Consider the following 57671-nt stretch of genomic DNA (forward strand, 5'->3'; position numbering starts at 1 on the left):
CGCGACGACGGTCTGCGCCACCATCGCGCGCGCGTCCACCGGCCGCCGCAAGATCCTCGTCGCCCGCGGCGCCTATCATGGAGCTGTTCCGTGGTGTTCGCCGTCGGTGATCGGCGTGACCACGGAAGATCGTGCCCATCTCGTCCTCTTCGACTACAACAACATCGCGAGCCTCGACGCCGCAGTCGATGCGGCGGGCGATGATCTCGCGGGTATCCTGCTGACCGCCTTCCAGCACGATGTCGGAAAGGACCAGCATCTGCCGGAGGCTGCCTTTCTCGCGCACGCCCGCGCCGTCTGCGACCGCAGGGGTGCCGCCCTCATCCTCGATGATGTGCGCGCGGGCTTTCGCCTCAATGTCCGGGGCAGCTGGGCACCCTATGGCGTGAAGCCGGACCTCGCGGCCTATTCGAAATCAATCGCCAACGGTTGGCCGCTCTCCGCCGTCGCGGGTACAGATCGGTTCCGGGACGGCGCCGGCAAGATCCTCACCACGGGTTCGTTCTGGTATGGTTCCGCCGCCATGGCCGCGGCCATTGCCACCATCCGGATCCTGCGTGATAGCGACGCGCTCGCGCATACCGAAGCGATGGGCAACCGCTTCCGGGACGGTCTTGCGACCATCTCCACCCGCCACGGCTTCACGCTCCGGCAGACGGGTCCGGCGCAAATGCCCATGGTCCTCTTCGAGGGGGACCAGGATTTGCGGATGGGCAACGCCTTCTGCCTGGCTGGCCTGCGCCACGGCATCTACCTTCACCCCAAGCACAACATGTTCCTGTGTGCCGCGCATACGGCCGAGGACATCGACCGGGCGCTGGACGCAGCCGATGGTGCCTTCGCCGACATCGTCTCTGCCGGCATTCTCGCAGCCTAAACGAGGCTGCCTTTCAAGACCTCCGCGCCGTCCCACGGACTGCGTGCGACCTTTCAGGGAGGCGTATCATGTCCTACACGGACCACATCTTCACCGACTATCGCCGGCGCGTGAAAGAGCTGGAAGCGAGCGGCAATCCGTTCGGCAGGGGCATCGCCTTTATCGCGGGAGAATACGTGCCGCTCAACGAGGCGCGCATTCCGATCCTCGACCAGGGATTTCTCCATTCGGACCTGACCTACGACGTGCCCGCCGTCTGGAACGGCCGGTTCTTCCGGCTGGACGAGCATCTCGATCGTTTTGAGAAAAGCTGCGCACAGCTACGGTTGAAGAGCCCGTTGCCGCGACGGGAAATCCGCGACCGGTTGGTAGAGATGGTAGCGAAAAGCGGCATCCGCGATGCGTATGTAATGTTGATCGTGACGCGCGGCCTGCGCTTCGTGCGCCAGTATGCGCCGGAAGAGTGCGACAATTTTTGCTACCTCATGGTCATGCCCTATCTCTGGGTGATGGACGAAGCGACCCAGAGGACCGGCGGCAGCGCCGTCATCACCCGCACTGTGCGCCGCGTGCCACCGGGCGCAATCGATCCTACCGTCAAGAACCTGCAATGGGGCGATTTCACGCGTGGCCTGCTGGAAGCCCGCGATCGCGGCGCCATGTACCCGATCCTGACGGACGGCGACGCACACCTCACTGAGGGCTCGGGCTTCAACGTCATCCTGATCAAGGAAGGCAAGCTCTACACGCCGAAGAAGGGCGTGCTGGAGGGCGTGACGCGCAAGTCTGTACTCGCCGTCGCCGAAACGCTCGGCTACCCCTCCACTATCGACGATGTTCCCGTAGAACTGGCCTACCGGTGCGACGAGATCCTGTTCGTTACGACAGCAGGCGGGGTGATGCCTATCACCACGCTCGACGGTCAGCCGGTGGGCGACGGTGAGGTCGGCCCCATCAGCAAGGCCCTCTGGAAGGGATACTGGGATGCGCATTCCGATCCGGCACTGAGTTTCGAGATCGATTACAGCCGATGAATGTATGAAAGGCCGTTCGGAGCGGAGTTGGACTGATGATAGGTGGACCACCTCCACTCCCCGCAACTGTCCGACATTGTTCGGCGGCAGATTTCTGTGTCCCCGCTTTCTGTTCCATCTCCTCTTCCTTCGATCGAGCGCGATGAACGTTATCAAGGACATTCGCCGTGCGACGCGCAAGCATCACTCGACGACAACCTGAAGGAAGTCGTCGCCGAACAGGCGCTCGAACTGCGGCTTCTCAAAAAAAGCATGATCGGGCTTGGGGGAGACGAGGAATGAGATACCCTGCGAGAAACTGGAGATCATCCGGATCGTCGAACAGTCGCACCTACGGGCGAAGCACACCCTCGACAAGCTAGGTATTCCAAGACCGACTTTCTACCGATGGTATGATCGGCTCCAGACCCATGGCGTTGAGGGGCTTGGGGATCGGCATTCCGCTCCGCCGCGCGTGTGGAATCGCATCCCGGATGACGTCCGGTAGGGCAAGCCACGCACACGGAGTTCTCTCAGGCTGGTGTTGCGATTGCCAACCGACTGGGAGGCGTAACGCGGCTGAGCGGTTATTCCGTAATTTTGGCAACCAACCGCACGCTCCGTCGAATGTAAATGACGATTGATAAGGTTGGCTTATCGGTCGTTTGTCTCATGATGGAGCAACGGGCGATTTTGAGCGGGCAGAGGCCCGGAAACCGCGCCGGCAGGCTCGCATCCAGCAGCGAAATCGGTTGGCGCCTCCGCAAACGTCGCGCCTGACTCTTGTCGCACTGAGGTAGATAAGAAACCGTTAATCTCTCGTAAGACGCGCAAGCAAGGCGTCAGCAAACAGACAACGTCAAAACGATGAAAGACCAACGGGGCCGATCCTCGGTGCTGCTCAGAGAATAAAATCCCCTCTTGCGAGGTGATGGATGCCGGCCAGCTCGATCTGGAAATCGGCCCGGCCGTTGAGATCGACGTCGCCGTAAACGATGGTCTTGTCGTTCGCCGTGCCGACTAAATCATAGACCCTATACAGGAGATCGCCCGACGTCCCGGAGAAATTCCCCGTTCCTTTCCAGGTGAAGGCCTGGTCGCCGCCGAGCTTCGTGTTCGCGTCGATCTTCGACACGTCGAGCCGGTCATCGCCGAGCCCAAAATCGGCGATGATGTCGCGTTTGCCAGCACCGGAAAGCGGGCTCAGCGACCCGTTGTTGACGAAGCCGGAGAAGCCGGGAGCGGAATCCTGCGTCGTCACGAACTTGAAGACGTCGTTACCCGCACCTCCATAAAGCGTGTCGATGCCGGTCCCGCCGATCAGGGTGTCGTTGCCGCCCCCGCCCCTGATGATGTCGTTGCCACCCTTGCCATCGAGAATCTCGTCACCACTGGTGCCGGTTAGCGTGTTGTCGCCGGACGTGCCACCAATGGTCTCCAAGATGTTCTTGACGGCAATCTTGATGGTCTTGGACGCTTCATAGCCTGTCCCGATCGTTGTATCGTCGAGGCGCACGTTGACGTCGAGTGACGTATTGGTCTCATAATCCAATGTCGCCCCCGCCTTCAACCACAGCGCGCCGTTCTTGATCTCGAATAGCTTGGCATCCGAACCGGTCAGCGACAGCTTGTTGGTCCCTCCGTCGGCATCGGTGATGGCAAGCGTTGCCACCTTGCGCGCCAAGACGGTCGAGGCGTTCTCGGCGATCGACGTCAACACCTGGGTGGCGATCAGCACGGGCGCGTCATTGACCGGCGTGACGGTAAAACTGAAGGTCTTGGCCACCGGTGCCGAGGCATCCTCATTGCCGTCCTCGACCACGACCTTGAAGGTGGCCTTGATGGTTTCAGAACCCTTATGGGCAAAACTCACCTTGCCGGCGGCAAGATCGGTACCAGTGAAGCTGGTCGCCGCTACACCGTTCACCAGCAGCTTGCCGGCCGTCTGGCTGGATACCGTGAAGCGCACGCCGGATGCGGTATCGTCCGCATCGGAGAAGCTCAGGTCGGCCGTGGTCAGCTTGTAGCTCGTCCCTTCCGTCACCGTTGCCTTCAGATCGCCGGTCAGCACCGGCGCGTCATTGACCGGCGTGACGGTGAAACTGAAGGTCTTGGCCACCGGTGCCGAGGCATCCTCATTGCCGTCCTCGACCACGACCTTGAAGGTGGCCTTGATGGTTTCAGAACCGTTATGGGCAAAACTCACCTTGCCGGCGGCAAGATCGGTACCAGTGAAGCTGGTCGCCGCTACACCGTTCACCAGCAGCTTGCCGGCCGTCTGGCTGGATACCGTGAAGCGCACGCCGGATGCGGCATCGTCCGCATCGGAGAAGCTCAGGTCGGCGGTGGTCAGCTTGTAACTCGTCCCTTCCTTCACCGTTGCCTTCAGATCACCGGTCAGCACCGGCGCGTCATTGACCGGCGTGACGGTGAAACTGAAGGTCTTGGCCACCGGCGCCGAGCCATCCTCGTTGCCGTCCTCGACCACGACCTTGAACGTGGCCTTGATGGTTTCAGAACCGTTATGGGCAACGCTCACCTTGCCGGCGGCGAGATCGGTACCAGTGAAGCTGGTCGCCGCCACACCGTTCACCAGCAGCTTGCCGGCCGTCTGGCTGGATACCGTGAAGCGCACGCCGGATGCGGCATCGTCCGCATCGGAGAAGTTCAGGTCGGCGGTGGTCAGCCTGTAGCTGCCCCCCTCCTTCACCGTTGCCTTCAGATCGCCGGTCAGCACCGGCGCGTCGTTGACATTCCCCACCACGGACGTGCCGGCGCTTGTCACTGCCTCAGCCGTTCCGTTCTGATCGATGTAGCTGGTGACCACACGAACCACGCCGCCGACGTCCGCGTCGCCGAGCGTGTAGGTCACCTGATCGGTGCCGACATTGACGAAGCCCGAACCCGTGTCGCGCTGCCACTGATAGTGCAGCGCCCCAAGCCCATCGGCATCGGCCAGAGCGGCGGTGTTGGCAGTCAGCACCTGATTTTCGGTTGCCGTGCCGCTGATCGACACGCCGCCCGTGGGCGCGTCGTTGACGTTGAAGATCCCTGCGGTGGACGCGCTGGTCGCGCTCTCGGCGAAACCCTGGCCATCGGTATAGCTGGCAACCACACGAACCACGCCGCCAACATCATCGTCACCGAGCGTATAGGTCGCCTGGTCGGTGCCGACATTGACGAAGCCTGAACCCGTGTCGCGCTGCCACTGATAGTGCAGCGCCCCAAGCCCATCGGCATCGGCCAGAGCGGCGGTGTTGGCAGTCAGCACCTGATTTTCGGTTGCCGTGCCGCTGATCGACACGCCGCCCGTGGGCGCGTCGTTGACGTTGAAGATCCCTGCGGTGGACGCGCTGGTCGCGCTCTCGGCGAAACCCTGGCCATCGGTATAGCTGACAACCACACGGACCGCGCCGCCAACATCATCGTCGCTGAGCGTATAGGTCGCCTGATCAGTTCCGACGTTGACGAAGCCTGAACCCGTGTCGCGCTGCCACTGATAGTTCAGTGTGCCGAGGCCATCGGCATCGGCCAGAGCGGCGGTGTTGGCAGTCAGCACCTGATTCTCGGTCGGCGTTCCGGTGATCGACACGCCACCGGTATGCGCGTCGTTGATGGCGGCGATCCCTGGCGTGTCCGCGCTGGCAGCTGTCTCGAGGAAACCCTCGCCATCGCTGTAGCTGATGACCACACGAACCACGCTGCCGACATCCGCGTCGCCAAGCGTGTAGTCCGCCTGATCAGTTCCGACGTTGACGAAGCCTGAACCCGTGTCGCGCTGCCATTGATAGTGCAGTGCGCCGACGCCGTCGGCATCGGCCAGTGCGGCGGTACTGGCAGTCAGGATCTGATTCTCGGTTGCCGTGCCGATGATCGAGACATCGCCGGCATGCGGATTGTTGAACTCGGAGATGATCGACGTGCCGGCGCTTGCCACTGCCTCAGCCGTTCCGTTCTGATCGATGTAGCTGGTGACAACACGAACCACGCCGCCGACGTCCGCGTCGCCGAGCGTGTAGGTCGCCTGGTCGGTGCCGACATTGACGAAGCCTGAACCCGTGTCGCGCTGCCACTGGTAGTGCAGCGCCCCAAGACCATCGGCATCGGCCAGAGCGGCGGTGTTGGCGGTCAGGACCTGATTCACGTTTGAGGTACCGGCGATCGATACGCCGCCCGTGGGTGCGTCGTTGATGTTGACGATCGCTGCGGTTGCGGCGCTTGTAACGCCGTTGGCAAAGCCCTGGCCGTCGGTATAGCTGATGACCACACGAACCACGCTGCCGACATCATCGTCGCTGAGCGTATAGGTCGCCTGATCAGTTCCGACGTTGACGAAGCCTGAACCCGTGTCGCGCTGCCACTGATAGTTCAGTGTGCCGAGGCCATCGGCATCGGCCAGAGCGGCGGTGTTGGCAGTCAGCACCTGATTCTCGGTCGGCGTTCCGGTGATCGACACGCCGCCCGTGGGCGTATCATTGGTCGCCATGACCAGGGCGGTCGCGGCGCTGGTCTCCGATTCCACAGTGCCTCCGGCGTCGGTATAGTAGATCACCACGCGGACCACGCCGCCGATGTCGCCATCGCCCACGGCGTAGGTCGCCTGGTCGGCGCCGACATTGACGTAGCCGCCGCCGACGTCGTGCTGCCACTGGTAGTGCAGCGCACCGATGCCGTCAGGATCGGCCAGGGTTGAAACAGCCGTCAGGACCTGGTCCTCGGCCGGCGTGCCGGTGATGCTGGCGGCGCCGGTGTGCAGGTCGTTGGTCGCTGTGATGTTGACCAGCACCGAGCCGCCGGCCGTGCCCGTCGCGCCTGAGCCCTGGCCGCCACCGGGCGAACCATCGTTCAGCGCATAGTTCAGCGTCACCGACGCGGGCGGTGCATCGCTGGTGTTGGTGTAACGGATATTGTGGATGACGTCGTTGACCAGCGCCGTGGTCGCCGCCTCGCCCGAACTGGTGAAGTTGATCGTCAATACACCGCCGATGCTGGTGTAGGTGGCGAAGGTCAACCCACCGACCTGCAGATTGGCGCCGCTGACGGTAAACGAACCGCCCGAAGAGAAAGAGAACGCATCCACGGCATTGGCAGAGGCGCGTTGCACCGTGAAACTGGCGCCGGCGTAGTCGCCAATGCCGCCGTTGCCGGCATCCAGATCGACGTCGGAGACCGTCAGCGAACCCAGCAGGTTCGCCGCCGTCTGCTCGGTGGCGCCGACCGTGGCGGCGCTGCCCGGGACCACGGGTGTGTCATTCACGGCGTTGATACTGGTGGTCAGTGTCGTACTGGCATCGCTGTAGCGGGTCTGGCCGCCGTTGACACTGACGTCCAGAATGGTGCCGGTCGACACCGCGCCGCCGGAATTGTCGATCAAACAGGCCACCAGGGCCGGAACCGCGCCGTTGAAATTGCTGGCTGGCAGGAAGCGGACCAAGGTTCCGCCCCCCAGCACCAGGGCCGAGCTCTGGCTGGGCTCACCGATCGTGATCCAGGCACCATTGAAGTACTGCCAGACGCCTTGGCTCGATACCGCGTTGCCGGTGATGGCCACGCCAGCCAGCGTGTTGCCGGCATCCGGGTCGGTAAAGATCGAACTGAACAGGGTCGAAACGCTCTGGCCGCCTGGGGAGGCGGTGTTTTCATCGACCGCCGCCAGGATGGCCGAGCCGCTGGCGAACGGGGCGTCATTGGTGGAGGTGACTGTGATGTTCAGCGTCAGGGGCGCGCTGTAGGGCGTGGAGCCTCCGGTGGTGGCGACGTCCGGGGTCTGGCCGGTGGTCACCACCCCGGACGAGTCGTCGATCAGCGAGACGGTCAGCGAAGGCGCCGTGCCGGAATAGTCCGCCGCCGGGACGAAACGCACCAGGGTGCTGGCGCCCAGGACGAAGGCGGCGGAAACCGAAACAGCCGGCAGGTCATGCCAGCTTCCGGCGTCGAAGTACTGGTACATGCCCTGAGCGGCGGTCGCCAGGTTCGCCGTCACCGCCACGCCCGTGAAGGCGTTGGCCGACGAACCGCCGGACACCGTGTCCTTGGCGTCGGAGAAGTGGCTGAGGAACAGCGACGAGACCGTCTCGCCGGTTCCGGTGGCGGAGTCTTCGCCGATCGACGCCAGGCTGACGGACGAACCGCCAATGATGGTCGGGGCGTCGTTGAGGGCATTAACGGCGTGAGAGAGCTCCACCGTGCCGTTGGAATAGGACGTTGAGCCGCCGCTGGTGGTGGTGTTGACGACGGCGCCATTGGTCAGGGCGCCGCCGGATGCATCGACCAGCTTCACGGTCAGGGTCGGGGCCGGGCCGTTGAAATCGGCGGCCGGCAGGAAGCGGATCGGCGCACTGGCCGCGATCGTAACCGCTGCCGCCGTCGAGGCCGCGCCGACGTTTACCCAGGTCGAGCCGTTATAGTACTGCCACTGGCCGGTGCCGACGGTGGAACCGTTGGCGGTCACTGCCACCCCCGCGAAAGTGTCGGTGTCGGCGTCACTGTACTGGCCACTGAACAGGGCCGAAACCGTGTTGGTCAGGGTGGCGTTAGCCACATCTTCATTGGTCGCGGTTAAGGCCTCGGTCCCATCGCCGACGATGACCGGCGCATTGTTCACGCCGATGATGGTGATGGTGTAGCCGTCGGTGTCGCTCTGCGCGCCGCCCGAGCCGGTGGCGCCGCCGTCGTTGGTGACCACCGTCAGGGTGTCTGTGCCGCTGACGTTCGTATTGCCGAGGAACACCAGGCCGTTGGACGCAGCCAGAGTGGCGTTGATCTCGTTGATTGTTCCGGTGATGGTTACCGAAGCGGTACCGTTGCCGAACAAATCGCCCGGCACCAGGCCGCTGGCGACGTCGGTCCGCACGGTCAGCACGCCCTTGGTTACGCCCAGAGTGACCGTGACCACGGTCGACGCCGTGTTGGCATCGACGTCACTGATTGACAGGCCAGTGACGGCGATGTTGGTGTTTTCGTTGCCGGTGGCACTGGACACAGTGCCGTTGATCGGTGCGTCGTTCACCGCCGCGAGGTTGATCGTCGTCGTGCCGCTGTTGACCGATCCGGCCCCCACACCCGGCGTCCCGTCGTTGATCGTCCAGGTCAGGGTGCGGGAGGCGTTGGCGCCGTAGTTCGTCGGGTTGTCGCCCGTGGTCCAGTAGGTGATCGCAGCCAATACCGATTGGTAGTTGGCGATGGTGTCGTAGCCGCTCAGCGTGAGTGTCTCGGTCGCCGCATTCCAGCTCACCGTAATGCTGGTGCCGGCGATCGTGCCCGAAATCTGCTTGGCCACACCGTAACCGAGATGGTCGTCGGCCGTACTGCTCTCGTTGGACAAGAAGGTGCCGCCGGTGATCTGCACCGTGGCGCTGACCAGATAGCCGCCTTCCTTGTCGGTGATCGTCGGCGCGCCGGTCAGCAGAGTGGTCGTGGCTCCCTGCTCGGTCGGGCTCGCGACTGTGCCGCTGACGCCCAGGACTGCCAGGTCCACGAAGGCCATCCCCTCGATGACGGCGTTGGTGACGGTGAGACCGGGATTGATCGTGCGAACCAGGGACGCGCTGGTGCCGGCGCCATTCAGCTGGAAGACGTAGATCACGTTGTCAGCCCCGGGGCTGTCCTCGGAGCTCTCAAGATAGATCTGGCGTGTGCTCTGATCGAACGTCATGTCGCCGCCGTAGAAGACGTTGACTGGCATGCCGGTCAGCGTCACCTTGACGGCGGTGTCGTTCGACGCGTTCTCGCTGATGTACCAGAGCGCGTTGTCGTTGGCATCGTAGTTGGCGGTGGGATACGGATTTCTCGAGCGGGTCGTGAAATAGACCAAGTGGGTGGTCTCATCTACCTCGACATCCATGATCTGGCCGTTGCTCAGGTCCACGGGGAACTGGGCGGCGGTGGTCATCTGGGTGTGGGTGTTCGGGTTGGCGAGATCGAGGCGGAACAGCCCGGACGTAAACCCATCGACCGAATCCGAGTAGAACAGACGTTCGATCGAATGATCGATCGCGAAGTCGAAAGGGTCGAGAATCTTGAGGCCGCCCACGTCCGGTCGGTTGTCGGTGTTGGCCGTGGTCAGGAAGCCGGTGTCGGTGAGCACGCCTGCGGCAGTGTATGTGTAGACCTTGATGCCGGTGATGGCGCCATTCAGCGCGTCGTTGTCCTGGACGCCGACATAGATCCTGCGATTGATCGGATCGACTTCGATCGTGTTGACGATGAGGGTATCGGGACTGAAATCGACCACGATGGTCGGGGTGCCCGAGCCGTCGATGTTGCCCCGCACCAGGTAGGCGTTGTAATTCAGCGGCGACGCGGTGTTGGCGATCGCGAAATAGAAGCCGGCCGCTGTATCCACACCGATATCGGTGACCGAATTACTGGGGAAGTCGTTATCGCCCGTGCCCGCCCCACCATTGTCGTTGACGATCGTGCTGGCGGTGCCGTCGTCATTGATCCGCACGAGGCGGGTTTCGGCGTCGCCGCCCTCAGTGATGTACCACAATTGCCCGGTCGCCATCGTCGCTTCTCCCTGACGCTATTAGCCACGATCGCGTTTTTGAACCGACGGGGGCGAGGTCGTTATCCTTGTCGACTATTGTATGTTTTCCGCGCCATGGCGGATCGGTCGCGCAGAAAAAATGATGTCATTCGAAAATCTGTGGCCGGATCGCTCTCGGAAGAAACTCCGAGAGCCCGGTGAGCGCAGGCGAAGGCTTGATGCTCAAATGCACGATATCCGGCGCTGCCGGTGACCTTGAAAAAACTGATCTGCAAAGCTGATTGCTTCGGCGGCAATCAGTATGGAATGTTGGGTATCACATCCGCCATTTCAGTCCGACGCGGATGACATCGGCGTCAATATCGCTCTCAAATCGTGGGAACGCGCCCACCGGTTCAATGGCCGCGCCCGTGGCAGTCACCGCGCCGAAATCGTAATGCAGATATTCCAGGCCGACCGACCAGTTCGGCTGGAAGCGCCATTCGACACCGCCGCCTGCCACCCAACCGGTTTCCGTACCTCCGCCCGACACGTCCATCAGCCCCTGCGTCGGGACTTCGTGCCTGTCAAAGGCGCGCACATTGATATCGGCAAACGCCACGCCGCCGGTGACGTAGAACAGGACATCGGACGCCGTTACACCAGCGCGCAACCGCGCGCTTGCCGCCCAGTCCATGTCGAAGCTTGTATGGGTATCGCTCTGGATTGCCGAAGTCCCGGTCGCGCCGAGGTTCATCAGCGAGAAATCGAGGACCCCCCCGACCACGAAAGTTTTGTCGCTCAGATCGAACTGCTGATCGCACCCGGTCTCGACGCCACCTGTCAGCCCGTTGCCGGCCATGCCGATCGTCTCATAGGCGGGGTCATTCCAGCCGCTGCCCGAACCGGCGAATGGGCCTTCACCGAACGGCATATCGGTCGTATCCGCATCGGCACGACCATAGCCGGTGTTGACACCGAGATAGCAGCCGGACCAGGTGGGTGAGGTTGCCGCTGGGGGATAGACATCAGCGGCGGCGACGGACTGAAGACCAAATATGAGGGCCGCGGCAGCAGCCATACAAACAATATTGTATTTCAATCTGCGCCCCCCAGGACAATCGACCCCGCGCAGGTTCAAAAAAACGCGCGACGAACCGCAGCATAGGAGAATTTCTCGTAAATCACCAGCCCTTAATCGCAATGGTTGAAGTGAAAATATACTTCTATCTGTCTGCGATCGAATATCACATGTTGCATGGGCAAGCGTCGTCAAGCACCAGATCATAGCCCGACACGCCGCCTAAAGTTCTCCCATGTGAAATGCGCTCTCAGATACTAACCGATCTGCCGACGCATACTCAAATGCAGGTATTGGCCGAGTCCGCCATATATATGATGCTGTAGGCCACGCCTGCCCCGCGATGGTTGGCTTATCGTTCGTTGCTGTCGTGATCGAGTAACGGGTGATTGTCGTTCGCGAAAAACCCGGCTGGCAGCCGTCACAGCCGGCCGCCTTACTGGCGGGCGCGTACGCAGAACTTCACGCGCCTGCCGTTGTGGCACGGAAGATCGTAAGAAAATCGTAAAGTGCTTTCGGGCCACGGTGCGGTTTTCCTTGCCGACGAATGATGATGACAACGGCCTGGTGGACCACAACCCCGATCCTGGCAAGCACCTATATGCATATCAAATCGCAGAATCGGTCCCGGGCGAAATATAATTCTACACCTGTCGGAATATTTCAGAGCGCCACATCGGTACCTAAATGATTTCTTTCTGCTTATCCTTTTTGAAAATCAGTTTAATTCCCCCTCGCCCGGCCACCTTGCCCCCTGACCCTAGTATATTAATTTGACCTTCAGAACTAATTTCAACAGAAAGTTCAAGCTGATCTAAAGAGAGACTGGCGTTCGTGAAAGACTGATCAAATACATGTTGAACAACTTCAAGGAGGTTTGTGACCTGATCCCGCAAATCATCGGCGCTGAGATGGACAATCTTAAAAAAACCGCGGTCACGAATTGCACCGAAACCGCCGCCAACATCTTCACCGCTTCTGACGCCGTCGGCCGATTCCATATCAACCTCAGTCAGAACAGATATTCGTCTATTCAATGACATTCTTTTCCTCCTAAAGCTCACAGACTAGCCTGAAACCAACACGGCCCTCCCACCCCCTGTTCGTTTCGATCATTCGGTCGCGATATGACGACCGACAGATCGCAGGATGATGGGACCAAGATCCGCCTCTCAATACGCGCCACGGGGAACCATCCTGAAACGCGCTCCATCCACCGATGAATCGGAGAGCCGGTCGTGCCAGTTGTCTAGGCAAACCGTCAACGCCCCCTTGCCGGCGCGATTGCCATGGAGATCAAGGCACCGCGTGGTTTCGCGGATCCTCCTTCCATCCAGGTGGCGTTGCCCCGATGCTTCCTCGACATAACCCTCTTCACCGGTCTTGCCTTTAGTGACCACCTGCGCAAACCTTTCACGCCGTGCGTTGTTGAGGACTGGCACGGGTCAACCTTGGGAGTGTGTGAAATGGCGTTTCCTGATAGGCCGTTGGCATCGACATCGAAGGAAAAGCTTGGCGACGGATGGCTCGTGAAGACATTGAACGTCGGCGCCAAAGCGGAACAAGAGTCCTTCTTTAAGAGCGAAGCGGCGGCAGATGCCTACCTATCCAAGCAATATGAGCTCGTTCGAACCGAAAACGGCGGCTAGCGGAACGCCCGCTTCGCTTCTCGCGCTTTTTCTAATATTGCCTCGATCAACCTGGGAGAATGGCATGGACGAGATCATTGAAGACCTTCTGGCGGCCCAGGCGGCGCAGTCAGTCGTTGTGACCACGCTTCTGCGCTTGGTCCTCAATGCAATCCGGGAGGATGACGAGGGGGAAATTCGAAGAACGTTGCTGTCCAAGTGGAATGAAGAAGGTGCCGTCCTGCTCGACAGTAACGTTTTTGTCGGGCTTTCGCCAGAAGGGCAGGCCCGCGTTGTCGAAAAGTCGAAGGTTCGTATGACTGAAATCCTCGCGACAGCCCATAAAAGCGAGAGTACCGGCCCTTAGTCCGGCTCCATCGCAGGCATGCCGGCTTGGACTAGTTCGCGGCAACGCAATAGAAATAGCTCTTCACCGCCAGTCCCGCGAAGGCCTTAACCGAGCAACCGCATGTTTCAGGTTTGAAGCATTCCAGGCCTCGGCTCAATCGTTCAACCCGGTCCAATCGCTGTGGTTAACTATCGCTGCGCTGCCAGCGTCCAGTTGCCGCAGGGTTTCGCCGATGCAGTGCCATCTGGTTTCGAGCCCGTCAGAAGGTCGTGGCGGCAGTTTGGCGTGCCATCTCGACCGTTGATGGAGGGATGCGAGGTTGTCAACGATCTTTTCGCCTTTGGCGTTATACTAGGGCCGACTGCGGGTACGATCCTTTGCATTGCCATCTCTCACCCGTCGAACCTGCAGGCGTTGGCAAGGTTGTCGCAATATGCGTCCGCGGTCTGCATACCGGCCAGTTCTCCCTCCTTCCCGGGATTTACGCTCGGCCGAAGAGTCCACGATCCTGCAGCCGAAGGCAAAAGCCTTCAGCCAGCCCATTCATCAACCTCGGAAGGAATGGCCGCGCCTTCGTTGGCTGCTCATCTGGCCTATCGGAGACTTCGCCGCCGTTGCGAAGGGGTAGCTGTGCCGCGAACTGTCCAGCATAGAGGCGATGTGGGCCAAAACTCGCCTCCCTCGCCGACGACCGCGGCGCTGTTGACTAAGGAAAACAAGCCAATAGGCTGTCCTTGATGATTCGTTACCCGGGATAAGATTATGCCTATGCAGCGTGTATTGGAGAAAGTCGGCGACGACTGGATAGCGATTACTGATCTCGCGGCCATCGTTGCAGGCATCCCTGGAGAAAAGGTGAGCAAGTCAGCCGCGAACGGGACACGCTTACGTTGCCAGCAGCTCGTTGAAGCGGGCCTGGTCGAGCTTGGATACCAGGACCAATTGACCGGCGCCGTCTGGAAGCACCGCGGCGAACAGCGAGTCCGCCTTGTCGTCAGGCGCCTCGAGTCGCTAGGCTAGCTATACACCAGCACGACGAACCGCTCGCCTCGAAAGGAACTTCCGTCCGTGGTGATCGACGACGTAGTCGAATGTTGCAGCAGCTATGGGAGCGCGAAATATGGGTGACGAAGCTATTTTCGGTGACAGGTTTTGCCTTTCCCATATGGAGGCGCGGGCTTCGGCACGCATATACGAGGGCTTTTAGCTATTCTCTAAAATGAACCGAAACGTTCTCCTGCTATCAAGCGGGTAACGGAGGGCGTGATGGGCCATCGCAAGTTTAGAGAAAATAGAAACTTCAGCTCGTTCGCCAACATAGCAGTCTAGCGGTTGGATTCCGGATTGCTATCGGGGGATGGCTCAGCTGGAGAATGAAAGCGCACAAAATTTCAATCACACGCTGTTTAGGCACGTCTACGCGGAAAGCGCGGGGGAATTATGGGCGTCAAAGAGAATGCAGTGATGGCTGGTTGCCTCGCCACCATCATCGGAATTGCTAGGGCGTGCACCCTTAAAACAGACATTCCCGATATTTTTTTCATTCTCGTGTGGTTGCCGTTTCTTGGGCTGATTGGATGCGCCGCTTACCAGATGTATCAATTCCTCGTAACGAAAGTCCGTGAACTCACTGAAAAAGAGAAACACGACGCCTGACCGGTTTTCTTGATACTCCCCTCAATTCCGCCCCCCTTACCATCCCGCCCTCTTGCTTGATGGATAAACCGCCAAAGAAGCCGTTAAACTCGCGTTTGCCGACACGTACCCGTGAACCACCGGCTTCGAGGCAGTAGCGACCAAAAACCCGCCTCCCTGTCCGACGACCACGGCGCTGTTAACTAAGGAAAACAAAACGATAGGTTCCCCATGATGATTCGTTGCCGGGATTATCCCTTGAAGCGTGTATTGGAGGAGGTCGGCCACGACTGGATAGCGATTGTTGGACTCGCTGCCATGCCTATCAAGAAATGGCTTATCCCGTTCGTACAGGTTGATACCACATGAAGTGTTAGCGGGAGGCCGACTCAGTACGACGCGACTTAGAGAATTACAGGAATCGGATGAAAATGCGTCAAGTTGCAGCGCCGATCCACAGCGGGCTAAGATGAGTTGACCAGTCAACCGATTTGTCTTACATTGTCTTGCAGTTTGCCGAATAGGAGAAGCTCTATGACCAAGTCGCATGGGTCGGAATCCGTAACTCTCCGCGTCCCTTCAGATGTCGTTGCGAGCATCGAGGCTATCGCTGAAGCTACCGACCGATCAAGAAGCTACATCATCGTCCGCGCTCTGAAGACGTATCTCCTCAACGAAGGGGCGGATGTGTTGGCTGCGGTTCGTGGCCGCGATCAGATCGAGGCTGGCGAGTATGAGGACATCGACGACCTCATCGCCGATGTGGACAAAATCGTTGCCGGACAGGCTGCATGACGCGAGTGAAAGTCTCAAAAGACGCAGCCGACTTCGTCAGGAGTGAGGCTGCGTATCTTCGCCGGCGCAATCCGCATGCCGCTCGCAGTTTCGCAGATACCGTCAGACGCGCGAAGGAAGTCTTGAGAACCTTCGTCGATGCAGGGAACGTGACGCACGGACTCCAAATCGATGGTGGGCTTACGCTTGTCGTCGATGCCTACCTATTCGACTACATGCGCGAAGATCGGGACGTAAACTCATCGCAGTCCGCCATGGTCGAATGCTTCAGCTAACTCCGAATGTCGAGGAAGAAATCGAAGAGGACCCCGAGCTGAAAGGGTCGTATGATGGCTCTTCCAGCACTTTTAAGCCGTAAATCTCGCCAGTTTTGCTTCGGTCCGCAGTCCGCGCCTTGCTCCGGTAATCTTCGATCCTGGCGGAATGTGCCGAAGATAACCTTTCGCGGGATCGAGCAGCGGCGGATGGACATACCGCCTCGTGTTGCGCTCCTCCCCTGATCTTCTTGGAGGGAGGGCGGAACGTCTGGGGCGCCTTCGCCGATATTTCCACCTCTTCTCGCTCCGCCGAACTTCGTCGAGTGCTTCGAAGATATCGCAACCGTGTTCCACGGCGTAGTCCTTGGGCGCGGTCGAGGCGGTCAGGCCTGACCATGGCTAGAACCTGATCCTCGTGTGCTTCTTTCCACTCGCCCGTGTCGCCGACGATGTCGCGCCATGTCGTTCGGCCGATCCGCTGGCCGAGACCGAGGATGGTGCCGACGTTTGTCTGGAAATGTCGGCGGCGGTTCCAGCGGAAGACGAACTCGTTGGCGTAGATGTCGACGTGCTTGTCGCAGACACCGTGATACGTCCCGTAGCTCCACCGCTTGAAATTGGCGAAGAGGCGGTGCACCCACGGCAGGACCTCATGCGCAGGCGGTGCATCGACGGCGCTCAGGTTGATCGCCTGGTGACCACGATCTTCCAACTTCCTGTAGGCGGTGTTGCCGTCGGTGAGGAGCAGGCTGCCGACGGCGGTGTTGTCCCGGATGAAGGCGTGCAGGCTCTCGCGGTTGATGTTGACGATACGCTGCAGCCGACAACGCGCAGGGTACTTTCCCGCCTCCACCTCCACCGCTCCAATCATGAAAATCTTGCCGATGGGGCTGCGGCCCTGACCGCCCCCGTCTGGTTCGTCTTTGCGGCGGAACGGCACGTTGGTCTCGTCGATCTCGATGATGCCACGAAGTGGACGCCTGTCGGGATCGACCATTGCCCGCCGCAGCTTGTGAAGCAGAAGCCAGGCGGTCTTGTAGCTGCCGAGGCCCAGCTTCGGTTGGAGCTGCAGGGCGGACATCCCGTTCGAATGGGTGGCGAGAAGCTAGGCTGCCAGGAACCAGATGCGGAGCGGGAGATGCGTGCCATGCATCACCGTTCCGGCGATGAGCGATGTCTGGTGGCGGCAGCCCGTGGTGGTTCGCGCCCCGTTGTCATCGACGAGAACGCCCTGGCATTCCCATACCCATGGGCGAGCCTCCAACCGCCAGGCGCGGTTCCCTCCGCAACGCGGGCATCGGAAGCCGCTCTTCCAACGCTTCTTCGCCAGATATTCCGCGCAGGCGTAGTCATCGGCGAAGTCCGAGGTGAACTTCTCCAGCGATGGCGGTTTGTCGTTGGCCCAGCGTGTCGGAAACAGGCTCTCGCTCATGCCCTCCGTTTATCGCAGAAGGGGAGATGAGTCATTTTGCAATACCTGTGCGAACGGGATAAGCCATTTCAAGAATTATTAGGCGGACTTCCGCAAGGTGGATGCACACGCCCGCCGGAGAAAACATGAAGTCCAGGAATAGATCCGATATGAAGGCTTCAACTGCCATCCCGCTTGCTCTGCTGCTCGGCGCTGCCACGATGTCGCTGTTGGGAATAACCGATGCGCAGGCACAGAACAACGACATCGATCAGGCGGTATTCGTCTTCGGCGGCGCGATGGTCGACGCGGACATGCTCTACGCAGCTAATCCTTTCGGTTCCACATCCGCCGACCTCCCGATCGTCGGCCTCGGCTACCAGTTGTTCCCGGCAAGGATGGGCTCCTTCAAGTTCGGACTGGAAGCGGGGCCCGCCGGAAGATTTGGCGGGCATCCGAATGCGGAATTCTGGGGCGGCCTCGTCGGGTGCTACGACGGTTTCGAGATTGGCGACGCTGTCCGTATCTCGCCAGCCTTTACGTTTGGCATCAGCTATGTCACGCATACCCAGGAGGGGCGGGAGCGCCAGAACGACTGGAACACAACGGGGACGCCAGAACGCTTTTCTATCTCGGCCCCGAGTTGAACCTTTCCTTCGACACCATTCCCGACGTCGATTTCTTCTGGCGGCTTCACCACCGGTCCGGAGCCTGGGGGACGCTCGGCGACATGCACGGCGCCTCCAATGCAAATGTCATTGGCGTACGGCTCAACTTCTGAAGGACCCTACTTCGTCTCCAAATCGATGGAATGCGACGATTTATGGTCTCTGTCCTTTGAGTTGGGCTTGCGTGTCGCGGGCTCCGCCCAGTGCGTAAGACGAGAATGGTCAAATCCATAAAATGCCGGGACCATTTAACCTGACGCAGTCGGTAGGCCAGCACCCTCAAGCCATGCGCGGACGTTTCCTTCGGCCGCTTTTTGCGCATCGGTGAAACTATGCGAGCGCTGGAAGCCGCCGAGCTTTGTAAGGTTCTCCGACCACAGCCACTGGCCTTGTGGCTCCTGCAACTGGATGATCGTTGCGACCGGATGCCGACCAAGCATTCCCACCCATCGGCGATTATTCTCGGCTATCCAGCTCAGCGTCGCACTCATAAGGCCTCCGCAACTATAACTGAAGCAGAAAGAATATTGCACAACTGAAAAAATGCCAGCAAAAATTGAATTCACATACTGTGTGCAGCTGGGAACCGAACTTAGCTACCTCCCTCGGTTCGTCGCGCGAACCAACCAGCAACGGAGTTTGATGGCTCTCCGCCCCGAAGGCCCGGTTGCCAAAGAAATCAAAAGGTGCGGATATGGCCTGGTCCCGGCTGCTACAGTTGACTCGGTGAAGGGACCAACAATCCGTTCGACCCGATTGCCGTGTTGTTTGATGGATGAACAGCCATCTCTGTACGCGCCATAGCGGCGATATTGTCGGCGAAGGAGCTGAATTGTGGCGGATATCGATGACGAACTCAGGACGCTTCGCAGTGCCTTGCGAGTTCTCGAGGAAAAGAACCGCAGAACCGGTGGTGATGGCTATCCTCTCCAGATCGCCCAGGTACGGGACATGATCGCCGAAAGGGAACGGTTTCGCCTGGATCAAGGTCAATTCGGAAACCCACTGTCCCCTCAACCAATCACCAAAGAACGGGCCTCACGAGACAAAGAGGATCGCTAATCGACGCACGACGTAGCCATAATTGTTACCCGGACTGTCCTGGAACATTTGAAGGCCGAATCCAACGAGTGGTACGAGGCTAACGAGCAGATCGAATAGCATCAGGCCACCTGGCAGGATGAGCCGCGCGGCCTTGGTGTCGTTTGCATGGTAGGGAGCAGATTGGCATGACCCACACCACCGACTTTATAGCTGAGCGCGACCGAGGTAAGCCGATTGCTGGATCGGTCGGTCGATACGATACGAGACATGCACCAGCAAATCGACGCCGAGCAGAACCGCCTACGCCGAGACGTCGTTATCTACCGTCAGACTGCATCGGCCAGAGCAAGGGACTACCGCCCGACGAGGCGAAAGACGCCCTGCTCGATGCAGCCGACACGATCAGCACGTTCAAGATGGTGTCGGACGCAACGTATAATCGCATCAAGGAGCCCTGACGATGCAGCATGACCGTGCCTTGCTTTCTGCCGGAGCCGTTGCTCTTTCCCTTTCAGCAACCGTCGCCGCTCTGATGGCCCATCTTCGACGAATAGGCGCCGTCAGTGAGCAGGCTGAACGTGAAATCTATGAGGATGCGTTACTGATGCTTGAAGAGGGCCAAGCCAACGATGCGAGCGGAGTATTCCTCGCCGCCAGAGACCTTATAGAACAGCAATTGGCGATCGATAAGGTTTCGAAGGGCGAAGGAGGGTGAACATCGTAGTCGCCAGGCAGGTCGCCTCCGGCCGTGACAAAAACGACACGGGCACGCAAGAAATGATTCTAGCGTATGGAAGCATTGCGGAGCCTGTGCTTCAATATCTCGATATTGGAGAGATTTTCAAAGAGGCAAAGGCATGTACGAGTATCGCCTTGACCAAAAAATTACGTTCCTGGCAGCAGATATTCTTCTGTCTCAGAACATAGACTTCAAGCACCCAAGTTTCTTCTCCCGTTTTTTCGATCTCGAAGCCGAGATGAACAAACTTTCCGAGCCAGAGATCAGCAGGCGATTTGCTATGGCGCAATCGCAGTTGGAATGTGCCGACATTGATCGACTGCTCCACAATTTCGCGACCAGCTTGGAACACCACCAGATCGCCAAAAGGCTGTCGTCGTTGAAAGCTGCGTTGGCGGCGCTTCAACCACCCTCCCCTGAACGAACGTTCCTTCGTCGTATTTTCGGTTTTTAGGCATTGGTGAAGTTCAGGCCGGCCGTGGTGAGCTTGTAGTTCGTCCCCCCATCGCGTCGCCTTTGGGTCGCCGCCCGAAATTCCATTTCTATTCTTTATGAAGTAGATGTAGGCTCGTTCTCGGTTACGATCCATGCGACCGGAATGTGAAGTTCCGACCATCTGATATCGCGGAAGTCGAGCCCCCTGAGCAGTGCCCACAGAATTTCTCGACCGCCTCAAATTTGGTTTTTTTGACACTGATTTTTTCTGGTTCTCACGTGGGATCGCGCTGATCCTCGCCACGGATCAAGTCAGACAGCACACAAAAAAAGGGTTACCAATGAGAAACGTCCTGACTGTTATCGCCGCGATGTCAGCATCGCTCTTATCCGCAACTGCGACCACCGCACAAACACCCGTCCCCAGTGCAACCGACGTGCTTGTCAAATATGGAGAAGTCGAGGGCTGGACCGTCTATGAAAATCAAACCCGCGGCGATTGCTTGATCGTGCGGGATTACGGCATGGGTTCAGTCCAAATGGGTGTCACAGCCAATCAGGAGGTCGGTTATCTAGGCGTGTTCACGAAGGCGGATATCGGCTTTCAGAACGGCACGGTGACGGAAGTGTTCGTTGACGTCGGAGGTAAACTCTATAGCGGTCTCGCCACCAGCACGCATGGCGAACTCAAAGGTGGCTATTCCGGCGGCTATATCTTGGCCAACGACCCGAATTTCAAGCGCGACATCGCTAAAAAATACGAAATGATCGTTTTTCCGAAAACCACGGCAACATTTGTCGTAGACCTGAAGGGGACGTACAAAGCGATGGAAATGGGAGCCAAGTGCCTGAAACATTGATGGACTGACCTGATCGCTGAGACGGCTGCGCTCTCAGCTTGAGAGTTTCTGAGCGATAGCGCACGGGGCGAGATCGCGGTGACGCCGAACGATTGTATCGCCTGCTGGTGGACGTTCGGCATCACCGCGTTTGGCGCCGAGCTGAATCGCAATTTGTTCACTTGATGGTAAGAAACTTGGTTTTCTTCAATAGCACGAACGGTTGCCGAACGGATTATGCACGGACAAACAACAGCGCAGCGCGTCTAATCCAATTGGAGTAATCGCCGAACGGGAACGGTTTCGCCGTAATCAAGGACAACTCGGCAGCCAAGCGCCCCAGCACCAGTCAACAAAACGGGCATCAGAAGACAACGAGGATCGCTGACCCCGTAGCCTTCCAGGGTCCCGACCATTGAAGAGATGCACGACGTTTTGCGCTTGCTGCAACTGGTCAAGCAACGCCGACCCGCCTGCGGTGTAGAAAGCGGTTTGAAAGGTTGAGCCGTCACCCGAATGATGTTCTTGATATGTTCTTTATGTGGGTTTATCCTCACCTTATGGACAAGAGCATATTCCTTCGCGGCGAATACGACCGGATAGTCACATCCGGCGATTACGTGTGGTCTGGCTGGCGCGATAGTTTTGATCGTTTTCAAGCTGATCTATGGGATCGAACGCCCTCTTGGCGCGCCAATCGACATCTGGCTCCTCGCGATCCGAAATTTGGCTTCGCCCCCGAAAATGTGGAGTGGCATTTCACGAGCCGGAAGATTGCGACGGCCGTAAAGGCAAAATCGCATCCCAAGAAGGGGAAGACTTTTAGGACAAATAAGCCCACGCCGGCTGAGCGGCGAGCGGCCGCCGTCGCCGCCAAAGAGGACCGCCGGCAAAAACTGGTCGAAGAGTTCAGGAAATGGGAACCGCCGCGCAGGGCTTAGCAACGGTTGCACCACATGCGGAATCACCCTGGATTTCCCATGTGCAGGTTGTCGCCACTTCTCTGAGGGTCTCAATGGCATGTCGCTGTGCGCAGGTTACTTCTACTCTGACACCGCCTGTGTCACATCTCGTAGATTGCCGGCATCCACGCCCCCCAAAGTGAGTAACAGCTAACTCTTGTTCCGTTGCTCGCCGGGGATAGACTGTGGCGGTACGCTGCCGCTTGGGACGACCAACCCCTTGGAACCCCAGTCCCTGCTGACAGCGGCAGCGTGCACCATTTTTCCATAGCTACGATTTAACCGGCTCCTTCGAGCGGGCGTTTTTCATTGGCGCTTGGTCACAGACTTGCGATGCTTGGGCGTTGGCCGGTCAGCAGTGGATCACCCACGGACTAAGTAGAGCGACTGCCAGGGCACGGTCCCGAAGGCCCAGGGTCGTGCGGGCATCGCATTGGCATCGGCGTCGCAGCGAGGCGACACCATCAATTCGCCTGCGCGTTTATCATTCCGTGTGTGGATGGCGGCATCCCCGCACCTTCTCCATTTCCCCAAACAATAACAACCACTAGCCCGATTGTTATGGCAATCGATCCGGCTAGGACAACGTGAAGAATGCGCTCTAGCATGGGAGAATTTACATTTCCGTTCGTAAACGTGGGGCCGCTTAAAACCAGAATTTGAGAATATAGATACAGAGAATTAAAATTGAAAATACGCTGACCATAAGCAAGCGGTTTTCAATTTGGCTTTGCGCCTTCTTTCCTGTCCAATCATACCTCATTATTGCACCTCGTCCGATCGGCGTTGCGAAGTACCATGGGATGCTTGTGCCTAGCGTGCGGCAACAAGTTTCGATCTGGCTGATAACCTCATCACGGAGGGCCCTTTCACGAAGTCGCGAGAGGGATTGGGGGCATTCCCAGCCACTTGGGGCGTTGACAATCAAGCTTAGGAAAATTGTGGCTTGGTATGGTTAATAATTGGTTACCACGTTGCTCCAGGATTCTCCGTGTCGATGTACGTTCGCTGCCGAAGGCGGGAGCGCACGGTTCGTTCGAACCCCGCGTACGGGGCGAGCCAACGCTCGGAGCTTTGGCTTTAATGGCTTGCTCGCCGGCGCTTTATACCACTATGAATCCACGAACAGGTGAGAAGTGTAAAACCGCGCTTTAGTCTAAGCTTTCTCCCCGGCCCCTATCCGTCCGTCTTTTAGGTACGCATGACTATAACCGCAAAAATCTTGCGCGCTCCGCTGCATACGCCCTTGCCTCGCGCTCGGTGCCAAAGCCGCGATGCTCACACAGTCCTTGAGATATAATCGACGCGATCCAAACCGCGCCGAATGCACGGACAGAGACAGCTACCGTCGTGGGCTTTTCGAGTGGGGGTGGAAAATTTAGCATGCTTTTCGTCTCCAGTGGAGCGAGAGCGCGCGCATCTCCCAAGCATCAAGGCTCCTGAAGGGCTGATGACTGGACAGTGATATCACAGAACGCGGGGATAGCTCGGTCGATTTTCCGGCGCAACGAAAGGCCCACGACAAGGGGACCAATCGCGCCAAACGTCGCGTGTGGGCATTCCCGATAATGGGGACATTTTCGGGACCGTAAGCACGCGCGAGCGAAGCTAGCAAGACAGCCTTTTGGTGATTGAGCGAGAGCTACCCCTTGCCGGGCGGGCCTGCCACAGGCGCGACAGCAACGAAAGACCCCTAAGCACGCTGGTTCGAGAAGCGGACAAAGGGGCCTTTCGCCTGACGTGTCGCGGTGGGGCGTTCCCTAGAGATTGGGGCAATCGGGACTTTTCCGAGAGGATGGTCAAATCGGAACCGCGACAAAAGAGATTAATCTTGTAAAGAGCGAAACTTTCAAGATGGCCTACTGCTGATTTAGCGAAAATCTGGTCCTTTGCCGGGGCCAAGCGAGCCTCATTTCGCCCGCAAGCACCGATGTCGATAAATGGCCTCAACGGCCCGATAGGTATCGGCCCTCGTTACGAGACGGGAGCATTCTTTTTGCCCGGCCGCTGATTAGACACGGTGCGGTGCAGGCTTGCCGCTGATGATGGTTCCACCAAGCCGACCGCATTCGCCGCATCGAAAGGCGACGCCGATCGCCTTGCCGTCAGGCGGCTGTTTATTCATGTCCACCTCGACCATGAGATTGCACGGCCCACAGCTTACGTGAACCTGAAGGTTCATCGCGATCACGCCGGCCCAGGTGCCGTTGGAAACCATCTCGATCCTCGTGGGGTCAAGTGTGTCCGTCTCCAACTCGTCGAGCTTTGGACAAATCATTCTGTTTGCCCTGCTGCGCCTCTCACAACTTCATCCATCGCCAATTGCTTTTCGATAAGCTCTCTGGCTGCGACGAATATTCCACTCTCATCGTCGGCCTGGCCTTCCTCGAGCATCAGCAACGCATCCTCATAGATTTCATGCTCAGCTTGCTTGCTGACGGCGCCTATCCGACCAAGATGGGCCATCAGAGCGGCAACGGTTGCCGAGGTCGAAAGAGCAACGGCTCCGGTGGAAAGCAAGGCAGGGTTATGCTGCATGTTGGGTGCTCCTTGATATGCTCATCATCTGGGTTCAATTCGATCCTGAGCATGCGGATCACGTCGCCAGCGTCGAGAAGAGCCAAGAGCTGCGACTGATTTAAGCCGGTTGCAATTCCTCCGGATTTACAAAATTCGACTGAGAGCGGGCCTGTAAACTAGCGAACTGTCAGCCACAGCACGTCACCCCAAAATAAAATTCCTACTACGACCACAATCGAGAAGTAAAAACGCTTCATGTTTGGCAAGGTCCACATTTGCTGCAGTGCGGTATGACACCCACACTCCTTCATGAGCAATGGTCAGGTCAAGGCCAACCATCTGTATTTCTTGCGATCTTGCTGATTTATGGCACAATCCCCCTATGTTTTTAGAGGATCTCAGTGCGCGTCCGGATACTGATTACCGCTCTTCTCATCGCTGGCGCCATGTGGGTAGGGTCATTTTTCGTTACCCGCCACGCCTACCGGGGCGCTCAGGATATAGGCGTGATGCCCAACCTCCACATTAAAGAAAGGCTCGGCATCGGGGATAAGAGGCCGTCTTAATAACCCACGCCGTCTATGGGTAGCCATTCCCTTCAAATCACGTATATTCCCGCTGTCAGAGCAAAGGATACTTGACCCCCGAATGAACCCTATGTTTTGCAGTCGTCATGTCCGCACCAGTGCTCGAAATACACCGGAGCTGCTGGTGCCGTACTCGTTCTGTCATCGGCGGCTGCCAAGATGAGATTGGCGACTACCTCGATCACAGCCGCACCCGGATGGGCTTGACGGAAGGCGGTCGACGAGGCATCGTTGCAGTGCAGCATGAATTGACGCGCCTGCTTCGGCTTCCCGCATTCGGCCAGGTCGCGGCAACGGTGGATCATCCTTTAAAAGGAGACGGTTGCAATGATGCCTGAACATTCAATCCGCAGTGCCTTAATAAAACAAGGCCTCCGCCTCGAAAAGAACGGTGCCAACTCTTCATCGCGTCAGCGGTTTGGTGTTGGATATATGGTCATTGATGCGCGCACCAACTCGGTTGTACTCGGCTCGAAGGACCGACCTTACGATGCGTCGCTTGATGAGGTTGCTGCGCACTATGTGACATGACCTTCATCGTCATGAGCAGTGTTCCTTCCCCCTGCCTGCGCAGGATCGGCATGGCGATACGATCGGTGACGGAGGGGAAGCACCCTCCGCATCTGTCCCGGCGCTATCGAGAAGCGCAGCAAACCTGTACAAATCTTGTTTGCTGTTCTGCTAAACTCGGCGAATGTCAGATCAATGGCCGATGTTCATTTTGCAATGTGTGGTGGTTCTCGGACTCGTCGGAGCCCGATTCGTCCGCGGCGATGGACAATAAAAAAGCCAGTGGCTGCGGCAACCACTGGCTTACCCCGCCTGATTTGGTGGCGGAGAGAACACCGGCAGAGACGGGGATCTTCGCCAGCGATAGTTTTCACTATAACACGATCAAGCTGAACTTTTCTGACATGAGCCTGAAGGGGGCAATGTCCTCAATTCCCCACGGCAACCGAGCGCATCTCGCACCAGTTCTCGTTCCGCCCTCCAGTCTCCCCCACAGGTGGGGTTTATGGCGGCACTTTAACCACCATCCCCCGAACGAACATTTTCTTCGTCGAATTTTCGGTTTTTAGGGCATAGCAGAGGTGGTTGAATCGCGCTCAGCGAGCCCGCAAATCACCCGGCAAACTCGCCGAGTTCAACGATGCTCCTGCAGTCTGCGCATAATGAGCGCGACCAGGGCGCTCTGCGAATTCACGCCCAATTTCGAATAGATAGTCTTCATTTGGGTCCTGACGGTTTCATAGCTGACGCCGCCGGCAACAGATATCTCGCGCAACGAGAATCCGGAAACAATGCTGGATACGATGTGAACTTCTCTTGGGGTCAGATTGTAGGTGGCCCTGAGGTATTCTCCTCGGTCTATTTGAACCGACGCATTCGCCGTTTCGATGATCATCGCGACAGTCGGTCCGTTCAGAAACTCGGTGAACGTATCGGATTTCATCCGAACCAGCGTGACACGGTACAAGGTGCCGTCACCGCCCCTCACAGTCGATACATGTGGCTCGGTTTGGACGCCGTGTCGCGAAGTCAGGAACTCAAGGGCGTTGACTGTCCGATCGCACTGTAGGCTGAGACGCCCGTCTGTTGACATGCGGATGGGTACGCCCGTCGCGAGCATGCGATCGGCAGATTTGTTCCAGGATCGGGCGCGGCACATCTCCGAAACGTAGAAAAGCCCGACCCCGATGCCGTCGAACAGGGTTTGTCCCACTCGGTGTTCGCCGGAGATGGTGTCGCTCCTGCGTACGAAATCGAAGGCGCGTTTGAGGTGTGGTGCGAGGGTCGTATATTGTTCGGCGGCGTGCCGATTGAAATTCGCGTCGGTTGACGAGGTGGAAGTTGAAAGGATGAAGGTGCGTGTTTGATCGCGAATAATCGTTGCGCCAATGCTTGTTTCGCACCCAGCCTGCCGTTTCAGCCAGTCGTTGTAGAATTCGGATTTAACGAGCTCGTCGCGGGCCACGATGTCTTCGCCGCACAATCCCTTGCCGACCGGGATCAAGCCCATCCTCGGAATCCATGGATTGACGGCGGCGAAATGATGGCTGAACTGGTCGATGTCGTCCTTGGTAAAACCTGAAGTATAGGGAACATGCGCAACCGGCGAAGCCAAGTCATGATAGTGGAGAGCCGCCTTACCGTTGGGGACGGTTGTCGCCAGACGGTCCAGAAAGTCCTCCCATCCACACTCTCCGAACAGGCTACCGTAAACGAGATCGGTTAACTCCGCTGAAATATCGGGTTCGTGAAACATCGCCGTCCTGCACTTATGGGAGAATAGTTCGTATATGAATAACGGAGAATAAGCCAGGCGCAAATAGAGGTCTCATTTCTCACCACGAGAGCACGAACCCCTTTGATCAACCGTGGGTCATCTGGCTATCGGCAACTTGGCCCCCGTCGCGAGGCGGGAGGATTCTTTTTCCCGTCCCAATAGTCAGCCCCGGACCTGGAGACTGTATACGAGGCCACTCTGTGGGCTGGGGTTCTGAATGCCCAACGCGGCGTATCGAATGTCGTTTTCCTGACCCTCCTCGGCGGCGGCGTCAACAAGGGCACGTGGTCTCAGGCCCATGTAGACGTCTCGGCTCCCGAGCCGCACCTCGGCGGCAGTCTGTTCACCGAGAACTTCGACGGCATCGCCGGAAATGTCATCATTGTGAACGGCGTCAACATCTGGGAGCAGGTCAATCTCGATACGACTCGTGGGTGGACGAGTGGTGCTTATACCGAGCTTGGTGCCAATGGCTATCTGACGGTCGAAACCACGTCAGGTGTCGGCGATCAGGCTTTCTGGCTCGACACCCAGAACAGCCCCGGCCCGATCAACATCAGCCACGACTTCATCGATGACACCGCGCCAGTTGACGGCAAAACAGCGGTATTGTCGTTCGATATCGCCAAGCAGGATTTCGACGGACACTTTACACCAGCCAACGAATCGTTCGAATTCCGGATCGACGGACAGACGGTGGCACAGATCGACGCTTCTGATCTGGCAAACGCCGGCGAAATGTATCACTACGAAGTGAACATCGCTGGCTACGCTGACAACACCGACAACACCCACACGCTGTCGCTGGTCGACACCAGCGGCTATTCCTACAACGGCTTCTCGGTCGATAGCATCCAGATCAACGACTGGGTCGTCTAACGAGTTCGGGGGCAATGGGTCCTTCTCGAGCTCAAACCGCTAGCAGACCGGCTCTTTCCAAGAGGGGCCGGTCAAGTTTTTTGACTGATACGCACTTTGCGGTCCACAGCTGGGCGTGGCAATTTCAGCGAAGAGACCAGCGAAACCCGAGGCGCCAGCGCTCACATCCAGCAGCCACATCGGGTTGGCGCGTCCGCAGAACGTCGCCTCCCTTTACCAGCTCTTTACAGTTGATGAAGCACACTGTTGCCAAGCGCGATAAGTATCACGTACGCGCACCTCTGTTTCTCGCCCGCCAGTTTGGCGGGTTTCTTTTTGCGAGCGTACCGGAATCGGGGAAACTAGCCTTCCCATTCCACACCGCGGCACCTAAGGTTTCATTCTGGTTTCCCTCTCCGGGAAGCCGCTTCCCCTCACCCACATTGCAGCCAAGTGTGGGATGCCACTTGCCCCGCCCTCACACGGCGGGGTTTTTACTGTCGGCCGATCATGGCAACTTGCCAATCGAACGCACCCCCGATTGTTCGGATACGCACGGGGACGTTCGGGAAGTGTTGGCCACGTGGCCTGACGGTTTGTCGATGCAGATGACCGCCCTGCGCAAGGCCGTAACAAGATGAACTTTTCGGCAATCGCACGGATGACGACGCGAGATTACAACTTTTGAAATCCAGGGCTATCTCCCAGAGGCAAATGATCTGCGCCAACCGGTGTGGGCCACTGGTGCTCTCGATCTGCTCCGACGTCTTCCCGCTGGCGGCCGCCGGGCCTCTAGAATCCCGAACGCAGCGACCGCTGGACGATAGAAGCCAGCATATCGCCTCACCACGGGCGTAGATTGCGTCTGCATCTACCACCGCCAACGCCGCCGCAACGCCTCGTTGAACCACACTTCGGAATCATGATCTGCTCCCCCTGCGGAGTGGAAGTCGAGGGTATGGCCATGCCCGTTCTGTCGAAGCCAGGCTTTAAACGATCTGAAGCTCGGATGATCCATTTCTTTATCGGTCAGAGTTCGAAACCATATCGCACTCAGGGAGCGGATGGCATTCTCGGTTTCGGATTTTTCCATGCCTCATGCATCCATAGGTGGATCAAAGTTGAGAGCCGCCTTGCCGTTGGCGACGGCTGTCCCCAGACGGTCCAGAAAGTCCTGTGATCCACACTCTCCGAACCGGCTGCCGTGGGCTAGATCGGTTAACTCCGCTGAACTATCGGGGTCGTGAAACATCGTCGCCCTGCACCTATGGGGAGATAGTTCGTATATGAATAACGGAGAATAAGCCGGCCGCAATAGGGGGCCCGTTTCTCGCCACGACATCGCAGCATTCGCTTTGGGGCGACTTTCACTCAACGCCAATCGCAGCGGCCCAGGAAATGGAACCACCCTGCGTGAGTGCTTGCAGGGTGGCTCAAATCCGGTCGGGGAACCGGGCGCTCGGTGAAGTGGTTCTCACAGGGAGGAACTGAGGACCAATTTGGGGCCTAAAAGCGCTCTTTAACCGTCGCTGAAAAAATCGAATGACGTAACCCTGAAATTTCAGGGGCAGAAGGCAAAAATCCTTGCTCCCAATGGCCCGAAGTACCGGATCGGGAACAGCCTTGCTTGACACTCGCGTGCATTATGGCAGGTTGCGCGTATAAGGCGTGGGGCGATAGATGATTGCGACTGACTGGCATGCCAAACTGACGGAACAACACGAGATTGTCAGGATCAAAGCCGAAGAGGCGACGATCCTGCTATCGAAGCCCGACCTTCCCCTTCAAACCGCGTCTCAACTTTATCGCGATGTCGAGAGGCTGGCGCAGAGGTTCGATGAGATCGTCAATCTTCTCGCAGAGGAAATCGATGCCGACACCCGGCTTTCCGAAGCCGCAGAAGCCCTGGACGATTTATGGGCTTGCCTTTCGGTCGCGACCGTCAATCGCGTTCTTGTCCTGCGAGGGCTTGCCCGTTCGGAATTCGGGGTGTTTGTGGGAACGGCTAATGATTGAGGCAGCCAACACCAATCGCCCCTTCCAAGGCAACGCTCTCGCAGCGGTGTTACGCGATCTGGCCCAAATCAACGCGATCGCGCTCAGCCTTAAATACGACCTCGCTCCGCTGTCGGAGAACGACAAGGCATTGGGCATGCGACCGCTTGCCCCAACGCAAATCTCCCGTGAACTTGAACACATAGCTGCAATTGTTACCCGGATTGTCCTGGAACATTTGAAGGCTGAGTCCAACGAGTGGTACGAGGCAAACGACCAGATCGAATAGCATCAGGCCGCCTGGTGACGCAAGGTACCCGACACCCATACCCGTGAACCAGCGGGCATTGATCCTGTGGCGACCAACGCCCCTGCCAACGGTCGCGGCAATGCTCGTGAAAATGGGGCGACTTTCTGTTTAACGGATCGACTGGAGGAACTCTCCTCTGCACTATCGACAAACTCACCTACTGCGCAGATGCTGGACCTGGTTGATATCATGCAAACTGCAAAGGGTTGAAAGCATGAATAAGTTTATCATCGCGGTTGGAATGATGGGGATTCTCTCGTCATGCACGCAAACAGAGCGAGGCACCGCAATCGGTGCAGGCTCCGGCGCAATTATTGGCGGTGCTGTCAGCAATAGCTGGGAAGGCGCGGCTATTGGCGCGGTGGCTGGTGGTGTTGTCGGCGCACTTGTTGGCCACTCCCAGGAACACCGAGGCTATTGCATTTACCGCGATCGCTATGGCCGCCGGTTCGAGGCCCCTTGCCGATAGTTGCGGGCCGATAGTGGGTGCCACTCGCGAGCACCTTTGCCTATTGAGGCCGCCGGATGCCGCGCACCGTCGGCGATACCGACAAACTGATGCACACCGCTCTCTACCTCCATCGCGACTGGCGGTACTACGGTCACAGAAAGCTCACCGGCCAGAGGCCAGTTCGTCGCGGCGGGTCGAAGCGCGCCAAACCGCCGTCAAAGCCGCTTGCCAGCAACCTCTGTCCCAACCGAGCAACTTCCGCTAGAAACGGCGTGTGCATATGTTAGCCTAGTCCACAACGCTCCTTGAGGTTGCGACTGGAAGAGCATGAAGCGCACTATTCGTCTTCTCGACCGATATGCAATCCTTGTCTGCCTGCTCGCGGGCTTCGTGGCAGGGGCTCTGGGTATTGTCGGAGCGCGAGCGATCGCCCTTTCGATAGCTCGTGTCAATCTCGACCGTTATACAACCGCGCTGCTGGCGCGAGCTGACTCCATTTCTCAGGAAACCGACAACGCGCTTGCTGAAGCGAACTACGTCAAAGGAGTGGCTTGCGGGCCGAGCGACCTTAGGCATTTGCAAAAAATCGCCTTTAATGCACGGTATATCAAAGATGTGGCGCGGGTCGTCGACAACAAACTGGCATGCTCCAGTCTTCTCGGCGTTGTCTCTCCGCCCTTCGCGCGGCCCCCGCCCGATATGGTCACCCCGGACGGCGACGAACTGTGGGTCAACACACCGTTGGTTCTCACAAACAAACCCGCACTGATTGTGAAGGTTCGAAACGCGAACGTGGTAATCCCCCCCTCGGCGTTTCTCGATTTGATCCAACAGCCGTTTCGATACTCTGTCGCTATCGTCAATACCGCAAAAGGCCGTGTCATGCTTTCGCGGGGCGAACGCCTTGTCGATGACAGCGTTTTGATAGCCCACAAGGACGTTTCAGCGGATACCGACGCCGACCTCATCCGTGTCGCCTGTTCCAAGAACCATTCCGCATGCGCGGTCGCGGCTCTGGACCGGGGCGAAGCCATCGCACCGCACTCGGTCTTCATCATTGGCTTTGGGGCACTTGGCTTCCTCCTCGGCGGATTTTTGAGCGTGATCGGATATCTCCTCCGTCGCAGACCGAAGCCAATGAATGCGAGGCTCAGACACGCTTTGCAATCGAACCAATTGACCATGGTGTTTCAGCCAATTGTCGATCTGCACACCGGCCGCATGATTTCCGCAGAAGCGCTGATCCGGTGGACTGACCGCGAGGGTCGCACCATTCCTCCCGATGTTTTCGTGTCCGCCGCAGAGAAAAACGGAACCGCCGGCGAGATCACCGCCTACGTCTTGCGGTACGTGAGCCGTATAGCGGGACCCCTGCTGCGCGACAATCCTGAGCTGGTCATCACCGTGAACATCGTTGCCGCCGATTTGAGCGATCCCAAATTCTACGAAATTCTTGAGCAGATATTCGTTGCTTCAGGGATCGCAAGACATCAGATAGGCCTTGAGCTCACCGAACGCTCGGTCGCCGAGCAGGACGTCGCTATCGCGGCAATTGCCAGGCTGCGCGCACTGGGCCACCCTATTTACCTCGATGATTTCGGCACGGGATATTCGAGCCTGGCGCAGCTCCACGATCTTAACCTTGATGTCATCAAGCTGGACAGGGCGTTTACCAATAGTGTTGGCACAGGTTCGGTAAGCGTGTCGATTGTGCCGCAGGTTTTGGAGATGGCCACCGCTCTCGGCCTTCGGGTTGTTGTCGAGGGGATCGAGACCGACACCCAATATTCCTATTTTGCCTCCGCCCCAAACCACTGCTACGGACAAGGTTGGTTTATTTCCAAACCGCTCTCATACGACGCGCTAGTGGCTTTCAAAGCTGAGCATTAGTCGCTCCACGCCGGGCGCTACTCAATCTCAGACATGTCGTTCCGGGTGCTCAGGCCACTCGTCCCAAACCAGTATTGTTGCAGTCAGCGTCTCCGCCCTCATCAGCCCGTTCTCTACCGTGACATTGGAGACATCACGGATGGCGTCGCCGAAACCAACCCGCTCCTATCCCCGAAGCCTATTGTTGATCTTATCGATTGAGGCCTTGATGGAGCTTACTGTTTCAGCATCCAGCCCAAGCGCTTCTTCAACACAACGCATGATGGCGGTGGCCTGGTTGCTCAGTGCCCGCCCTTCCTCCGTCAGATGCAGCAGCACCTCGCGCTCGTCTTTTGGGTTGCGCGTCCGGGTGATGAGCCCTGCTGCATCCAGCCGCTTCAACAGAGGCGTCAGCGTACTGGAATCGAGGAACAGCGTCCCGCCCAGTTCTTTTACATTCTGACCGTCACGATTCCACAGGGTCACCATGACCAGATATTGAGGATAGGTGAGGCCGAGCTTGTCGAGCAATGGCCGGTAGAGCTGCGTGAATGCATGGCCGGCCGAATAAATGGAAAAACAAAGCATCCCGGTGACATCTGGCGGGGCGCGGTCGGAGTTGGATGGTGTGTCGGTCATGGCGATCTCCTTTTTCATCAAATAATTTGCGCGCGATCCATTTGCAAGCGATTGACAGCCGAAAGAATCAAAGGCATATAGATCGTGCACAAACTACTCGCACACAAATTGAATGCAGTTGCGACAAGCCCCGGAGATCACCGCACCCTCAACCCAATCTATTCCACTGAACCCATCACTCTGAATTTGCGAAAGGAATTTATCATGTCCAAGTTTGCTGCCACCTTCGCCGTTGCCGGCGCTCTGCTTTCGGGTACCGCGGTTGCCCAACCCGCCAAGCCCACTGTCGTCCTGGTTCACGGCGCCTTTGCAGACTCCTCAAGCTGGAACGACGTCACGAGGATCCTGCAGAAGGACGGCTATACCGTCATTGCCGCCGCCAATCCGCTACGCACTGTGTCAGGTGATGCTGCTTATGTTTCCGCTATCGTCGGAAGCATCGAGGGGCCGGTGGTGCTGGTCGGGCACTCTTATGGGGGCCAGGTCATCACGAACGCCGCCAGAGGCAGCGAGAATGTGAAATCACTGGTCTATGTGGCCGCATTTGCTCCAGAAGCGGGTGAAGCTGCGGCAGAGCTCGCAGGCAAGTTCCCCGGTGGCACGCTCGGGCAGGCCCTTGCTGCTCCTGTAAAGCTTGCTGATGGTGGCGTGGATCTCTCCATCGACCAAGCCAAGTTCCACGATCAGTTCGCCCATGATGTCGCAGCAGACGACGCTGCCCTGATGGCCGCGGGCCAACGCCCGATCACCGAAGCCGCCTTGACGGAGAAGTCCGGAGATCCGGCTTGGAAGGCGCTGCCATCTTACTTCATCTATGGGGATGGCGATAAGAACATCCCGGCCAAGGCACTAGGCTTCATGGCCGAACGCGCCGGCTCCAGGCACACCGTCGTCGTCAAAGGCGCATCCCACGTTGTGATGGTCTCCCAGCCCCAGGCCGTGGCCGATCTCATCGAAGAAGCTGCACGGTAGGTCATGTCGGCCACAATCTGCAAAAGGCCGTCGCTCGAAAGAGGGTGGCCTTTCGCAGGCAGAGGTCGTCCCACAGGGCTCAGGAATGCGGGGCCGACATGCCAATGGGTTGGAATAGCGCGACAATCAGGATGAGAGGCGTTGCCTCATCCTGATTGTCGTGCGGCATGGGCTGGCGCAGTTCAGGACTTTTTCTCGCCGGACCACGGGTGGCATTCTATCTCAATCAAGGACCGGGAGCTCATGCTACTCTTCGCAAACCATTCTTGTTGAAGTCAACGCCCGCCATCCCATTTTCTGCCGCGTGGCTCATAATGAACCCACTTGTCGTTGAGGATCTCTCGGGCAACACCCCCACTTTGGCGGTTGCTATTATCCTCGGCCCGCGAAGGGTCGCGGGACCCAGCACCATGGTCGCGGGCGATGAAAGCATTCCGGACAGTGTCAGAGTACTCAGGGGCAAACAGGACTGTCAGTGGCTGCGTCCGACCGCCCTCGCTCGGGAACAAACATTAGCGTTCGCCGTTGTTCTCCCGGTTCTGGGAGGAACCCAAAAATGCTGATCGAAACCGAGATGAACTGCAGTGATATTCGCTGGTCAGTCCCTGTGCCTGTGCGCACGGCGAAGGGCCGGAAAATTGACGTAGGCGGGCCGCAGGAGGCCTTGAACGTCCTCACGATGGACTGGCCGAAAGACGAACGCGGCGAGCACTACGAGCGAGCGCGAAAGCTTTGCATGGCGGTGATGGGCCGTCGAGTGCCGGCCGAGACGATGCGGGATGACTTTATTGAAGCATGCCTTGAGGCTGGGGTGTACTCCGCTTAGCATCTGGACATTCTCCCCCTGAGTCTCTGTGATGACCGGACCGCGCGCTTAGTCTTTTTGACCGCCATTGTGCAATATTGAGACCGACGGGGGACTTCGCTTCCTCAGGTTGGGTGCGCATGCGATGTGTTCAAGCCGGATCGGTCAGCCATGATTATCAAAGCTAAGTGACTGCCGGGCGCCAAAGGGCCCCAAGTCCTGGGAAGGCCATTAGCCAGTCACTTTCATGCCGGTTGTATTCAGCGGTTGGGAACCGAGTACCGCGCCGTCCGTTTGAAAGCAGATTGGAAATGGGAGTGCGTCATGGTCGCAAGCATCTGGGATACGAATGTTGAGGTAATGCTTGAGTGCAGTGATCATTTTCTCGTCATCAAGAGTGCGAGGGAAGCTGTTTCCTGTCTGAGAAGGCATTGGCCAAAAAACAAGGGCTTGAGCTACGCCCAGGCGAAACGGGTGTGTTTGGAGGCAGCAAGGGGAACAACACCCAACGCAGAAGCGAGAGCGGCTTTCGAGGCTGCGGCCGAGGAGGCCGGTATTTTGAGACGTTTTTGAAGATGGATTAAATAAGGAAGTTTTCACTGGCGCTTTAGACCCCCTGCTACGCACACCGATAGATGTCAGTTTGCAGCCAAATGAGTTCCTCATCGGCAAGATCCTCGTCGACCTCGATCGACCAGGATTTCGGGCGATCATCGTTGCCATCCGATATACCCTGCCCTTCAGATGATCCTTGAGATCAAACGGAATCCTCGTCGTAGATGAGCAACTTTAATGCCGGTACAACCGTGTGATCTCGACAAAGACCTCTACGCGCTTTTGGTAACTATTTTGCGGGGTGATTTCCGCCGATTGAACACAACAATCGCCGTTGGATACGCTCACGCTGGCGGCCGCCGAGCTTCTAGAATCCCGAACGCAGCGACCGCTGGACGATAGAAGCCAGCATATCGCCTCACCAGGGGCATAGATTGCGTCTGTATTACCACCGCCAACGCCGCCGCAACGCCTCGTTGAACCGGCATCATGGTCTGCTCCCCCTGCGGCGTGGAACTCGAGGGTGTGGCCATGCCCGTTCTGTCGAAGCCCGGCTTTAAACGATCTAAAGCTCGGATGATCCATTTCTTTATCTGTCAGAGTACGAAACCATCGCACTCAGGGAGCGGATGGCATTCTCGACTCGAGTTTTTCCATGCCTCATGCGCCCACCGGTAGCTCGAAGTTGGGAGCCGCCTTGCCGTTGGCGACGGCTGTCACCAGACGGTCCAGAAAGTCCTGACATCCACACTCTCCGAACAGGCTGCCGTGGACTAGATCGGTTCACTCCGCTGAACTATCGGGTTCGTGAAACTGTTGAAGTCAGCGGCCAGCGCCACTACGCTTTTCTATCTCGGCAACATGCTGCATGTGCTGGGACTGTCGTTTGACATCTTCGCTTCCCTGATGCAGTTCCTGCCCTGGGCCGTGCCTTGAACAGAGTTGGGCTTCAGACCACTCTCGTAACGCGTTGGTCGCGTTCAAAGCGGAGCATCAGGCGCTCCAAACCTCCTTGCAGCGAAAGGCCGTTGCGTGATGGGATCACACAACGGCCACTGGTTAGAAGGTTGTTCAGGCGCTTCCGTTCCACCGGCGATATTAATCAAGACACGGCTAGGCGCAATCGGCGGTGCTTGAAAAATTGCAAGACGCACGCAGGACGGCGAAACGGCATCTATCTTTGCGGTACGATCCTATGCGGAGGATCGCGCCCAGACACGACCCGCTTGGACTCGCGGACGTGTTAGTCGAGGTCTCACCCCAATTAGCGCAAGCCAAAAAATGACAGCACGGCAATGACGATGACGACCAGTCCAACGATATAGATGATGCGGTTCATGAGGGGTTTTTTTCAATTTCAACGTGTTAAAACGCACATCAAAACGATTTGGTTCCTCTGGTAACTGAGTACGACTATCAGCCAAAAGGCGTAGCGTACCCGTTCGCAGAGAACAGCCTGCCCGCCGAGATTCTCGGCCCACGCATGGCAGCATTGCGATTGCCGTGCTCCAGGCTATGCACCCTCTTCGGTACTGGCTATTTGCACGCAGATGGCGGAAAATACCGGTGGGACCGGAAGTCGCAACCCTGCCATGCGGAACTGAGCCGGGTGTCGACGGAATGACTGACGCGCCGGGCTGGCAATGACACGATCAAACGAGGGAGTTTGAAATGGCTATCGTCCAGTGTCTCGAAGCGACCAACATGGACCAAATCCAGAATTTGACCACCCCGCAACTGACCGCGGCCACACCCTACACGTTCGATATCGAGTCCCGTGACACCAAGACATGGTTGACAGCGAACGGCGTCTTCACCGGCAGCAGCGGGGTCAACTACGCTGGGCATATTTCCGCGATCGCAGTCGACAGCGCCGACTACGGCCTGTTCCCGAACCTCTACATCACCACGTCGTACGACATGACGACCGCAGCATGGACGCAATTGTTCTCGGGCGGGCAGTTCCGTATCGCCATTGCAGTCGTGCTCTATGGTGATGACACTTTCTACGGTTCTGCGGGAACGGATCGCCTGCTAGGCTCTGGCGGCAACGACGTGTTCATGACCAGCGATGGTGCTGATACGTTCATCGGCGGAAGCGGAACCAATAGCGTCAACTATGCAGCAGCGGGCCCTGGCCTGGTCGTGGAACTCGAAGCGCCCGGCTACAACAAGGGTGCCGCCACTGGCGACGTCTATACCGACATCCAGAACGTCATCGGATCAAACTTTGCCGACTACCTGTATGGCAATGGCTTCGCAAACAAGTTGCAGGGTGGCGGCGGTAACGACACCTTGGTCGGCAAGACCGGAGGCGACACGCTCGACGGTGGAACCGGCAGCGACACCGCGTCCTACGATGCAAGCGCCTCCGGTGTGACCGCCAGCCTGCTCAATCCGTCCGTCAACACGCTCGAAGCGAGCCTGGACACCTACATCTCGATCGAGAACCTCGCGGGCGGCAGCTTCGACGACATCCTGCAAGGCAACAACCTTGCCAACACGATCGAGGGCAATAACTATCCCAACTCCTCGATCATCGACAATGACCGGCTGTTCGGCCTCGGCGGCAATGACAGGCTGTTCGGCTATCGCGGCAACGACACCCTCACCGGCGGCCTCGGCACCGACCTCCTCGACGGCGGCCTCGGCAACGATGTCTATGTGCTCGAAGACGGCTCAGACACGGTCATCGATGCCGGTGGTATCGACAGCGCCACATCGACGATCAACCGTTCGCTCGCCGTCGGTGGCCTTGTTGCAGTCGAGAACCTGACGCTGGTCAATGTCGCGACTGCGTTCAACGCCACCGGCAACAACCTCAACAATGTCATCACCGGCAATCCCGGCGTTAACGCGTTAAGTGGCGGCAACGGCAACGACACTTTGATCGGCGGCGGCGGAGCCGACGCTCTCAATGGCGGAAGCGGTACAGACCGCGCGTCATATTCCACGGCGACTACCGGCGTCGTTGCCAACCTGACATCTCCGTCGAACAATACTGGCGACGCGAAAGGCGACACCTACGTGTCGATTGAGAACCTTTCCGGTTCAAACTTCAATGACACCCTCTACGGCAGCGCTGGTGCCAACGCGATCAGCGGAGGCAATGGCAACGACATCCTCAGAGGCTATGGCGGCAACGATACGCTGACTGGCGGCGCCGGCGGGGACCGGTTTGACTTCAGATCGGCGCTGAGCGCGACCACGAATGTCGACAAGATCAGTGATTTCAATGTCGCCGCTGACACCATTCGCCTTGAGAACGCCATCTTCACGGCACTGGCCGCGGTGGGGACGCTTACATCCGGTGCGTTCGCGTCGAATTCGACCGGTCTTGCCGGCGACAGCAGCGACCGCATCATCTACGAAAAGGACACTGGCGAACTCTACTATGATGCCAATGGCAGCGTCGCTGGTGGGGGCATCCACTTCGCCACATTGAGCGCCAATCTGACACTCACCAACGCGGATTTCTTCGTGATCTAGTGATGGTTAACTAGATAGCCGAAGGAGACAGTTTCTCCGGTCTCAACGGATTCGTGCAGTCCCGCTCGGGATAGAACTTCGCGTCTGTCGTCTTGTCTCACGGGACCAGGAAGCGGTGCGTCTTGGCCAGGATCAAACGGGTGCAGAGGATTGTTGAAGCGTTGCAGCCCCAGCACTGGTCGTGATCGTACTAGCAACCTTCAAACAGCTAACTAAAACAAAAGGCCAAACCGCCTTGCTCGGGCGCTGCCGGTTGCCTACGGCGTACGATCTCCTTTTTGGGAATTGTTCGCGTGAGGGATGACACCTTGGATATTCTCCATTCCTGCTTCAAAACAGGCCGCAACAAAAGCTTCGCGAGCAACCGCGCTTGACGCGCTCAGGCATAGAGCCCTGCGACAGGCGGTAACAGCGCGCTCGTAGCGCTCGCCGTGCTTGAGTGGCCACTCGTGTTCGAGAAAATCGAGCGCTTCGTAGACGCCGCTAAACGTTCGCACCAAACCGCTTGGCAGGGTTACTCTGAGGGGAAGGTTCCACTCGATATCGCGCATAGCCGTTTTCCTCCTGACTGACGACATTTTGCGAGATGCGGAACAATTTGGAGAGTCGTTCGCCAAATTCAAGATCAGCGGCGGTGATCCGTTTAGCGCGAGTTCCACAAGAAAAGCCGGTAAAGCCAGCCGATGCTCCAAAGACTGGCTCGCTCTTGACGGCAGAACTAGCGCGCTCCTCGCCCATCACGACGGGGGGTGCCTTGCGCCAGGTGCGCGCGAACTTCTCATGCCGGGCGTTGTTCAGCGAGCATCAAGACAGTAATTATCTTCGAGCGTACTGTATTTCCCTTGTCTAATGGGAGATCACAAAAATGGCCTTGCAGATATTTGGATCGAACAGCATTGGCTCCGGCCTTCGTGCCGACCTGACAACGGCGGACAGTGTGTTCGTCGCCGCAGGCGTCACTGTCGGATCGACTAATGGTACGGCAATTACGGGGACCGGGAGTTCTCATATCGTTAATATACAAGGCACGGTGCTTGGAAACTTTGACACCATCGTACTCGGTGACGACCGCGCAGCCGATAGTGGTCATCACCTGATCGTTGGAAGCAATGGCTATATCGGACAATTCAGCGAGGTCGGTTATGGGGCCGAGCTCAGTGGATACAACACCACTGTCGAAAATAACGGCACGATCTGGAGCGGTTCTATTGGGGTAGTTATATCAGGCACGAACGCGGCTACTCATTCGACCGTGACAAATACCGGCGTCATTGATGGCGGAAGCTATGGGATATTGCGTACAGGCGGAGAAACTCTGATTGTTCAAAACAGTGGAACAATCAAATCGGCCGGTTATGCCTATGTCGGCTCAGACGCCATCGACCAGATCACAAACACCGGCAAGATCGTTGGCACGGTTAATCTTGGCGGGGGCAATGACATTTTCGACACTCGGCTTGGGACGTTATCAGGCACGCTTTATGCGGAGGCGGGCTCCGACAAGCTCTACGGTAGCGCACTTGCGGACACGTTCCGCGGCGGCGACGATGGGGATACCATTTACGGCTATGCCGGCAACGACAAGCTGTATGGCGAAAATGGGAATGACGCCTTGGTGGGCGGTGCGGGTGCCGACGCACTCAGCGGCGGGGCTGGAACGGATCGCGCGTACTATTCAGGGGCGACAACCGGGGTTGTCGTCAGCCTGCAGAGCCCGTCTCTCAATACGGGTGAGGCCAAAGGCGACACCTTCAGTTCGATCGAAAACCTGACCGGCTCCAATTACAACGATAGCCTCTTCGGGAACGCGGGGGCAAACTCATTCAGCGGCGGCGCGGGAAACGATATCATCAAAGGCTATGCCGGCAAGGATGCACTCGCAGGCGGTTCGGGCAACGACACATTTGTGTTCGACACCGCGCTCAGCGCCGCCACCAATGTCGATACCATCAGCGACTACAATGTCGCTGCCGATACGATCAGGCTGGAAAACGCCATATTCACCAAACTGACGGCGACCGGCGTTCTCGACGCAACTGCCTTTGTCAAGAACACGACGGGTGTGGCTGCCGACGCATCCGACCGGATCGTCTATGAAACCGATACCGGCAAACTGCTTTACGATCGGGATGGAAACGGTGCATCCTATGCCGGCGTCCAGTTCGCGAAGCTGGCGGCGGGACTGGCAATTACCAGCACCGATTTCTTTATCATTTGAGGCGAATGCTGCACCGTCGTGGACGTCGAGACATGCTCGGCGTTCACTCGCCGGAAGGGAACGGCGCATTGACAGCCACCACCTACCTCATCGCTGAACTGATCAGGGCCGCGAACAAGCTTGAGAAAGTTGAGCCCGCCATCCCAATGATGTTCTTGATATGTTCTTTATGTGGGTTTATCCTCACCTTATGGACGAGAGACTTCTTCAACAGTCTGCTAAGAGAAAGGTCTTCTTTCTAAGCACAACGGCATCCTGATGCTCGTTCATCGCTCGCTCTTTGTAGGCTACGATTTCAAAATGCTCGCTCCAGCGTGCGCGGATATATTTCTCCGTGTGATAGGCAGTCTGGTAAAAATCTGGCAGCCCGTCGAGCTTTAGTCTGCCCGTTTGGCCTACCCGGTAGAGGAAACCTTTAGCCGTAAGCTCTCGCAAGTCAGCGGGAGGCAATTGCTGATGCGTGTAGGGGCCGTGAGCAGTCGCAATAAGCAAGCCATTCTTCCTCAGAACACGCGCCAATTCGCCCAGCCAGCGGAACTGATCGTCCTCGTCCAGGTGCGTAAAGAGCGAAACGGAGTAGACGACATCAAAACTGTCGGGGTCGAACGACATCGGAGGTCGAAAGTCGTTCTCGGTAAAGCCGGCGACAGCGCCAAGCTTTTCCTTGCACCACCGGATTGCTTCACCGTCAATGTCGGATCCGTACCAGCGGGCCTCGGGCGCGTGGTCCTGGAAGTGTCGGATAACCCGTCCGCAGCCGCACGCGAAATCGAGAACCGCAGGGCAGCAGGCGAGATCCTTGCCCCCTAGCCGGGCTAGGACCTCCAGTTCACGTGCGCCGCGGCGCCCAACCTCCAAGAACTGATCGACATCGAATGAACCGCTGACACGGAACCGCAACATGGGCGGCGGGATCGGCAAGGCTCCCAGCGCAACCGCCGCCCTCTTGTCTCTCCAATCGCTCAAGAGGAGTTTGGCTCGAAATAGTGCGTACTTCGCGATACCGTACGTCTTGTAAACTGCGGGATTGGACCGCAGAAACAGCCTTATGCTACTGGGCATCCCTTCTCCCATTCAGACTATCGAGCGCCGCTCCCCTTGATCCGCATCTTGAATTCTTCTTCTGCCGCGCCCTCAAGCCATGCGCGGACGTTTCCTTCGGCCGCTTTTTGCGCATCGGTGAAACTATACGAGCGCTGGAAGCCGCCGAGCTTTGTAAGGTTCTCCGACCACAGCCATTGGCCTTGTGGCTCCTGCAACTGGATGATCGTTGCGACCGGATGCCGACCAAGCATTCCCACCCATCGGCGATTATTTTCGGCTATCCAGCTCAGCGTCGCACTCATAAGGCCTCCGCAACTATAACTGAAGCAGAAAGAATATTGCACAACTGAAAAAATGCTAGCAAAAATTGAATTCACATACTGTGTGCAGCTGGGAACCGAACTTAGCTACCTCCCTCGGCTCGTCGCGCGAACCAACCAGCAACGGAGTTTGATGGCTCTCCGCCCCGAAGGCCCGGTTGCCAAAGAAATCAAAAGGTGCGGATATGGCCTGGTCCCGGCTGCTACAGTTGACTCGGTGAAGGGACCAACAATCCGTTCGACCCGATTGCCGTGTTGTTTGATGGATGAACAGCCATCTCTGTAAGCGCCATAGCGGCGATGTTGTCGGCGAAGGAGCGGAATTGTGGCGGATATCGATGACTGTGGAAGTTTTGCGCCGTATAGTAATCGAGCCCTCTTAAATGCTGCTGTTCCTCGCGCGCGTGAATCGCTTCGATCTCGCGTTGGAATATATCGTTCCGAACCCTAAATTCTCCACTCTTTTCACCGAAGAAATCAGGTTGCGGGCGCAAAGCAATCTCGCTCAATTCGGCAGATAACTATGTAAGCTCTGAAGATAGTCCCGCAGCTCATCCTGCTGGTCCGTCATTTCTTGGGTGACCGGGAGAAGAAACGGGTAACTTAGACAACTGAGTTAGAGCCCATGAACACGAAACGAATGATGAGTTCTGGCAACGCGGCACGGGGACCTTGGGAGACAAGACTCCAGAGCCCGAGTCCAGCCGCCCTAGAAGAAGTCCATCGCTTGCTCGCCGGGCGAACCCGCGATATCCGGCTTAGTCCTGAATTAACCCAGCTCTTCCGTGAGCGTTCCTGGCCTCACACTGCCAAAATCATCCGCGCCTGGATGTTTTGGGTTATCGTGCTTGACGTTTTGATGTTGGGACTAAACGCGATCTTGCTTACGCCCAAGACCGTGCTCTCCATGCTTCTGCCAGCATCCTGCATGATACCAGCGGCTCTGGTCACCGCTACCACCTTTGCGCGGCCTCAGACGTTCTGGGTTCGGGGAGTGGTTATCCTCTCGGGTGTTTTTCTCATTCTTCTGTGCCTGGCATTTGTCGGCATCCGCGCAAGCAATGAGTTTTATGAACGGCATCTGACGATCATGCTGTTCGTGGCGGTGACCGCCATCATCATATTTCCCATTCCGGTGGGATGGACTACGGCGATTAGCGTTTTTGCCCTCGGCCTCTTCCTCCTATTCCAGTTGCGAAATCCAAATATCGAAGTCGGAAGTGCCCTTGCGGGAACCCTGTTTTTTGCATGCGGCGTCTTTGCGACCGTCGTTGCGCGACGTACCATCGTTATCCTGGCTCACAAGACCTTCTTGCTCGAGTTGCGAGATCGCGGCCGGCTCGCAGCTCTCACCGATGCCAACACACGCTTGGAGCTTCTTGCGAGAACGGATCCGCTGACGGGGGTCGCAAACCGGCGGTCAATGGCCGAAATGCTCGATCGCCTGTGGAGTGAGGACATTCAACGAACGCGGGGCGTGGCAATGCTGATGTGCGATGTCGATGAGTTCAAGAAGCTCAATGATAGTCTCGGTCACGCAGAAGGCGACCGTTGCCTGGTAAAAGTGGCCGGCATCATCCGGAACTCCATACGAGACGAGATCGATCAGGTCGCCCGTTATGGCGGAGAGGAGTTTCTGGTCCTTCTACCCGGCGCTGACGAAGGGACTGCCAGAACCATCGCCGAGAGAATTCGCAGTCGCGTAGAAGCAGCGCGGCTTCCAAACCCGGCATCTCGTGTTACTCCCTATCTCACGGTCAGCATCGGAATAGCGGTGGCAACACGAGATAGTAAAAGTATCTTGGTGGGACAACTCCAACGCCGCGCAGATGCCGCGCTCTATGCGGCGAAGAACACCGGGCGCAACTGCGTGCTGGTCTATGCGGACGAGGCCAGCCGAGGCCAAATTTGAGGAGTTCCCCGATTATCGTCTCCTCCCGACCAGGCGCTCTGCGAATTCACGCCCCATTTCGAATTGATGGTCTTCATTTGGGTCCTGACCGTTTCATAGCTGACGCCGCCGGCAACAGATACCTCCTGGAACGAGAACCCGGAAACAATGCTGGATACGACGTCAACTTCTCTTGGGGTTAGATTGTAGGTGGCCCTGAGTCACCTACCTCTTCATCATCCGAGCGCGCGAGCTTGGCAAAACTTCAGCGTGTGCTGATCTTCATAATGCGTATGCGCAGAAGGCCTCCGTGATTTGGCTTGGATGCCTTACTCATCGGGGGCTTTTACGCTCAAGGCTCACCGAGGTTGGTCCAAGTCAGCAAACAGCGCCAATCCGCTTTTCTGTCTCGGCATATGCTGCATGTGCTGGGACTGTCGTTCGACAACTTCGCTTCCCTGATGCAGTTCCTGCCGTGGACCGTGCGTTGAACAGAGTTGGGCTATTGCCAGACCGCTCTCGTAACGCGTTGGTCGCGTCCAATGCGGAGCATCAGACGGTCCAAACCTCCTCGCAGCAAAGGCCGTCGTGTGATGGAATCACACGACGGTCACTGGTTAGCAGGTTGTTCAGGCGCTTCAATTCCAGAGGCGATATTAGTCGAGACATGGCCATGCGCAATCGGCGATGCTTGAAAAGTTGCAAGACGCACGCAGGACGGCGACACGGCGCTTATCTTTGTGGTTCTATCCTACGCGGGGGGTCGTGCCGAGACACGACCCTCTTGGACGCACGGACGTGTAAGTCGAGGTCTTACCCGAATTAGCGCAAGCCAAAAAATGACAGCACGGCAATGACGATGACAACCAGTCCGACAATATAGATGATTCGCTTCATGACGGGTTCCTTTCAATTTTACGTGTAAAAGCGCACATCGAAACGATTGGTTCCTCCAATGAGCGAGTGGCCTTGGTGACAATTCCGCGCTCCAGCAGCATTTCCTCGACAAGGCTAAGTTCAGCGGAAACCTGAAATAAAGCCAGACCGCGTTCGAGATGATCTGTTGCGGGAAACGGTGACGCTTGTAGCTGACGGCAGAACTCTTCATTCCACTGTCTCTAAGCCAAACTCACTGATGCCGCGTTTATGTGACAACACCAACTATACTTCTATATTGCGCGTATCCCTGCCCCAGCCCAAAAATGGCGCCGGCCAGCGCCGGTTTTTCCTTGGCAGGCGCGATGCATCCGTTACAAGTCATCCTTGCATGATATCCGATTCACACACATCCTTCATTCCGCTTGCGGCACCCGACGATCTGCTCGCGCAGGAAGCGGCCGCCTTTCGTGCCTCGCAACGGTTTCCCCAGGTGGTGCGCGCCTATACGGAAGGGCTCGCGCGTTTCCGGGAAGCGCCGTGGATCGTCAACAAGCTGGCTGCCTATGACCTGCGCATGCGCGTCGTCGCCTTCCTGCTCTATCTAGATGCGGACAGCCAAGCCCCCCCCGGCCAGGAAAGCGGCGCCACCTATGGCCGGCTTCTGGAACTGTGCATGCGCCGCAACGAGGTGAGCCCCCGCGTTCTGAAAACAACCCTGACGCTGCTCAAGCTGGCCGGCCTTGTCCAAGTGAAAAACGATCCAGACGACCGTCGCCGGAAGTTCTACCATCCGACGGAACGACTGGCGGATTTCATCGGCCTGTGGCTCGGTTATGCGATTGGCGCGCTTGAGGTGCTGGAACCCGACAATCCCCGCGCGCAGTGGTATCGCGAAGATCCAGATTTCGTCAGCCGCTTCTTTCTTGCAGCCGGGCACGATTACATGAGCGACATGCCGCTGACCGACCGGCTACCGGATTTCGTTTCTTTCTTTGGCGGGCGCGAGGGCGCAAGCGCCGTGATCGTCTCGGTCATGCTGGCACATTTCGACGGCACCGAAATTCCGAGCCGGGCGAAAATCGGCAGACGCTTCGGGATTTCGAAGACGCAGATCGGCAAGGTCATCCGCGAGGGTGAGGAGCGCGGCTACTGGACCCTCGATGCCACGACCGCTCCTGTTGCCACGTCGCATCTGCACGCCCAGTACGGCCACTGGATTTCGCTGGAGTTGGCCTTTTACGCCCGGCACATGCGTCCGTGACCCTTCCGTCTTAACCCTTTCTTTTCCCTAGATTCATTCTTGCCCCTTCCGGAGGCCCGCAGGCCTGCAACGGCTCGATCAGGTGCGTTTGTGACCGATACAGCCACAACACCTGAGGCTACAAGGCCGCATGACTGGAAAACAGGACCGGAAGTGACATGGCGACGAAGACCCTGACCGACAGCGACGATTTTCTTGAAGACGGCAGCACCGGCAATACGATTAAAGGCCTCGCTGGCAACGACACGATCTATGGCCAAGGTGGCACTGACACGATCTATGGTGACGACGGTGACGACATGCTCGACGGCGGCGACGGCAACGACACGATCTATGGCGGTGACGACGCCGACGCGATCAGCGGCGGCAAGGGCAACGACACCATCGAGGGTGGCTCCGGAGGCGGGTTCGACCTCGAACTAGGCGATCTTGGAACGGACAATCTCGACGGCGGCGAAGGGATCGACACCCTGTCCTATGCGAATTCGTCCGAGGGCGTTTTCGTCACGTTCGAAGAAGGAGGCTCGGCGTCCGGCGGCGATGCCAACAACGATTCCATCTACAATTTCGAGAACATCACCGGTTCGGCCTTCGACGACTCTCTGACCGGCGACTCCGGCGCCAACGATCTTCGCGGCCTAGCCGGCGCCGACGTCATCGCGGGCGGGGCCGGCGCGGATATCATCGATGGCGGCGACGGGGTGGACGATCTCGACGGCGGCACCGGCGACGATACGCTGACCTACACGGATTCCACCGCCGGCGTGACGATCACCATGGCCGCCGACGCCACCTCCGGCACAGCCAGCGACGGCGACGCGTTCCGCAACTTCGAGTTCATCGTCGGTTCCTCCTTCGCCGACACGTTCAATGGCGGCGCGGGCAAGGATTTCCTGCTGGGCGGAGCCGGTAACGACATCATCAATGGCGGCGCCAACAACGATACGCTCTTTGGCGACGCCGGCAACGATACACTGAACGGCGGCACCGGCGACGACCTATTGTACAGCGGCGATGGCAACGACACGCTGAACGGCGATGACGGCAACGACGTGCTCTACGCCACCGGCACGACGGGCACCGGCTTGGCAACGCTCAACGGCGGCGCCGGCGACGATTCCTTTATCACCGGCGCGGGGAAAACGGGCAAGGTCGATGGCGGCACCGGGACGGATACCGTTCACGCCAGCACGTTCCTTGACGGCGTGACCTTCAGCAATGTCGAGGTCCTGGATGCGATGGACGGGTTCGCCTATGGCACCGTGGCCCAGCTCAATGCCTTCTCGACCATCACCATCTCGGGTTCTGACCGTCAGGATATCAATATCATCCTCGAGGGCACGGGCGGCACGCTTGACCTGTCGTCCAAGATCACCGGCAACCGCTACGCCGTGGTCACTGCGGGCAATGGCGACGGCATACTGACTGGAGCTGTCAATATCACCGGCACCGGCAACAACGACAGCCTGAGCGGCGGCGATTACAACGATACGCTGAACGGCGGCGCAGGCAAGGACACGCTGGCCGGCGGCAAGGGCAATGACACCTATGTGGTGGACAATGCCGGCGACGTCGTGACCGAGGCGGTCAGCGCGGGCACCGATACGGTGAAAACCTCGCTTGCCAGCTACACGCTTGGTAGCAATGTCGAGAACCTGACCTACACCGGCACTTCGGCCTTCACCGGAATCGGCAACAGCCTTGCCAACACCATCACCGGCAGCACCGCGGCAGACACGCTCTCCGGCGGGGACGGAAACGATACGCTGGCCGGCGGCAAGGGCAACGATACGCTGAACGGCGGCGCGGGCACGGATGTCCTGGTTCTTACCGGAGCCCGTTCGAACTATAGCTGGGTGAAGAACAACGACGGCTCCTATACGGTGACCGACAGTCGGAGCGCGAGCGACGGCGTGGACAAGATTTCAAACATCGAAAATGTAAAGTTCTCCGACCAGACGATCGCCGTGGCGCTGGCAGCAAACAAGGCACCCGTAATCACCTCGGATTTGGGTGGAACCACGGCTGCGATCACCAGCGCAGAAAACCGGATAGCCGTCCGGACAGTGACCGCAACAGACCCGAACGAGGACAAGCTGACCTATTCGATTTCCGGAGGTGCGGACAAGGCCCTGTTCACGATCGATGCTTCGTCCGGAGCGTTGGCCTTCAAGTCGGCTCCCAACTTCGAGGCGCCGACCGACAGCGGCAAGAACAACGTCTACGATGTGATCGTGACGGCAAAGGATGCCGGCGGGTTGAGCGATACGCAATCGATCGCAGTCAAGGTCACCAATACCAACGAAGCGCCGGTCGTGACCACGGCAGCCACAATCAACGTCGCCGAAAACACCAAGACGGTCGCGACCGTTGCCACAACCGACGTGGACGCCAAGGACAAGCTGACCTATTCGATCTCGGGCGGTGCGGATAAGGCCGTGTTCACGATCGACGCTTCGTCCGGAGCGTTGGCCTTCAAGTCGGCTCCCAACTTCGAGGCACCGACCGACAGCGGCAAGAACAACATCTATGACGTGACGGTAACGGCCAAGGATGCGGGCGGCCTGTCTGACAGCCAGGCAATCGCAGTCAAGGTCACCGATACCAACGAAGCGCCGGTCGTGACCACGGCAGCCACAATCAGTGTCTCCGAAAACACGAAGTCCGTCGTCAAGGTCGAGGCGACGGACCAGGACAATGATACCCTGACCTATTCGATCTCGGGTGGCGCCGACAAGGCGCTCTTCTCCATCAACGCTTCGACCGGCGCCCTGACCTTCAAGTCGGCCTCCGACTACGAAGCGCCGACCGACAGCGGTAAGAACAATGTCTACGATGTAACGGTGAAGGTGACCGATGCCGGCGGTTTGGTCGATACCCAGGCGATTGCCGTGAAGATCGACAATATTGCGACGACGAGTCGTTCCACGTCCTACACGCTTACCGCCAGCGAAGACGACCTGACGTTAACGGGCAACGGCGCTCTTCATGGCATCGGCAATGACTTTGACAACATCATCAAAGGAAACAATGGCAACAATGTCCTTTCGGGCGACAATGGCAACGACACGATACACGGCGGCATAGGCTCAGACAGTATTATAGGCGGCGGCGGTGTCGACGACCTCTATGGTGACGCGGGTTTGGACGTTTTCGCATTCAAGAACGTCTCGGACCTTGGCACATCCAAGACGGCAACCGATACGATCTTCGATTTCGACGGCAAGGGCGGCGAGGACATAGACCTCAGAGAGATAGACGCCAACACCAACACGAAAGCGGAAAACGCCTTCAGCTTCATCGGCACCAAGAACTTTTCGAAGATCGCCGGTGAACTGCGCTACGAAAAGGATGGCTCTGGCACCTACGTCTATGGTGATGTGAACGGTGACGCCAAGGCGGATTTCGTCATTCACCTCGACGACGCTTTGACGCTCTCCACGGGTTATTTCATGCTCTGACTCCGAAGCACGGTCTGTGGGGCCGCAATCCGCGCGGCCCCCTTTCCTCCGTCGGACTGAAGAATTCGAATTGGATACGCTCTGGCGAGACGCCGGGCTTTGGCAGTCCGTTTACGAACGCCACCAGAGATCGCTTTGAACTCACATCCTGTGTGCAGCTCAGAACCGAACTCAGCTAACCCCCCCGGTTCAGTCGCGCGACCCGACCAGACAGGGAGTCTGATGGGCCTATGAATGCGGATAACTTTGATAGATACATACCCGGTAGCTGCCGTTGGCAAAGAACGCAAATGGTGCGGATATGGCCTGGTCGGCGGCTGCGGTTGACTGGCTGCAGGAAGCGGCAATGCAGCCGTTGCCGTGTTGACGGATGAACGTCCATATCTATAAACGCAGTAGCGGCGATATTGTCGGCGAAGGAGCTGAATTGTGGCGGATATCGAAGATGAACTCAGGACGCTTCGCAGTGCCCCGCGAGTTCTCGAGGAAAAGAACCGCAAGACCGGTGGTGGTGGCTATCTCTCCAGATCGCCCAGGTACGGGACATGATCGCCGAAAGGGAACGGTTTCGCCTGGATCAAGGTCAATTCGGAAACCCACTGTCCCCTCAACCAATCACCAAAGAACGGGCCTCACGAGACAAACACGACGTTTCGTGATTGCTGGAACTGCCGGGCATGGCGCCCCCGGGATTTGTCCCGCTGGGGATGGAGTGCTGCGTACGACAGGCTACACGCACAACAACAGTGGTGAGGCGAGTGGTTGCTTAGCTGGACGAAAATCGGAGGATCCAAACGTAAAAGCCCCCGACGAACCCATCCAAGCCCACTCACTGAGGGCCCAAAGCTCTCTGCGTGATCCACATAACGACTATGTTGCCGTAGGGCGAAAGTGCGCTATGATCATCAACAGATGATGTGCCGACCACGGATGTACTGGCTGCGGGCCGACAGGAAAGGCCGGGTTCTACCCGGCCTTTTTGTTTGCCGATGGCTGCCGCAAGCAACCTATTGGCAAGCATTCGGTCTGTTTCTTCCAGGACACGGACTCGCCGGCCGCGGCTATTCGCCACTACGCTGAACAATAGGACGCCTGATGTCTGAGAACAAAGTTGCCGTAAAGTCCGGGAGAAAACTGGCCGTCGAAAACGACTTGTGGGAAATAAGAGACAATGGGATGCCTGTTACCTATGTCGACATGCTCACTGAACTCCGCCATCACAACAACGTTATCTATTTGAGCCTCGGACAGTCGATCATCGACGGGAAGAATGAGCCTATCGTCAACATCACGGCGCGGCATCGCATCGACCTTGGAACCGCGAAAAACCTGCATCGTATTCTCGGCGAGGTGATCGCGGATATCATCAAACCAGGCGATAAATCTCAGGCGAATTGATGGGGTGAAGGCGCCCATGCTGCGCACTCCGCAGACGCGAAGGAAAAGAAACGTTAGATCGTCTCAGCATTCGCGGTGTGGCGGCCCTTACTCAACGCCAATCGCAGCGGCCCAGGAAATGGAACCACCCTGCGTGAGTGCTTGCAGGGTGGCTCAAATCCGGTCGGGGAACCGGGCGCTCGGTGAAGTGGTTCTCACAGGGAGGAACTGAGGACCAATTTGGGGCCTAAAAGCGCTCTTTAACCGTCGCTGAAAAAATCGAATGACGTAACCCTGAAATTTCAGGGGCAGAAGGCAAAAATCCTTGCTCCCAATGGCCCGAAGTACCGGATCGGGAACAGCCTTGCTTGACACTCGCGTGCATTATGGCAGGTTGCGCGTATAAGGCGTGGGGCGATAGATGATTGCGACTGACTGGCATGCCAAACTGACGGAACAACACGAGATTGTCAGGATCAAAGCCGAAGAGGCGACGATCCTGCTATCGAAGCCCGACCTTCCCCTTCAAACCGCGTCTCAACTTTATCGTGATGTCGAGAGGCTGGCGCAGAGGTTCGATGAGATCGTCAATCTTCTCGCAGAGGAAATCGATGCCGACACCCGGCTTTCCGAAGCCGCAGAAGCCCTGGACGATTTATGGGCTTGCCTTTCGGTCGCGACCGTCAATCGCGTTCTTGTCCTGCGAGGGCTTGACCCGTTCGGAATTCGGGGTGTTTGTGGGAACGGCTAATGATTGAGGCAGCCAACACCAATCGCCCCTTCCAAGGCAACGCTCTCGCAGCGGTGTTACGCGATCTGGCCCAAATCAACGCGATCGCGCTCAGCATTAAATACGACCTCGCTCCGCTGTCGGAGAACGACAAGGCATTGGGCATGCAACCGCTTGCCCCAACGCAAATCTCCAGTGAACTTGAACACATAGCTGCAATTGTTACCCGGATTGTCCTGGAACATTTGAAGGCTGAGTCCAACGTAGCGACCGGAAACTCGCCTCCCTGGCCGGCGACCCCGGTGCTGATGACTACAGACAACAAAACCATGGGCTGTACATGAGGATTAGTGACGCCAAGCGGTAGTAGGACAAGTTGCTCGGCGGGCATTAAAAGAAGCACTTGATCCGAAGGCTGCGTCAGACAATACTGCCCTCAAGCGGCATGCCGTTTGGGGAATATCGATCTAGACGAGGTCACGTGCGGCGTTTCTCCTTTTCCCGGTTACTAGGCGGAAGACCATTGAGGAAGCTTGCCACTCGCTCGTTGGCGTTGGTTTTTCTTGCGTCGCTCACTTCGATCGCAGAGGCCCAGAATGGTTGCGAGATCGAGGAGGCGCAACGCCTGTTCGGCCAACACCCTCGCCCGACGGCAAAAGTCGAGGGCCTACTTGCGGTCTGTCGAGTCAGCGGCTCGACAGACTATCGCGTTTACATGTTCCTTGGCGTCATCGCCCGAGATGCCGGCGACGCCGAGCTAGCAGCTACGCACTTGCGCAAAGCCCATGAGATGGAACCACAGGAGCCAAATCCGGCGCTCGAGCTTGGCTTCACCCTCGAAGCGAGGCGCCCGAAAGAGGCTCGAATGGTCTATGAGCAAGTCCTGGCGCGCGTGCCGGCTTCGCGGCCGGCCATGCTCGGATTGGCGCGGGTCGCACGCAGCCAGAACAGGCTCGACGAGGCTGGCCGGTTGTACGAACGGCTTCTGTCGGTCGACCCTCAGGATCCCGAGGCGCTGAACGGGATGGCTTGGCTGGACCTGGCCGAACGCAACCCAAATCAAGCGCGCACCAGGTTCGAGCACGTGCTCGAGATCGAACCGACCAACGAGGAAGCGAAAACCGGCCTCTCGAGTTCTCGGGACGTCTACCGCTATCTGCTCGAAACCAGCCCCTTGGTGGTTTCGACCGATGAAGGCACATCGTTGGGCTTCCAAGTACGCGGGACGGCTGGAATCACGGCATTCGACACGCTGGAGTTAGGCTGGCGCCACTATAGCGATGAATTGTCGACCGTATCGGAAATCGGCCTTTCGACTCTGCCGTCGCAAAACATCACTTTAGGTTACCATCGGCTGGTGCCACTCAGTTACGCCTTTTCCCTAGTATACGACTATCGTGACTACTCGGAGCAGCCAACCGAGCACTGGTTCGAAGGCAGCACCACCATATACGTGACCGACAATCTACAGTGGTTCGGCGGTTACCGTTGGTCCTTCGGCGCCGAACAGTACAACGGCTATTTGATTCGAACTGGCGTCACCGCCACCGTCGCGCCGTCCTGGCTGGTGACGGCCACGGTCTACGATTCGCACCAGGCTGCGTTCGACGATTCGCGCAACCTGTGGAGCGGAGCGATAGATGTTACCTACCTTGGGGCGCACAACATGCTTGTCGTCGCTGGTGTCGGCGCTAGCCCCTCCATTGACAACCTCGACCTGCACGCGCGCGCGACCCTGCCCATCAACGACACGGTTGCCTTACAAGTCAACGTATCCCACGATACGATCAACTCAGCAACGAGAGTATCAGGTGGCCTTCTATTCAACTGGTGAAAGGATCAAGCCACGCCAATGCATTATGTACGGGGAAATCGCCGGCTGAACGTCGTGCAACAAATTCCCGGCGAGCGATTGCGCTTGCTGGTCGTCAATGCGGACACCGCCGCGACGAGTATGCTGCGGAGCGCATTTGCCTCCGTGGCCGACGCTGCGCTGGAGGTGACTGCGTCCGCGAAGACCGCAATCCGGCTGTTGTCGGCCGAGCCCTACGACCTCGTGGCAGTGGATCCGGCGATAACTACGGGCGGCTTCGCGCTAATTAAATACATCAAGGACAACTACCGCTGGACGGAAACTCTGATCGCCACTCACAATCAGGAGCCGCTGTATCTGCGCGAGGCGATCAGCTGCGGTGTCGACGGTTTGTTGTTCAGGCCAGCGGGTTCCGCCGAGTTCGTCGAGCAGGCCCTGCTTCTCGCAAGAGAGGCCAGCGCGCGACGCCGTCGACAGCAGAAACGCGTTCTGGCGATCGGTGCCCATCCCGATGACGTCGAGATCGGCTGCGGCGGCGCGCTGGCCGCGCACTACGACGAATACGATTTGCTGCATATACTGACGCTGTCGCGCGGAGCAGCGGGCGGCGATACCGACATCCGCGCGACCGAGGCGCACAACGCCGCTGCAATGGTTGGCGCACAACTCAAGTTGGAAGACCTCCGCGACACTGACATCGACGCAGGTGCGGAGACGATCTCGATTATCGAAGCCGCGATCCACGAATTGCAAGCCACGCATGTATACACCCATTCGAACGAGGACACGCACCAGGACCATCGCGCGGTTCACGCTGCCAGCCTGGTGGCAGCGCGCGGCGTGCCCAACGTATATTGCTATCAGTCTCCCTCCTCGACGATGGACTTTAAGCCTCACCGTTTCGTCGACATCACGCACTACATCGACAGGAAGATCGACCTGATCGGAGCCCACAAAAGTCAGGTAGAATCCATGGAGTCGATTCAGCCCGATATGATACTTTCGACGGCTCGTTACTGGGGCCGGTATGCCGGCCATGTACTGGCCGAGCCGCTGCAGATCGTTCGCGAGCGCGACAGCAATTCGGGCTCGAGCCGGCCAAGGATCAGGCCCGCGGCAATCTTATTCACCGCCGAAGGCGACAGTGAGGGGGGCGAAACATGAGGATGCTGGTCACGGGCGCAGGCGGCGCATCTGCTATCAGCATCTGGAAGAGCCTTTCGGCGGACCATGAACTTCACATGGCCGACATCGACCCGTTGGCCACTGGCCTCTATCTCGTACCGCCGGACCGCCGGATCATTATTCCGCGCGGCGACGCGCCCGAACTCGTTCCAGTTCTCCATCGCGCCTGCAAGGAACGGCACATCGAGGCTCTGGTGCCGACGGTCGACTTCGAGTTGGCACCACTGGCCGCGGCGCGCGACAGCTTCGCATCAATTGGTGTCGAGCTGCCGATCTCACCCGTAGAATGCCTGCGCACCTGCCGCGACAAGCAGCTCCTAATGGACGCAGTGCGGGGCAAGGTACCCATCCCCGACAGCGAGCCACTCACCGAGGTGGTGGCCGCTAGGGTCGATTCTTTTCCACGCTTCGTCAAACCACGCGAGGGCGCGGGCTCGCGTGGCATCGCCAGGATCGACAGCCGCGCCGATCTCGACATACAGCCCAAGGACGGCTCGCTGATGTTGCAGGAATATCTGCCAGGCGAGGAATATTCGGTCGATATCTACGTGAGCCGAGACGGCCGTGTCATCGCCGTCGTTCCGCGCGTTCGCATGAAAATCGATTCCGGTATCGCCGTCGCTTCACGCACGATCAAGGCACCTGAAGTGTCCGAAGCAGCCGTGCGCACGGCTGAGATCATAGGCATTCGCGGGACCGCCAACATTCAGTTCAAGCGCTCGGCAGAAGGTGTGTTCAAGCTCCTCGAAGTTAACCCACGTTTTCCCGGAACCCTCCCGCTGACCGGCGCGTCGGGCGTCGATATGCCAAGGCTGATGGCCGACGAACTCGCAGGCCATAGGTTGCCGGCTGGGCTGCTTCCTTTTAAGGAGCTAATGGTCGTTCGCTACTGGAACGAGCACTACCTTGATGCCCGCGAATGGGAGGCATTGTGCCTCCAGCATTGACCTGGCTCGTCCGCCATGGCCAAAGCACCTCAAATGCTGGCTTGCCGGTGACCAGTTTCGGCGATGTTCCGCTGACTGCGCTGGGTCACCAGCAAGCGCGCGAAGTCGCGAACAGGGTCCAGCACCAGCCTGACATGCTGATCGTGTCACCGTTCCTGCGTGCCCGTGCCACCGCCGAGCCAATTTGTGCCCGCTGGCCGCTCGCGCGATGTGAAACATGGCCGATCCACGAACTAACCTATCTCAGCCCGGCGCGGTGTCACGGGTCGACGGTCGAGACGCGTCGCCCCGTGGTCGAGGCGTATTGGCTTCTTTGCGATCCTGACTACACGGATGGGCCGGATGCCGAATCGTTCCGGTCATTCATGACGAGATTGCTTGAGTTCCATAATCGACTAAACTCGGCCGACGGTGACTTCGTTGTGGTTGTCGGCCATGGGCAGTTCTTCCGCGCCTACTTGTTGGGCCTGAGAGAGGGTTTCACGGTCTCTTCCCACTGGATGGAGCGCTATCGGAAGGAAGAAACCGCTCGTCCGATGGCTAATGGCGAAATCGTCGAACTCACAGGAGAGGCACTGAAACGATGCCAAGACTGATCAAAGAGCAACGAGATAGGCTGTCACCAGTAAGGTCGTGATGAGGATTATCGCCAGTTCGTACCAGAAGATGCGTCGTTCATTGCGGACGTCCTGAGACTTTAGTGTATCGAATATGTTGGCGGCCGCTCTTTCGTCGGAATCCTCGCCCTTCCGGTCTTGATCGTTTTGTCCCATTTGAGATCTGACTTTCTGATTTCCGCCACGATAGCGGCGACCCCGATCGCGCACAACATTGGGCCGTAGCCGACGAGCACCAGCAGGGCATTGCGCAGCCAGTTTGGCGCACCTGCCTTGTCCATTCGATAGACGCACCACGCCGCTGCGATCGAGATTGCCGACCATCCGAGGATGGCATGCACCGCGAGACTGCCCCACGACCAAGCGTCGGGCTTCTCCAGTTTGAGGCCAA

Annotated in this window: 53 protein-coding genes and 5 pseudogenes (2 of these 58 cut by a window edge); 39 read left to right on the forward strand and 19 right to left on the reverse strand. The window is 58.0% G+C overall.

Annotated elements, in window-relative coordinates; all coding sequences use genetic code 11:
* The 3 genes and pseudogenes from QO002_RS27625 to QO002_RS27635 form a co-directional block, all read left to right on the forward strand.
* Positions 1 to 877, forward strand: partial view of an aminotransferase class III-fold pyridoxal phosphate-dependent enzyme gene (locus QO002_RS27625; RefSeq protein ID WP_307235999.1) — the 3' portion only. The gene continues 368 nt to the left of window position 1, outside the view; 877 of the gene's 1245 nt are visible here — the last part of the coding sequence; its start codon lies beyond the left edge, outside the window; its stop codon occupies positions 875 to 877.
* Positions 878 to 945: 68 nt separating this feature from the next.
* Positions 946 to 1911, forward strand: a complete 966-nt coding sequence (locus QO002_RS27630) for an aminotransferase class IV (protein WP_307236001.1) — start codon at positions 946 to 948, stop codon at positions 1909 to 1911.
* A gap of 198 nt (positions 1912 to 2109) precedes the next feature.
* Positions 2110 to 2395 (forward strand): annotated as a pseudogene (locus QO002_RS27635) (helix-turn-helix domain-containing protein); the annotation flags it as partial.
* 396 nt (positions 2396 to 2791) lie between these two features.
* Here the strand turns inward: QO002_RS27635 and QO002_RS27640 are convergent.
* The 3 genes from QO002_RS27640 to QO002_RS27650 all read right to left on the reverse strand — a co-directional run bounded on the left by QO002_RS27640 (position 2792) and on the right by QO002_RS27650 (position 12481).
* Positions 2792 to 10396, reverse strand: coding sequence for a cadherin-like domain-containing protein (locus QO002_RS27640; RefSeq protein WP_307236003.1), 7605 nt, complete (start codon positions 10394 to 10396; stop codon positions 2792 to 2794).
* 298 nt (positions 10397 to 10694) lie between these two features.
* Positions 10695 to 11438, reverse strand: coding sequence for an outer membrane protein (locus QO002_RS27645; RefSeq protein ID WP_307236005.1), 744 nt, complete (start codon positions 11436 to 11438; stop codon positions 10695 to 10697).
* 683 nt (positions 11439 to 12121) lie between these two features.
* Positions 12122 to 12481 (reverse strand): Pepco domain-containing protein, encoded by a 360-nt coding sequence (locus QO002_RS27650; RefSeq protein ID WP_307236007.1) that lies wholly within the window; start codon positions 12479 to 12481, stop codon positions 12122 to 12124.
* Positions 12482 to 12727: 246 nt separating this feature from the next.
* On the opposite strand from QO002_RS27650, the gene QO002_RS27655 reads away from it, so the two are divergent.
* The 6 genes from QO002_RS27655 (at position 12728) to QO002_RS27685 (ending at position 16120) form a co-directional block, all read left to right on the forward strand.
* Positions 12728 to 13087, forward strand: a complete 360-nt coding sequence (locus QO002_RS27655; protein ID WP_307236009.1) for a hypothetical protein — start codon at positions 12728 to 12730, stop codon at positions 13085 to 13087.
* Positions 13088 to 13151: 64 nt separating this feature from the next.
* Entirely contained in the window at positions 13152 to 13433 is a 282-nt protein-coding gene (locus tag QO002_RS27660) for a hypothetical protein (RefSeq protein WP_307236012.1), read from the forward strand.
* A gap of 744 nt (positions 13434 to 14177) precedes the next feature.
* Entirely contained in the window at positions 14178 to 14435 is a 258-nt protein-coding gene (locus QO002_RS27670; protein ID WP_307236014.1) for a hypothetical protein, read from the forward strand.
* 420 nt (positions 14436 to 14855) lie between these two features.
* Positions 14856 to 15071 carry a hypothetical protein gene (locus tag QO002_RS27675; RefSeq protein ID WP_307236016.1) on the forward strand — a complete coding sequence of 72 codons (216 nt, stop codon included), beginning with the start codon at positions 14856 to 14858 and terminating at the stop codon, positions 15069 to 15071.
* A 513-nt stretch (positions 15072 to 15584) separates the two neighbouring features.
* Positions 15585 to 15845 carry a CopG family ribbon-helix-helix protein gene (locus QO002_RS27680; protein WP_307236018.1) on the forward strand — a complete coding sequence of 87 codons (261 nt, stop codon included), beginning with the start codon at positions 15585 to 15587 and terminating at the stop codon, positions 15843 to 15845.
* Positions 15842 to 16120 (forward strand): hypothetical protein, encoded by a 279-nt coding sequence (locus QO002_RS27685; RefSeq protein ID WP_307236020.1) that lies wholly within the window; start codon positions 15842 to 15844, stop codon positions 16118 to 16120. The genes QO002_RS27680 and QO002_RS27685 overlap by 4 nt, the downstream gene beginning before the upstream one ends.
* Before the next feature lie 427 nt (positions 16121 to 16547).
* Here QO002_RS27685 and QO002_RS27690 read toward each other — a convergent pair.
* A pseudogene (locus QO002_RS27690) lies at positions 16548 to 17534 on the reverse strand (IS1595 family transposase); the annotation flags it as partial.
* Between the two features lie 149 nt (positions 17535 to 17683).
* On the opposite strand from QO002_RS27690, the gene QO002_RS27695 reads away from it, so the two are divergent.
* Positions 17684 to 18160: a hypothetical protein gene (locus QO002_RS27695; RefSeq protein ID WP_307236022.1), complete on the forward strand. Its 477-nt coding sequence runs from the start codon at positions 17684 to 17686 to the stop codon at positions 18158 to 18160.
* Positions 18157 to 18294 carry a hypothetical protein gene (locus QO002_RS27700; RefSeq protein WP_307236024.1) on the forward strand — a complete coding sequence of 46 codons (138 nt, stop codon included), beginning with the start codon at positions 18157 to 18159 and terminating at the stop codon, positions 18292 to 18294. Before QO002_RS27695 ends, QO002_RS27700 begins: the two co-directional genes overlap by 4 nt.
* Positions 18295 to 18429: 135 nt before the next feature.
* Here the strand turns inward: QO002_RS27700 and QO002_RS27705 are convergent, their stop codons facing one another.
* Positions 18430 to 18672 carry a hypothetical protein gene (locus QO002_RS27705; protein WP_307236026.1) on the reverse strand — a complete coding sequence of 81 codons (243 nt, stop codon included), beginning with the start codon at positions 18670 to 18672 and terminating at the stop codon, positions 18430 to 18432.
* Between the two features lie 343 nt (positions 18673 to 19015).
* Between QO002_RS27705 and QO002_RS27710 the strand changes: the two genes are divergently transcribed.
* From QO002_RS27710 to QO002_RS27735, 6 genes are all read left to right on the forward strand, one after another.
* A complete protein-coding gene (locus QO002_RS27710) occupies positions 19016 to 19243 on the forward strand; it encodes a hypothetical protein (RefSeq protein WP_307236028.1) in 228 nt (75 codons plus the stop codon).
* A gap of 167 nt (positions 19244 to 19410) precedes the next feature.
* Positions 19411 to 19683, forward strand: coding sequence for a hypothetical protein (locus QO002_RS27715; RefSeq protein WP_307236030.1), 273 nt, complete (start codon positions 19411 to 19413; stop codon positions 19681 to 19683).
* A gap of 2 nt (positions 19684 to 19685) precedes the next feature.
* On the forward strand, positions 19686 to 19940 hold the full coding sequence (locus QO002_RS27720) for a hypothetical protein (RefSeq protein ID WP_307236032.1): 255 nt from the start codon (positions 19686 to 19688) through the stop codon (positions 19938 to 19940).
* 142 nt (positions 19941 to 20082) lie between these two features.
* Positions 20083 to 20418 (forward strand): hypothetical protein, encoded by a 336-nt coding sequence (locus QO002_RS27725; protein ID WP_307236035.1) that lies wholly within the window; start codon positions 20083 to 20085, stop codon positions 20416 to 20418.
* 193 nt (positions 20419 to 20611) lie between these two features.
* On the forward strand, positions 20612 to 21259 hold the full coding sequence (locus QO002_RS27730) for a hypothetical protein (RefSeq protein WP_307236037.1): 648 nt from the start codon (positions 20612 to 20614) through the stop codon (positions 21257 to 21259).
* A 479-nt stretch (positions 21260 to 21738) separates the two neighbouring features.
* Positions 21739 to 22179, forward strand: a complete 441-nt coding sequence (locus QO002_RS27735; RefSeq protein WP_307236039.1) for a hypothetical protein — start codon at positions 21739 to 21741, stop codon at positions 22177 to 22179.
* A gap of 2032 nt (positions 22180 to 24211) precedes the next feature.
* Here QO002_RS27735 and QO002_RS27740 read toward each other — a convergent pair.
* A complete protein-coding gene (locus QO002_RS27740) occupies positions 24212 to 24478 on the reverse strand; it encodes a hypothetical protein (protein WP_307236041.1) in 267 nt (88 codons plus the stop codon).
* Positions 24475 to 24738 (reverse strand): hypothetical protein, encoded by a 264-nt coding sequence (locus tag QO002_RS27745; RefSeq protein WP_307236043.1) that lies wholly within the window; start codon positions 24736 to 24738, stop codon positions 24475 to 24477. The genes QO002_RS27740 and QO002_RS27745 overlap by 4 nt, the downstream gene beginning before the upstream one ends.
* Before the next feature lie 896 nt (positions 24739 to 25634).
* On the opposite strand from QO002_RS27745, the gene QO002_RS27750 reads away from it, so the two are divergent.
* Positions 25635 to 25838, forward strand: coding sequence for a hypothetical protein (locus QO002_RS27750; RefSeq protein WP_307236044.1), 204 nt, complete (start codon positions 25635 to 25637; stop codon positions 25836 to 25838).
* Positions 25835 to 26386 (forward strand): hypothetical protein, encoded by a 552-nt coding sequence (locus QO002_RS27755; protein WP_307236046.1) that lies wholly within the window; start codon positions 25835 to 25837, stop codon positions 26384 to 26386. Before QO002_RS27750 ends, QO002_RS27755 begins: the two co-directional genes overlap by 4 nt.
* A gap of 65 nt (positions 26387 to 26451) precedes the next feature.
* Here QO002_RS27755 and QO002_RS27760 read toward each other — a convergent pair whose 3' ends face one another.
* Complete coding sequence (locus tag QO002_RS27760; protein WP_307236048.1) at positions 26452 to 27573, reverse strand: helix-turn-helix transcriptional regulator; 1122 nt, start codon at positions 27571 to 27573, stop codon at positions 26452 to 26454.
* A gap of 405 nt (positions 27574 to 27978) precedes the next feature.
* On the opposite strand from QO002_RS27760, the gene QO002_RS27765 reads away from it, so the two are divergent.
* Positions 27979 to 28473, forward strand: a complete 495-nt coding sequence (locus QO002_RS27765) for a hypothetical protein (RefSeq protein WP_307236051.1) — start codon at positions 27979 to 27981, stop codon at positions 28471 to 28473.
* Between the two features lie 850 nt (positions 28474 to 29323).
* Here QO002_RS27765 and QO002_RS27770 read toward each other — a convergent pair.
* Positions 29324 to 29545, reverse strand: coding sequence for a hypothetical protein (locus tag QO002_RS27770; protein ID WP_307236053.1), 222 nt, complete (start codon positions 29543 to 29545; stop codon positions 29324 to 29326).
* A gap of 587 nt (positions 29546 to 30132) precedes the next feature.
* Here QO002_RS27770 and QO002_RS27775 point away from each other — a divergent pair.
* The 4 genes from QO002_RS27775 (at position 30133) to QO002_RS27790 (ending at position 33098) form a co-directional block, all read left to right on the forward strand.
* Positions 30133 to 30468: a hypothetical protein gene (locus tag QO002_RS27775; protein WP_307236055.1), complete on the forward strand. Its 336-nt coding sequence runs from the start codon at positions 30133 to 30135 to the stop codon at positions 30466 to 30468.
* Complete coding sequence (locus tag QO002_RS27780; protein WP_307236057.1) at positions 30461 to 30736, forward strand: hypothetical protein; 276 nt, start codon at positions 30461 to 30463, stop codon at positions 30734 to 30736. The genes QO002_RS27775 and QO002_RS27780 overlap by 8 nt, the downstream gene beginning before the upstream one ends.
* 235 nt (positions 30737 to 30971) lie before the next feature.
* Positions 30972 to 31226: a YMGG-like glycine zipper-containing protein gene (locus tag QO002_RS27785; protein WP_307236059.1), complete on the forward strand. Its 255-nt coding sequence runs from the start codon at positions 30972 to 30974 to the stop codon at positions 31224 to 31226.
* Positions 31227 to 31535: 309 nt separating this feature from the next.
* On the forward strand, positions 31536 to 33098 hold the full coding sequence (locus QO002_RS27790) for an EAL domain-containing protein (RefSeq protein ID WP_307236061.1): 1563 nt from the start codon (positions 31536 to 31538) through the stop codon (positions 33096 to 33098).
* Positions 33099 to 33263: 165 nt separating this feature from the next.
* Here QO002_RS27790 and QO002_RS27795 read toward each other — a convergent pair whose 3' ends face one another.
* The gene (locus QO002_RS27795) at positions 33264 to 33716 is read right to left on the reverse strand and encodes a MarR family winged helix-turn-helix transcriptional regulator (protein WP_307236063.1); all 453 of its coding nucleotides are present in this window, start codon (positions 33714 to 33716) and stop codon (positions 33264 to 33266) included.
* 204 nt (positions 33717 to 33920) lie between these two features.
* Between QO002_RS27795 and QO002_RS27800 the strand changes: the two genes are divergently transcribed.
* The 3 genes from QO002_RS27800 to QO002_RS27810 all read left to right on the forward strand — a co-directional run bounded on the left by QO002_RS27800 (position 33921) and on the right by QO002_RS27810 (position 36066).
* Positions 33921 to 34688, forward strand: a complete 768-nt coding sequence (locus QO002_RS27800; protein ID WP_307236065.1) for an alpha/beta fold hydrolase — start codon at positions 33921 to 33923, stop codon at positions 34686 to 34688.
* 556 nt (positions 34689 to 35244) lie between these two features.
* Complete coding sequence (locus tag QO002_RS27805; protein ID WP_307236067.1) at positions 35245 to 35514, forward strand: DUF982 domain-containing protein; 270 nt, start codon at positions 35245 to 35247, stop codon at positions 35512 to 35514.
* 303 nt (positions 35515 to 35817) lie between these two features.
* On the forward strand, positions 35818 to 36066 hold the full coding sequence (locus QO002_RS27810) for a DUF982 domain-containing protein (RefSeq protein WP_307236070.1): 249 nt from the start codon (positions 35818 to 35820) through the stop codon (positions 36064 to 36066).
* Positions 36067 to 36112: 46 nt separating this feature from the next.
* On the opposite strand, the pseudogene QO002_RS27815 reads toward QO002_RS27810, so the two are convergent.
* Positions 36113 to 36258, reverse strand: a pseudogene (locus tag QO002_RS27815) (3'-5' exonuclease); the annotation flags it as partial.
* A gap of 597 nt (positions 36259 to 36855) precedes the next feature.
* On the opposite strand from QO002_RS27815, the gene QO002_RS27820 reads away from it, so the two are divergent.
* Both QO002_RS27820 and QO002_RS27825 read left to right on the forward strand, forming a co-directional pair.
* Positions 36856 to 36984, forward strand: a complete 129-nt coding sequence (locus QO002_RS27820; RefSeq protein ID WP_307236072.1) for a hypothetical protein — start codon at positions 36856 to 36858, stop codon at positions 36982 to 36984.
* A 735-nt stretch (positions 36985 to 37719) separates the two neighbouring features.
* Complete coding sequence (locus tag QO002_RS27825) at positions 37720 to 39537, forward strand: calcium-binding protein (RefSeq protein ID WP_307236074.1); 1818 nt, start codon at positions 37720 to 37722, stop codon at positions 39535 to 39537.
* A 257-nt stretch (positions 39538 to 39794) separates the two neighbouring features.
* On the opposite strand, the gene QO002_RS27830 is transcribed toward QO002_RS27825, so the two are convergent.
* Complete coding sequence (locus QO002_RS27830; RefSeq protein ID WP_307236076.1) at positions 39795 to 40088, reverse strand: DUF982 domain-containing protein; 294 nt, start codon at positions 40086 to 40088, stop codon at positions 39795 to 39797.
* Between the two features lie 314 nt (positions 40089 to 40402).
* On the opposite strand from QO002_RS27830, the gene QO002_RS27835 reads away from it, so the two are divergent.
* Positions 40403 to 41755: a calcium-binding protein gene (locus tag QO002_RS27835; protein ID WP_307236078.1), complete on the forward strand. Its 1353-nt coding sequence runs from the start codon at positions 40403 to 40405 to the stop codon at positions 41753 to 41755.
* 207 nt (positions 41756 to 41962) lie between these two features.
* On the opposite strand, the gene QO002_RS27840 is transcribed toward QO002_RS27835, so the two are convergent.
* From QO002_RS27840 to QO002_RS27850, 3 genes are all read right to left on the reverse strand, one after another.
* Entirely contained in the window at positions 41963 to 42817 is an 855-nt protein-coding gene (locus QO002_RS27840) for a class I SAM-dependent methyltransferase (RefSeq protein ID WP_307236080.1), read from the reverse strand.
* Positions 42818 to 42834: 17 nt separating this feature from the next.
* The gene (locus QO002_RS27845) at positions 42835 to 43101 is read right to left on the reverse strand and encodes a hypothetical protein (protein WP_307236082.1); all 267 of its coding nucleotides are present in this window, start codon (positions 43099 to 43101) and stop codon (positions 42835 to 42837) included.
* Between the two features lie 221 nt (positions 43102 to 43322).
* Complete coding sequence (locus QO002_RS27850) at positions 43323 to 43628, reverse strand: hypothetical protein (RefSeq protein WP_307236084.1); 306 nt, start codon at positions 43626 to 43628, stop codon at positions 43323 to 43325.
* A gap of 116 nt (positions 43629 to 43744) precedes the next feature.
* Here QO002_RS27850 and QO002_RS27855 point away from each other — a divergent pair, with 116 nt between their 5' ends.
* Positions 43745 to 45031 (forward strand): GGDEF domain-containing protein, encoded by a 1287-nt coding sequence (locus QO002_RS27855; RefSeq protein ID WP_370878607.1) that lies wholly within the window; start codon positions 43745 to 43747, stop codon positions 45029 to 45031.
* Here the strand turns inward: QO002_RS27855 and QO002_RS31010 are convergent.
* Both QO002_RS31010 and QO002_RS27860 read right to left on the reverse strand, forming a co-directional pair.
* A pseudogene (locus tag QO002_RS31010) lies at positions 44998 to 45204 on the reverse strand (helix-turn-helix transcriptional regulator); the annotation flags it as partial. The gene QO002_RS27855 and the pseudogene QO002_RS31010 overlap by 34 nt on opposite strands.
* Positions 45205 to 45987: 783 nt before the next feature.
* A pseudogene (locus QO002_RS27860) lies at positions 45988 to 46118 on the reverse strand (IS6 family transposase); the annotation flags it as partial.
* 159 nt (positions 46119 to 46277) lie between these two features.
* Here QO002_RS27860 and QO002_RS27865 point away from each other — a divergent pair.
* Positions 46278 to 47150: a hypothetical protein gene (locus QO002_RS27865; protein WP_307236086.1), complete on the forward strand. Its 873-nt coding sequence runs from the start codon at positions 46278 to 46280 to the stop codon at positions 47148 to 47150.
* Positions 47151 to 47308: 158 nt separating this feature from the next.
* The gene (locus QO002_RS27870) at positions 47309 to 50611 is read left to right on the forward strand and encodes a calcium-binding protein (RefSeq protein ID WP_307236089.1); all 3303 of its coding nucleotides are present in this window, start codon (positions 47309 to 47311) and stop codon (positions 50609 to 50611) included.
* Positions 50612 to 51682: 1071 nt separating this feature from the next.
* Here the strand turns inward: QO002_RS27870 and QO002_RS27875 are convergent.
* Complete coding sequence (locus tag QO002_RS27875; protein WP_307236090.1) at positions 51683 to 52027, reverse strand: hypothetical protein; 345 nt, start codon at positions 52025 to 52027, stop codon at positions 51683 to 51685.
* Between the two features lie 382 nt (positions 52028 to 52409).
* On the opposite strand from QO002_RS27875, the gene QO002_RS27880 reads away from it, so the two are divergent.
* The 6 genes from QO002_RS27880 to QO002_RS27905 all read left to right on the forward strand — a co-directional run bounded on the left by QO002_RS27880 (position 52410) and on the right by QO002_RS27905 (position 57259).
* Complete coding sequence (locus QO002_RS27880) at positions 52410 to 52739, forward strand: hypothetical protein (RefSeq protein WP_307236092.1); 330 nt, start codon at positions 52410 to 52412, stop codon at positions 52737 to 52739.
* Complete coding sequence (locus tag QO002_RS27885) at positions 52739 to 53062, forward strand: hypothetical protein (protein WP_307236095.1); 324 nt, start codon at positions 52739 to 52741, stop codon at positions 53060 to 53062. Before QO002_RS27880 ends, QO002_RS27885 begins: the two co-directional genes overlap by 1 nt.
* A gap of 179 nt (positions 53063 to 53241) precedes the next feature.
* Positions 53242 to 54552 (forward strand): tetratricopeptide repeat protein, encoded by a 1311-nt coding sequence (locus QO002_RS27890; RefSeq protein ID WP_307236098.1) that lies wholly within the window; start codon positions 53242 to 53244, stop codon positions 54550 to 54552.
* A gap of 18 nt (positions 54553 to 54570) precedes the next feature.
* Positions 54571 to 55695, forward strand: a complete 1125-nt coding sequence (locus QO002_RS27895) for a PIG-L family deacetylase (RefSeq protein WP_307236100.1) — start codon at positions 54571 to 54573, stop codon at positions 55693 to 55695.
* A complete protein-coding gene (locus QO002_RS27900) occupies positions 55692 to 56663 on the forward strand; it encodes an ATP-grasp domain-containing protein (protein ID WP_307236102.1) in 972 nt (323 codons plus the stop codon). The genes QO002_RS27895 and QO002_RS27900 overlap by 4 nt, the downstream gene beginning before the upstream one ends.
* Positions 56636 to 57259: a histidine phosphatase family protein gene (locus tag QO002_RS27905; RefSeq protein ID WP_307236104.1), complete on the forward strand. Its 624-nt coding sequence runs from the start codon at positions 56636 to 56638 to the stop codon at positions 57257 to 57259. The genes QO002_RS27900 and QO002_RS27905 overlap by 28 nt, the downstream gene beginning before the upstream one ends.
* A gap of 101 nt (positions 57260 to 57360) precedes the next feature.
* On the opposite strand, the gene QO002_RS27910 is transcribed toward QO002_RS27905, so the two are convergent.
* Positions 57361 to 57671: the final stretch of a glycosyltransferase family 2 protein gene (locus QO002_RS27910; RefSeq protein WP_307236106.1), read on the reverse strand. The gene runs 1138 nt beyond the window's last position; the window shows 311 of its 1449 coding nt (coding positions 1139-1449); its start codon lies beyond the right edge, outside the window — the gene reads right to left on this strand; its stop codon occupies positions 57361 to 57363.

This window comes from Pararhizobium capsulatum DSM 1112 (genome assembly GCF_030814475.1).
In the GTDB taxonomy this organism is placed as follows: Bacteria; Pseudomonadota; Alphaproteobacteria; order Rhizobiales; family Rhizobiaceae; genus Pararhizobium; species Pararhizobium capsulatum.

Bases quoted from the DNA above. Each gene is read 5' to 3' on its own strand.
- QO002_RS27630 (WP_307236001.1), top strand. From the start codon at position 946: ATGTCCTACACGGACCACATCTTCACCGACTATCGCCGGCGCGTGAAA.
- QO002_RS27640 (WP_307236003.1), bottom strand. From the start codon at position 10,396: ATGGCGACCGGGCAATTGTGGTACATCACTGAGGGCGGCGACGCCGAA.
- QO002_RS27645 (WP_307236005.1), bottom strand. From the start codon at position 11,438: ATGGCTGCTGCCGCGGCCCTCATATTTGGTCTTCAGTCCGTCGCCGCC.
- QO002_RS27650 (WP_307236007.1), bottom strand. From the start codon at position 12,481: ATGTCATTGAATAGACGAATATCTGTTCTGACTGAGGTTGATATGGAA.
- QO002_RS27655 (WP_307236009.1), top strand. From the start codon at position 12,728: ATGGAGATCAAGGCACCGCGTGGTTTCGCGGATCCTCCTTCCATCCAG.
- QO002_RS27660 (WP_307236012.1), top strand. From the start codon at position 13,152: ATGGACGAGATCATTGAAGACCTTCTGGCGGCCCAGGCGGCGCAGTCA.
- QO002_RS27670 (WP_307236014.1), top strand. From the start codon at position 14,178: ATGCCTATGCAGCGTGTATTGGAGAAAGTCGGCGACGACTGGATAGCG.
- QO002_RS27675 (WP_307236016.1), top strand. From the start codon at position 14,856: ATGGGCGTCAAAGAGAATGCAGTGATGGCTGGTTGCCTCGCCACCATC.
- QO002_RS27680 (WP_307236018.1), top strand. From the start codon at position 15,585: ATGACCAAGTCGCATGGGTCGGAATCCGTAACTCTCCGCGTCCCTTCA.
- QO002_RS27685 (WP_307236020.1), top strand. From the start codon at position 15,842: ATGACGCGAGTGAAAGTCTCAAAAGACGCAGCCGACTTCGTCAGGAGT.
- QO002_RS27695 (WP_307236022.1), top strand. From the start codon at position 17,684: ATGAAGGCTTCAACTGCCATCCCGCTTGCTCTGCTGCTCGGCGCTGCC.
- QO002_RS27705 (WP_307236026.1), bottom strand. From the start codon at position 18,672: ATGAGTGCGACGCTGAGCTGGATAGCCGAGAATAATCGCCGATGGGTG.
- QO002_RS27715 (WP_307236030.1), top strand. From the start codon at position 19,411: ATGACCCACACCACCGACTTTATAGCTGAGCGCGACCGAGGTAAGCCG.
- QO002_RS27720 (WP_307236032.1), top strand. From the start codon at position 19,686: ATGCAGCATGACCGTGCCTTGCTTTCTGCCGGAGCCGTTGCTCTTTCC.
- QO002_RS27725 (WP_307236035.1), top strand. From the start codon at position 20,083: ATGTACGAGTATCGCCTTGACCAAAAAATTACGTTCCTGGCAGCAGAT.
- QO002_RS27740 (WP_307236041.1), bottom strand. From the start codon at position 24,478: ATGATTTGTCCAAAGCTCGACGAGTTGGAGACGGACACACTTGACCCC.
- QO002_RS27745 (WP_307236043.1), bottom strand. From the start codon at position 24,738: ATGCAGCATAACCCTGCCTTGCTTTCCACCGGAGCCGTTGCTCTTTCG.
- QO002_RS27750 (WP_307236044.1), top strand. From the start codon at position 25,635: ATGATGCCTGAACATTCAATCCGCAGTGCCTTAATAAAACAAGGCCTC.
- QO002_RS27755 (WP_307236046.1), top strand. From the start codon at position 25,835: ATGACCTTCATCGTCATGAGCAGTGTTCCTTCCCCCTGCCTGCGCAGG.
- QO002_RS27760 (WP_307236048.1), bottom strand. From the start codon at position 27,573: ATGTTTCACGAACCCGATATTTCAGCGGAGTTAACCGATCTCGTTTAC.
- QO002_RS27770 (WP_307236053.1), bottom strand. From the start codon at position 29,545: ATGGAAAAATCCGAAACCGAGAATGCCATCCGCTCCCTGAGTGCGATA.
- QO002_RS27775 (WP_307236055.1), top strand. From the start codon at position 30,133: ATGATTGCGACTGACTGGCATGCCAAACTGACGGAACAACACGAGATT.
- QO002_RS27780 (WP_307236057.1), top strand. From the start codon at position 30,461: ATGATTGAGGCAGCCAACACCAATCGCCCCTTCCAAGGCAACGCTCTC.
- QO002_RS27785 (WP_307236059.1), top strand. From the start codon at position 30,972: ATGAATAAGTTTATCATCGCGGTTGGAATGATGGGGATTCTCTCGTCA.
- QO002_RS27790 (WP_307236061.1), top strand. From the start codon at position 31,536: ATGAAGCGCACTATTCGTCTTCTCGACCGATATGCAATCCTTGTCTGC.
- QO002_RS27795 (WP_307236063.1), bottom strand. From the start codon at position 33,716: ATGACCGACACACCATCCAACTCCGACCGCGCCCCGCCAGATGTCACC.
- QO002_RS27800 (WP_307236065.1), top strand. From the start codon at position 33,921: ATGTCCAAGTTTGCTGCCACCTTCGCCGTTGCCGGCGCTCTGCTTTCG.
- QO002_RS27805 (WP_307236067.1), top strand. From the start codon at position 35,245: ATGCTGATCGAAACCGAGATGAACTGCAGTGATATTCGCTGGTCAGTC.
- QO002_RS27810 (WP_307236070.1), top strand. From the start codon at position 35,818: ATGGTCGCAAGCATCTGGGATACGAATGTTGAGGTAATGCTTGAGTGC.
- QO002_RS27825 (WP_307236074.1), top strand. From the start codon at position 37,720: ATGGCTATCGTCCAGTGTCTCGAAGCGACCAACATGGACCAAATCCAG.
- QO002_RS27830 (WP_307236076.1), bottom strand. From the start codon at position 40,088: ATGCGCGATATCGAGTGGAACCTTCCCCTCAGAGTAACCCTGCCAAGC.
- QO002_RS27835 (WP_307236078.1), top strand. From the start codon at position 40,403: ATGGCCTTGCAGATATTTGGATCGAACAGCATTGGCTCCGGCCTTCGT.
- QO002_RS27840 (WP_307236080.1), bottom strand. From the start codon at position 42,817: ATGCCCAGTAGCATAAGGCTGTTTCTGCGGTCCAATCCCGCAGTTTAC.
- QO002_RS27845 (WP_307236082.1), bottom strand. From the start codon at position 43,101: ATGAGTGCGACGCTGAGCTGGATAGCCGAAAATAATCGCCGATGGGTG.
- QO002_RS27855 (WP_370878607.1), top strand. From the start codon at position 43,745: ATGAACACGAAACGAATGATGAGTTCTGGCAACGCGGCACGGGGACCT.
- QO002_RS27865 (WP_307236086.1), top strand. From the start codon at position 46,278: ATGATATCCGATTCACACACATCCTTCATTCCGCTTGCGGCACCCGAC.
- QO002_RS27870 (WP_307236089.1), top strand. From the start codon at position 47,309: ATGGCGACGAAGACCCTGACCGACAGCGACGATTTTCTTGAAGACGGC.
- QO002_RS27875 (WP_307236090.1), bottom strand. From the start codon at position 52,027: ATGGGCGCCTTCACCCCATCAATTCGCCTGAGATTTATCGCCTGGTTT.
- QO002_RS27880 (WP_307236092.1), top strand. From the start codon at position 52,410: ATGATTGCGACTGACTGGCATGCCAAACTGACGGAACAACACGAGATT.
- QO002_RS27885 (WP_307236095.1), top strand. From the start codon at position 52,739: ATGATTGAGGCAGCCAACACCAATCGCCCCTTCCAAGGCAACGCTCTC.
- QO002_RS27895 (WP_307236100.1), top strand. From the start codon at position 54,571: ATGCATTATGTACGGGGAAATCGCCGGCTGAACGTCGTGCAACAAATT.
- QO002_RS27900 (WP_307236102.1), top strand. From the start codon at position 55,692: ATGAGGATGCTGGTCACGGGCGCAGGCGGCGCATCTGCTATCAGCATC.
- QO002_RS27905 (WP_307236104.1), top strand. From the start codon at position 56,636: ATGGGAGGCATTGTGCCTCCAGCATTGACCTGGCTCGTCCGCCATGGC.